This is a genomic window from Haloarcula marismortui ATCC 43049, from assembly GCF_000011085.1.
In the GTDB taxonomy this organism is placed as follows: Archaea; Halobacteriota; Halobacteria; order Halobacteriales; family Haloarculaceae; genus Haloarcula; species Haloarcula marismortui.
Genome location: NC_006392.1, coordinates 1 through 50,060, shown reverse-complemented (window position 1 = coordinate 50,060; position 50,060 = coordinate 1). Strand labels below are relative to the sequence as shown.

At 57.3% G+C, this 50,060-nt stretch carries 51 protein-coding genes and 3 CRISPR repeat arrays; of the genes, 24 read left to right on the top strand and 27 right to left on the bottom strand.

What is annotated here, in order from left to right; all coding sequences use genetic code 11:
• Window positions 1–14 precede the first annotated feature (14 nt).
• A CRISPR array of direct repeats spans window positions 15–3,407; the repeat unit is 30 nt; unit sequence GCTTCAACCCCACGAGGGTCCGTCTGTAAC.
• 104 nt (window positions 3,408–3,511) lie between these two features.
• From cas2 to RR_RS00775, 10 genes are all read right to left on the bottom strand, one after another.
• Window positions 3,512–3,775: a CRISPR-associated endonuclease Cas2 gene (gene cas2, locus RR_RS00820; protein ID WP_011222272.1), complete on the bottom strand. Its 264-nt coding sequence runs from the start codon at window positions 3,773–3,775 to the stop codon at window positions 3,512–3,514.
• Window positions 3,776–3,777: 2 nt separating this feature from the next.
• On the bottom strand, window positions 3,778–4,770 hold the full coding sequence (cas1b, locus tag RR_RS00815) for a type I-B CRISPR-associated endonuclease Cas1b (protein ID WP_011222271.1): 993 nt from the start codon (window positions 4,768–4,770) through the stop codon (window positions 3,778–3,780).
• Window positions 4,771–4,772: 2 nt separating this feature from the next.
• The gene (locus RR_RS00810; RefSeq protein WP_011222270.1) at window positions 4,773–5,345 is read right to left on the bottom strand and encodes a CRISPR-associated protein Cas4; all 573 of its coding nucleotides are present in this window, start codon (window positions 5,343–5,345) and stop codon (window positions 4,773–4,775) included.
• Entirely contained in the window at window positions 5,342–7,951 is a 2,610-nt protein-coding gene (locus RR_RS00805) for a CRISPR-associated endonuclease Cas3'' (protein WP_049938441.1), read from the bottom strand. The genes RR_RS00810 and RR_RS00805 overlap by 4 nt, the downstream gene beginning before the upstream one ends.
• Before the next feature lies 1 nt (window position 7,952).
• Window positions 7,953–8,750 carry a type I-B CRISPR-associated protein Cas5b gene (gene cas5b / locus RR_RS00800; protein ID WP_011222268.1) on the bottom strand — a complete coding sequence of 266 codons (798 nt, stop codon included), beginning with the start codon at window positions 8,748–8,750 and terminating at the stop codon, window positions 7,953–7,955.
• A gap of 2 nt (window positions 8,751–8,752) precedes the next feature.
• The gene (gene cas7b, locus RR_RS00795) at window positions 8,753–9,826 is read right to left on the bottom strand and encodes a type I-B CRISPR-associated protein Cas7/Csh2 (protein WP_011222267.1); all 1,074 of its coding nucleotides are present in this window, start codon (window positions 9,824–9,826) and stop codon (window positions 8,753–8,755) included.
• A gap of 1 nt (window position 9,827) precedes the next feature.
• Complete coding sequence (gene cas8b, locus RR_RS00790) at window positions 9,828–11,960, bottom strand: type I-B CRISPR-associated protein Cas8b/Csh1 (RefSeq protein WP_011222266.1); 2,133 nt, start codon at window positions 11,958–11,960, stop codon at window positions 9,828–9,830.
• A complete protein-coding gene (gene cas6, locus RR_RS00785; protein WP_011222265.1) occupies window positions 11,947–12,759 on the bottom strand; it encodes a CRISPR-associated endoribonuclease Cas6 in 813 nt (270 codons plus the stop codon). Before cas6 ends, cas8b begins: the two co-directional genes overlap by 14 nt.
• Window positions 12,760–13,364: 605 nt before the next feature.
• Window positions 13,365–15,048: a CRISPR direct-repeat array (repeat unit 30 nt; unit sequence ACTTCAACCGCCCAAGGGTCCGTCTGAAAC).
• A 115-nt stretch (window positions 15,049–15,163) separates the two neighbouring features.
• Complete coding sequence (locus RR_RS00780; protein WP_049938439.1) at window positions 15,164–15,415, bottom strand: hypothetical protein; 252 nt, start codon at window positions 15,413–15,415, stop codon at window positions 15,164–15,166.
• Window positions 15,412–15,708: a hypothetical protein gene (locus RR_RS00775; protein WP_011222264.1), complete on the bottom strand. Its 297-nt coding sequence runs from the start codon at window positions 15,706–15,708 to the stop codon at window positions 15,412–15,414. Before RR_RS00775 ends, RR_RS00780 begins: the two co-directional genes overlap by 4 nt.
• Window positions 15,709–15,908: 200 nt before the next feature.
• Between RR_RS00775 and RR_RS22185 the strand changes: the two genes are divergently transcribed.
• Entirely contained in the window at window positions 15,909–16,073 is a 165-nt protein-coding gene (locus RR_RS22185; protein ID WP_171814222.1) for a hypothetical protein, read from the top strand.
• Here RR_RS22185 and RR_RS23100 read toward each other — a convergent pair.
• Window positions 16,070–16,309 carry a MarR family transcriptional regulator gene (locus tag RR_RS23100; protein ID WP_011222263.1) on the bottom strand — a complete coding sequence of 80 codons (240 nt, stop codon included), beginning with the start codon at window positions 16,307–16,309 and terminating at the stop codon, window positions 16,070–16,072. The two genes, RR_RS22185 and RR_RS23100, sit on opposite strands and share 4 nt — an antisense overlap.
• 223 nt (window positions 16,310–16,532) lie before the next feature.
• Here RR_RS23100 and RR_RS00765 point away from each other — a divergent pair, with 223 nt between their 5' ends.
• The 6 genes from RR_RS00765 to RR_RS00735 all read left to right on the top strand — a co-directional run bounded on the left by RR_RS00765 (window position 16,533) and on the right by RR_RS00735 (window position 24,550).
• A complete protein-coding gene (locus tag RR_RS00765; protein ID WP_011222262.1) occupies window positions 16,533–17,213 on the top strand; it encodes a hypothetical protein in 681 nt (226 codons plus the stop codon).
• Window positions 17,210–17,524, top strand: a complete 315-nt coding sequence (locus RR_RS00760) for a PadR family transcriptional regulator (RefSeq protein WP_011222261.1) — start codon at window positions 17,210–17,212, stop codon at window positions 17,522–17,524. The genes RR_RS00765 and RR_RS00760 overlap by 4 nt, the downstream gene beginning before the upstream one ends.
• A gap of 2,188 nt (window positions 17,525–19,712) precedes the next feature.
• Complete coding sequence (locus tag RR_RS00750) at window positions 19,713–20,012, top strand: hypothetical protein (protein WP_011222259.1); 300 nt, start codon at window positions 19,713–19,715, stop codon at window positions 20,010–20,012.
• Window positions 20,012–20,224, top strand: a complete 213-nt coding sequence (locus tag RR_RS00745; protein ID WP_011222258.1) for a hypothetical protein — start codon at window positions 20,012–20,014, stop codon at window positions 20,222–20,224. Before RR_RS00750 ends, RR_RS00745 begins: the two co-directional genes overlap by 1 nt.
• A gap of 194 nt (window positions 20,225–20,418) precedes the next feature.
• On the top strand, window positions 20,419–20,709 hold the full coding sequence (locus tag RR_RS21760) for a hypothetical protein (protein WP_049938435.1): 291 nt from the start codon (window positions 20,419–20,421) through the stop codon (window positions 20,707–20,709).
• A 436-nt stretch (window positions 20,710–21,145) separates the two neighbouring features.
• Entirely contained in the window at window positions 21,146–24,550 is a 3,405-nt protein-coding gene (locus RR_RS00735) for a DUF5817 domain-containing protein (RefSeq protein ID WP_011222256.1), read from the top strand.
• 120 nt (window positions 24,551–24,670) lie between these two features.
• Here RR_RS00735 and RR_RS00730 read toward each other — a convergent pair whose 3' ends face one another.
• Entirely contained in the window at window positions 24,671–25,186 is a 516-nt protein-coding gene (locus tag RR_RS00730; RefSeq protein WP_011222255.1) for a type IV pilin, read from the bottom strand.
• A 162-nt stretch (window positions 25,187–25,348) separates the two neighbouring features.
• Entirely contained in the window at window positions 25,349–25,732 is a 384-nt protein-coding gene (locus RR_RS00725; protein ID WP_011222254.1) for a hypothetical protein, read from the bottom strand.
• A gap of 873 nt (window positions 25,733–26,605) precedes the next feature.
• On the opposite strand from RR_RS00725, the gene RR_RS00720 reads away from it, so the two are divergent.
• The 3 genes from RR_RS00720 to RR_RS00710 all read left to right on the top strand — a co-directional run bounded on the left by RR_RS00720 (window position 26,606) and on the right by RR_RS00710 (window position 29,690).
• Window positions 26,606–27,784, top strand: a complete 1,179-nt coding sequence (locus RR_RS00720; protein ID WP_011222253.1) for a hypothetical protein — start codon at window positions 26,606–26,608, stop codon at window positions 27,782–27,784.
• Between the two features lie 98 nt (window positions 27,785–27,882).
• Window positions 27,883–29,157 carry an IS4-like element ISHma1 family transposase gene (locus RR_RS00715; RefSeq protein WP_011222252.1) on the top strand — a complete coding sequence of 425 codons (1,275 nt, stop codon included), beginning with the start codon at window positions 27,883–27,885 and terminating at the stop codon, window positions 29,155–29,157.
• Window positions 29,158–29,183: 26 nt separating this feature from the next.
• The gene (locus tag RR_RS00710; RefSeq protein ID WP_011222251.1) at window positions 29,184–29,690 is read left to right on the top strand and encodes a hypothetical protein; all 507 of its coding nucleotides are present in this window, start codon (window positions 29,184–29,186) and stop codon (window positions 29,688–29,690) included.
• 60 nt (window positions 29,691–29,750) lie between these two features.
• Here the strand turns inward: RR_RS00710 and RR_RS00705 are convergent, their stop codons facing one another.
• Window positions 29,751–30,008 (bottom strand): hypothetical protein, encoded by a 258-nt coding sequence (locus RR_RS00705; RefSeq protein WP_004966314.1) that lies wholly within the window; start codon window positions 30,006–30,008, stop codon window positions 29,751–29,753.
• A gap of 148 nt (window positions 30,009–30,156) precedes the next feature.
• On the opposite strand from RR_RS00705, the gene RR_RS00700 reads away from it, so the two are divergent.
• Entirely contained in the window at window positions 30,157–30,504 is a 348-nt protein-coding gene (locus tag RR_RS00700; RefSeq protein WP_049938431.1) for a DUF7563 family protein, read from the top strand.
• Window positions 30,505–30,561: 57 nt separating this feature from the next.
• Here the strand turns inward: RR_RS00700 and RR_RS00695 are convergent, their stop codons facing one another.
• Entirely contained in the window at window positions 30,562–32,049 is a 1,488-nt protein-coding gene (locus tag RR_RS00695) for a hypothetical protein (RefSeq protein WP_232508501.1), read from the bottom strand.
• A gap of 736 nt (window positions 32,050–32,785) precedes the next feature.
• On the opposite strand from RR_RS00695, the gene RR_RS00690 reads away from it, so the two are divergent.
• Complete coding sequence (locus RR_RS00690) at window positions 32,786–33,154, top strand: helix-turn-helix transcriptional regulator (RefSeq protein ID WP_011222247.1); 369 nt, start codon at window positions 32,786–32,788, stop codon at window positions 33,152–33,154.
• A gap of 177 nt (window positions 33,155–33,331) precedes the next feature.
• On the top strand, window positions 33,332–33,736 hold the full coding sequence (locus RR_RS00685) for a transcriptional regulator (protein ID WP_011222246.1): 405 nt from the start codon (window positions 33,332–33,334) through the stop codon (window positions 33,734–33,736).
• A gap of 103 nt (window positions 33,737–33,839) precedes the next feature.
• On the opposite strand, the gene RR_RS00680 is transcribed toward RR_RS00685, so the two are convergent.
• The gene (locus RR_RS00680) at window positions 33,840–34,181 is read right to left on the bottom strand and encodes a hypothetical protein (protein WP_007189745.1); all 342 of its coding nucleotides are present in this window, start codon (window positions 34,179–34,181) and stop codon (window positions 33,840–33,842) included.
• A 92-nt stretch (window positions 34,182–34,273) separates the two neighbouring features.
• Between RR_RS00680 and RR_RS00675 the strand changes: the two genes are divergently transcribed.
• Window positions 34,274–34,588, top strand: a complete 315-nt coding sequence (locus RR_RS00675; RefSeq protein WP_011222244.1) for a hypothetical protein — start codon at window positions 34,274–34,276, stop codon at window positions 34,586–34,588.
• 86 nt (window positions 34,589–34,674) lie between these two features.
• Here the strand turns inward: RR_RS00675 and RR_RS00670 are convergent, their stop codons facing one another.
• A complete protein-coding gene (locus tag RR_RS00670; protein ID WP_011222243.1) occupies window positions 34,675–35,094 on the bottom strand; it encodes a hypothetical protein in 420 nt (139 codons plus the stop codon).
• Window positions 35,091–35,690, bottom strand: coding sequence for a site-specific integrase (locus tag RR_RS00665; RefSeq protein ID WP_007189742.1), 600 nt, complete (start codon window positions 35,688–35,690; stop codon window positions 35,091–35,093). The genes RR_RS00670 and RR_RS00665 overlap by 4 nt, the downstream gene beginning before the upstream one ends.
• Window positions 35,691–36,033: 343 nt before the next feature.
• Between RR_RS00665 and RR_RS00660 the strand changes: the two genes are divergently transcribed.
• Window positions 36,034–36,423: a response regulator gene (locus RR_RS00660; RefSeq protein ID WP_007189741.1), complete on the top strand. Its 390-nt coding sequence runs from the start codon at window positions 36,034–36,036 to the stop codon at window positions 36,421–36,423.
• A gap of 108 nt (window positions 36,424–36,531) precedes the next feature.
• Here the strand turns inward: RR_RS00660 and RR_RS00655 are convergent, their stop codons facing one another.
• Complete coding sequence (locus RR_RS00655; protein ID WP_004966323.1) at window positions 36,532–36,789, bottom strand: hypothetical protein; 258 nt, start codon at window positions 36,787–36,789, stop codon at window positions 36,532–36,534.
• A gap of 197 nt (window positions 36,790–36,986) precedes the next feature.
• Between RR_RS00655 and RR_RS00650 the strand changes: the two genes are divergently transcribed.
• Window positions 36,987–38,240 (top strand): HEAT repeat domain-containing protein, encoded by a 1,254-nt coding sequence (locus tag RR_RS00650; RefSeq protein ID WP_049938429.1) that lies wholly within the window; start codon window positions 36,987–36,989, stop codon window positions 38,238–38,240.
• Between the two features lie 9 nt (window positions 38,241–38,249).
• Here RR_RS00650 and RR_RS00645 read toward each other — a convergent pair whose 3' ends face one another.
• On the bottom strand, window positions 38,250–39,071 hold the full coding sequence (locus RR_RS00645; RefSeq protein ID WP_011222240.1) for a DUF7504 family protein: 822 nt from the start codon (window positions 39,069–39,071) through the stop codon (window positions 38,250–38,252).
• A 246-nt stretch (window positions 39,072–39,317) separates the two neighbouring features.
• Here RR_RS00645 and RR_RS00640 point away from each other — a divergent pair, with 246 nt between their 5' ends.
• Complete coding sequence (locus RR_RS00640) at window positions 39,318–39,608, top strand: hypothetical protein (RefSeq protein WP_011222239.1); 291 nt, start codon at window positions 39,318–39,320, stop codon at window positions 39,606–39,608.
• Window positions 39,608–40,318, top strand: coding sequence for a hypothetical protein (locus tag RR_RS00635; RefSeq protein WP_011222238.1), 711 nt, complete (start codon window positions 39,608–39,610; stop codon window positions 40,316–40,318). Before RR_RS00640 ends, RR_RS00635 begins: the two co-directional genes overlap by 1 nt.
• Before the next feature lie 182 nt (window positions 40,319–40,500).
• On the opposite strand, the gene RR_RS00630 is transcribed toward RR_RS00635, so the two are convergent.
• The 3 genes from RR_RS00630 to RR_RS22000 are packed head-to-tail and all read right to left on the bottom strand — an operon-like array spanning window position 40,501 to window position 42,529.
• Window positions 40,501–40,917, bottom strand: a complete 417-nt coding sequence (locus tag RR_RS00630; protein ID WP_004966330.1) for a hypothetical protein — start codon at window positions 40,915–40,917, stop codon at window positions 40,501–40,503.
• Window positions 40,914–41,777, bottom strand: coding sequence for a ParA family protein (locus tag RR_RS00625; RefSeq protein WP_011222237.1), 864 nt, complete (start codon window positions 41,775–41,777; stop codon window positions 40,914–40,916). The genes RR_RS00630 and RR_RS00625 overlap by 4 nt, the downstream gene beginning before the upstream one ends.
• Window positions 41,774–42,529, bottom strand: coding sequence for an HNH endonuclease (locus RR_RS22000; RefSeq protein WP_148205376.1), 756 nt, complete (start codon window positions 42,527–42,529; stop codon window positions 41,774–41,776). Before RR_RS22000 ends, RR_RS00625 begins: the two co-directional genes overlap by 4 nt.
• 217 nt (window positions 42,530–42,746) lie before the next feature.
• Between RR_RS22000 and RR_RS00620 the strand changes: the two genes are divergently transcribed.
• Genes RR_RS00620 through RR_RS00610 form a run of 3 tightly spaced genes read left to right on the top strand, consistent with a single transcriptional unit; the run spans window position 42,747 to window position 44,983 of the window.
• On the top strand, window positions 42,747–43,259 hold the full coding sequence (locus RR_RS00620) for a type II toxin-antitoxin system antitoxin SocA domain-containing protein (protein WP_049938427.1): 513 nt from the start codon (window positions 42,747–42,749) through the stop codon (window positions 43,257–43,259).
• Window positions 43,260–43,266: 7 nt separating this feature from the next.
• Window positions 43,267–43,761, top strand: a complete 495-nt coding sequence (locus RR_RS00615; protein WP_011222234.1) for a hypothetical protein — start codon at window positions 43,267–43,269, stop codon at window positions 43,759–43,761.
• On the top strand, window positions 43,727–44,983 hold the full coding sequence (locus RR_RS00610; protein WP_011222233.1) for a hypothetical protein: 1,257 nt from the start codon (window positions 43,727–43,729) through the stop codon (window positions 44,981–44,983). The genes RR_RS00615 and RR_RS00610 overlap by 35 nt, the downstream gene beginning before the upstream one ends.
• Window positions 44,984–44,995: 12 nt before the next feature.
• On the opposite strand, the gene RR_RS00605 is transcribed toward RR_RS00610, so the two are convergent.
• Window positions 44,996–45,409 carry a hypothetical protein gene (locus RR_RS00605; protein WP_011222232.1) on the bottom strand — a complete coding sequence of 138 codons (414 nt, stop codon included), beginning with the start codon at window positions 45,407–45,409 and terminating at the stop codon, window positions 44,996–44,998.
• 94 nt (window positions 45,410–45,503) lie between these two features.
• Entirely contained in the window at window positions 45,504–45,851 is a 348-nt protein-coding gene (locus RR_RS00600; protein ID WP_232508500.1) for a hypothetical protein, read from the bottom strand.
• Between the two features lie 108 nt (window positions 45,852–45,959).
• On the opposite strand from RR_RS00600, the gene RR_RS00595 reads away from it, so the two are divergent.
• Window positions 45,960–46,415, top strand: coding sequence for a hypothetical protein (locus tag RR_RS00595; RefSeq protein WP_011222231.1), 456 nt, complete (start codon window positions 45,960–45,962; stop codon window positions 46,413–46,415).
• 43 nt (window positions 46,416–46,458) lie between these two features.
• Here RR_RS00595 and RR_RS00590 read toward each other — a convergent pair whose 3' ends face one another.
• Complete coding sequence (locus tag RR_RS00590; protein WP_049938424.1) at window positions 46,459–46,968, bottom strand: radical SAM domain-containing protein; 510 nt, start codon at window positions 46,966–46,968, stop codon at window positions 46,459–46,461.
• 247 nt (window positions 46,969–47,215) lie between these two features.
• On the opposite strand from RR_RS00590, the gene RR_RS00585 reads away from it, so the two are divergent.
• Complete coding sequence (locus RR_RS00585) at window positions 47,216–48,067, top strand: IS5-like element ISHma10 family transposase (protein WP_011222229.1); 852 nt, start codon at window positions 47,216–47,218, stop codon at window positions 48,065–48,067.
• A 48-nt stretch (window positions 48,068–48,115) separates the two neighbouring features.
• Window positions 48,116–48,577: a hypothetical protein gene (locus RR_RS00580; RefSeq protein WP_011222228.1), complete on the top strand. Its 462-nt coding sequence runs from the start codon at window positions 48,116–48,118 to the stop codon at window positions 48,575–48,577.
• 159 nt (window positions 48,578–48,736) lie between these two features.
• Window positions 48,737–49,029: a CRISPR direct-repeat array (repeat unit 30 nt; unit sequence GCTTCAACCCCACGAGGGTCCGTCTGTAAC).
• Window positions 49,030–49,084: 55 nt separating this feature from the next.
• On the opposite strand, the gene RR_RS00575 is transcribed toward RR_RS00580, so the two are convergent.
• Entirely contained in the window at window positions 49,085–49,969 is an 885-nt protein-coding gene (locus RR_RS00575) for an IS1595-like element ISHma4 family transposase (RefSeq protein WP_011222227.1), read from the bottom strand.
• Window positions 49,970–50,060 lie beyond the last annotated feature (91 nt).

Below are 50,060 nucleotides of genomic sequence, written 5' to 3'. Positions count from 1 at the left end.
TCACAGTATTATCGGCTTCAACCCCACGAGGGTCCGTCTGTAACTAACGTAGTATTGGATGTTCATTGTTATAGCGGTGCTTCAACCCCACGAGGGTCCGTCTGTAACGCTTTCGGGAAGGACGAACGGGTCGTCGTCGGCGACGCTTCAACCCCACGAGGGTCCGTCTGTAACCGGCCACTGGCACGACCCGAGCATCGACTATGTGCTGCTTCAACCCCACGAGGGTCCGTCTGTAACAGGCCATACCAACGCAGTCCCTGATTGAGCAAGTGGCTTCAACCCCACGAGGGTCCGTCTGTAACGCATCGTCGGTCTCCCGTGGGTCGTCAACAAATTCGCTTCAACCCCACGAGGGTCCGTCTGTAACTATTCCGTAGCAACAAGGACGGCTGGGCGCTCGTCCAGCTTCAACCCCACGAGGGTCCGTCTGTAACACCCGTCCAAACTGGCGGACCACAAAGACGCTGTCCTCGCTTCAACCCCACGAGGGTCCGTCTGTAACTGGGATGATGGAACCCATACCGCTAATCTCGCTAATGGCTTCAACCCCACGAGGGTCCGTCTGTAACGCCGACATCGTCGTCCATCGCCGCCGGGTCCGCAAGCTTCAACCCCACGAGGGTCCGTCTGTAACCCGCCGAGTACACCACCCAAGGCGGTCCTTCGACGGGCTTCAACCCCACGAGGGTCCGTCTGTAACGATCCCAGCAGGTCCGGGATCGAGTGCGAGAGTGTGCTTCAACCCCACGAGGGTCCGTCTGTAACGTCAGGAAAGGTCTACATGAGCAACAAGTGGGCGGGGCTTCAACCCCACGAGGGTCCGTCTGTAACCGTCCCGTCGCCGAGCAACCCGTTGATGGTGTCGAGCTTCAACCCCACGAGGGTCCGTCTGTAACGAGCGAACGACCGCGGCGTGCACTACGATGCGCTCCAGGCTTCAACCCCACGAGGGTCCGTCTGTAACACTATAAGTCCAGAGTGCCATGATGGTACTATGGTGCTTCAACCCCACGAGGGTCCGTCTGTAACCCAGTCGCGCACCTCCTCCTCGGGGTAGACGTAGTCGCTTCAACCCCACGAGGGTCCGTCTGTAACTCTGCGAATGGTGCGACCTAACACCCATATCGTTCTTGCTTCAACCCCACGAGGGTCCGTCTGTAACCCGGATACACGTAGATGTCATCGGGCCCACTGCGGATGCTTCAACCCCACGAGGGTCCGTCTGTAACGCGACGGTAACAGTGACCCACAGTCGACGCCGTCGCTTCAACCCCACGAGGGTCCGTCTGTAACCGGACCCTCGCGCCACTCAATCATGTACCGGTCGTTGCTTCAACCCCACGAGGGTCCGTCTGTAACCGTCGGGCTGCTGACCGCGCTGGGGAGTGTGGCGATGCTTCAACCCCACGAGGGTCCGTCTGTAACCGCGGCCGAATAGCAGTGTCCCAAACAACCTCATGCTTCAACCCCACGAGGGTCCGTCTGTAACGAGGCACACAAACGCGACGTGGATAGTTCAATCAAGCTTCAACCCCACGAGGGTCCGTCTGTAACGAGGACGATGGTGAGGACAGTGCGGAGGCCGTCCAGCTTCAACCCCACGAGGGTCCGTCTGTAACTGGGCGAAATTTCGGCGTCGTCGATAGGGTAGTAGAGCTTCAACCCCACGAGGGTCCGTCTGTAACCTGTCTATCTACGGCATGGCCGAACACGTCCCACTGGCTTCAACCCCACGAGGGTCCGTCTGTAACGATTGACGACGGCGTGTGCCCGTGGTGTGACGAGTACGCTTCAACCCCACGAGGGTCCGTCTGTAACGGTATCCGAGATGACCTCTTAGCAGTACATATCAGGCTTCAACCCCACGAGGGTCCGTCTGTAACAGTCGACGACCATTCCCAGCCGCCGAAGCGGTCGAAGCTTCAACCCCACGAGGGTCCGTCTGTAACCCTGTTCGACGGCCTGAACAATATCCTCGCGCTGTTTGCTTCAACCCCACGAGGGTCCGTCTGTAACGCGGCGGTCGGGAACTGGAGCCACTCGTCTTGCTCGCTTCAACCCCACGAGGGTCCGTCTGTAACCAGGACGGCGATGTCAAAGGGCTCGTGGATATGGCAGCTTCAACCCCACGAGGGTCCGTCTGTAACGGTCTTGTCCTCCGGGATACCGTCGCCGCCGTCGGGGCTTCAACCCCACGAGGGTCCGTCTGTAACCGACGGCCTCGTACCCCACCACGCGCGAGGAGTACCAGCTTCAACCCCACGAGGGTCCGTCTGTAACAGTTTCCGAGCAGGCTGGTGCGCGCGTAGATGTTTCCGCTTCAACCCCACGAGGGTCCGTCTGTAACTTCGCGTAGTTGTCGCCGCATCTGTACCGTGATCCGCTTCAACCCCACGAGGGTCCGTCTGTAACGCAAGGACACATCTCTCGCGTGACGCCGTGCCGGCCGCTTCAACCCCACGAGGGTCCGTCTGTAACGATCGTCAGCGCGTCCTTCGCCGCCGTGAGTGGGTTGCTTCAACCCCACGAGGGTCCGTCTGTAACCAGAGTTGGTGAGGCGAAAAGTGTTTCCTGTGGGTCGCTTCAACCCCACGAGGGTCCGTCTGTAACCACAACTGCTGGGCAAGCGCGTGCATCGTCTCGGAGCTTCAACCCCACGAGGGTCCGTCTGTAACCGCGACAATCTACGGCACGGTCAAACTCGACCAACGCGCTTCAACCCCACGAGGGTCCGTCTGTAACGCACGTCAAACCTCTCGCCCCGATCGCGCTCTTCGAGCTTCAACCCCACGAGGGTCCGTCTGTAACTCGTCACGCCCCAGTTCCTGCCGGGCTTCGTTGCGGCGCTTCAACCCCACGAGGGTCCGTCTGTAACACTATTCGCAATCATGGGTCTCTCGGGCAGTCGATGCTTCAACCCCACGAGGGTCCGTCTGTAACCTCGTACTTTGTGCCGGTATTCTGGTTCCGGCAGTCGCTTCAACCCCACGAGGGTCCGTCTGTAACGACCAGCGAAAGGTACAACTCAAACAGCCGCCGCAGGCTTCAACCCCACGAGGGTCCGTCTGTAACAGGACAAGCTCGAATACGCTGCGGGCGACTTCACCACGCTTCAACCCCACGAGGGTCCGTCTGTAACTCTTGGCTGAACAGGACTCCCTCATACTCAGAGCCGGCTTCAACCCCACGAGGGTCCGTCTGTAACGCTACTGTGCCGAGTGCATCCACGAGGGGAGGGTCTGCTTCAACCCCACGAGGGTCCGTCTGTAACCCGCTCTGGGCCGTGCTCGTGCTGGCGGCCTACAGGCTTCAACCCCACGAGGGTCCGTCTGTAACGCGTACGCGCCGGCGGTCAGCGACTCAACCGGTGCCACGCTTCAACCCCACGAGGGTCCGTCTGTAACCATGCCCGATTTCCGGGACACAGCCTATTTCTAGCCTGGTTTCACTTCACTATTTTCGTCGACCGCCAATACCCCCGCAACCCCCCGGGGGTCGACGAAAATACCTAGAGGAATTGTTGGTCGTCCATTGGATCGTCACCGTACACGGATCGCTCGACATAACTCCCCGAGTCCATCCGATAAACCATCACGGATTCCTCTTCCTCAAGCATTGATTGGAGGGTCTCTTTGACTTCAACGAGCGTCCCCTCTGTGAGCTCGCCCTCGAATACAGAGTTCTGTACGTGCGTGAGATACCGCCGGAGATATTTGAGAAATTTCGGTGTCCGATCGGCCTGTACGTCGTAGACGATTATCGCGTACACCATGGTTACCACCACCGCTTGAACGGGACATACTCCTCACCAGTGAGCAGGTGCTTTTTTAGTTTGTACACCTCGACTCGGAGCAAGTACTGGTAGCTCACCTTCCTGTTCAATCTCGGATGATCAACGGTCTGCTCTAGGCTTTCTTCGAACGCTTTTGAGAAGGTTTTCCGTCCGTTTTCGTTGAGTAGACAGCCGTTGAGATCCGACTCGAAATCGTCGAGTTGTAGCTGATTGCGGTTGACGACGCGAAAGATGATTCGGTCGGCCAAGAGTGGCTTGAACAGATCTGCGATGTCGAGAGCGAGCGAGTACCGCCGCTCGCCGGGTTCGTGAAGAAAGCTCACAGCGGGGTCAAGCGCGGTCGCTCGGATTGCCGAAACGACGTTGGCGTAGACTAATGAGTTACCGAACGAGATTAGACTGTTTACTTCATTGTCTGGCGGGTTGTATTGCCGACCGCCGAAATCGAACCCATCTGGGAGTACATCGTCGAAGATTGAGTAGTACGCCTTTCTAGCAGTTGCCTCAACCCCCATCAACTCGTTTGTATCCATCTCGTCGGAGAGCGATTCAGCTTGGGCTTCTAAACGGTCGATGATGGCATCGAAATCGTAACCACGGTCGTCGTAGTACTTGACGTTCGCTCGCATGTTGTGGATGCTTCCCTCGATGAACTGACGGGCGATGGCACGTCGCCGGGTCGAATCGTCATAAGCTCTGACTTGTTCGACCAGCGTCTGTCCAGATGTCTGCCCCCGCTCAGGCATGATCGAACCTGCGTAGTAGTCATTCCAGCCAAAGACGTGTATCGCAACGCCGACGTCGTTGAGAAACGAGACGAGCCGAGTATTATAGTCAATCTGCCCGTGTAAGAACAGCGCTTCGGCGTTCTCGATTGGCAGGTACTTTTTTTCGCCGTCCTCAGTGACGAGGCGGATCGTGTCGTTGTGTCGTTCAAGACGGCCGTCGGTGAATACGTGATAGTTATCGTTCATGACTAACAACTCCAACAAAAGTCGTGGTATGCACAGGATTCACAGAACGGCTTTTCTTCCGCAGGCGGTGGCGAGTCACTGGTGGTGACGTCGTAGATGCCGCGGATTGCCTCTTCGACCCACCTGGTGTTCTCATCGGTGAGTGCCACAGTCTCGCGTTTGCGCTCCGTCGGATGGGCAAGTACGCCCTCCCGTTCGACGCCGACGACCTGATCAAGATACCAAAGATAATAGAGTAACTGGAGTTTTGCTGGTTTGATGAGTGATGAGGAGGGCTTCACCTCCATCACTCGGCCGTCGTCCAAGACATCGATAGCGATGGTTCCGTCGATGGATACGTTACGACGCTTGTCGTCGTATGCACTCTCGTCGACCTGTGTACCGCGGACGACTGCAGTGTTGTCTCGGTCGATTTCGAGATGCCGCGAGGCGAACCAGAGCTCCCGTTCACAGACCTCATAGTACTGCATCATCACGCCGGTAACGTGAAATGGGTCGTTGACGGCCTCATCACGAGCTGAACGGAGCAGTTTCTCAACTGGATCCTCACTATTGTCTGTCCTCGATTCAGTCATATGAACTGATGTGCTACGGTGCTATCGGGAACGATGAACCCCGTTCGTTGATCGAAATGGTTCTCGAATCGGCGGACGTCGAGCACGCGGACGCCAGTTGCCCGATTGAATCGTTCGTTCTTGACCAGCGGGACGAGGCTGTTGAGTGCTTCTTTCGTCTCGTCATCGCCGGGATACACCGGCACAGAGATACGGAGCGACTTCGTCTCGTCGATCGCATCACTGAATGCATCGAAATCGTATGCATTGGCGGCGTTTCGTACTGATTCAACGATTTCGTGGTCTGCATCTGTCCGGCAAATCACTACATCGACGGATGGCCGTTGGTCGATGAGCGATAGGTCTGAAAGTTTGTCGGCCCGTGCGTTATCGACGTAGTCGGCGTAGGCCTGTTTCCCGACGCACTTGTCGTCGTGGAGCCGGTCATAATACCGTTCGACGGCGTCCCTAGCAACCGCTCGTTCCGTCAGTTCGCCGTCGTCGGAGCGAACCGACGCCAAGGTGTCGGCAGCAACAGGGAGCAACGACGTGCCACGATTGTAGACGGCTTCTGCAGGCGTCTTTTCGACGTCGGGCGGTGCTGCTAGCCACCAGACGGTGACGTGGCCACGGTCACGCTCGAACGAGCGGTTGCAACGTCCGGCAGCCTGCACGACGCTGTCGATGGGTGCCAGGTCCCGGTACACACGATCAAAGCTGATGTCGACGCCTGCTTCGATGAGCTGTGTCGAGACGACGGCGACCGGGTGTCCAGCCTCTGTAAGTTCTTTTGCGGCGTCAACGAGGGTCAACCGATCAGCCGGCCGCAGCCGCGTGGAAAGATGAAGGATGGCGCGGTCGCCGACAGATTGTACTCTTTTCGCGACATCCTCACCGGTGGTAAGTTCCTTCTTGCGGAGTACATCGTCGTACTGCTCGGCGACATCGACCGCGTCTGGGGCGTTCTCGACAAGCCTCTCGGTGAGATGCCGAGCGCTGTCGATGGTGTTACAGACTGCTAGTGCTGAGGTACCCGCTGTCAGTTGCTCGGACAGGTTCGTAGCGGCGTCTTGGTAAGATTTCGGGTCTCCCTCATTCCGTGCCTCAATGTAGCGGTCGGTTGACGCGTCGAGGTGGTACGATACCCGTGAGACTTCCTCGAAGTACTGTTCCGGGCCCTCGACAAGTTCCGGTGATTCGGGGAACAGCTTCGGTTGGGTCGCTGTCATGGCAATGACGGTCGCCCCGAACTGCTCGGTCAACATCTTGACGAGGCGCGGGACGATCTTCCACCAGTCAAGCGGGAGACTCTGTGGCTCGTCCAGCACGACAACACTGTTCCGTAGCGCTGGCAGCTTCATCGACTGACGGTTTCCGGGTCCCGCGAGGCTTTCGAACAACTGAACGAACGTCGTCACGGTCAGCCCGGCGCGCCAACTCTCGCCGAGCATCCCTGCGACATCGTCTGAGCGGTCCGCCTCATCCGCGTCGGCGTTGTCCTCAATGCTGGCGTCGGCGAGGTGGTGGTGGGCCGTAAGTAGGTGCGGATGGTCATCGGTATCGTATATGCCCGAAACATCGTCGACGACTTGGTCGATAACGCTCGTGAACGGCAGCGCATAGATAACCCGCTTGCCACCGAGGTTATCTCGGATATCCAGTGCCGCCGACAACCCAGTGAGGGTCTTTCCCATTCCCGTCGGGAGCGTCAGCGTCGCCACACCGCCACCCGCTTTGGCGAGGTCGGCTGCATTATCGAGAACGTCCTCGCGAGCCATCGACCGCAAATGGTTGAGCCGTTCTGACTGACTCCCATCGGGGTCGGCACTCACAGAAGCCTCAATGTCCGCGATATGATCGTTGAGGCGGTCGAGCGACGGCTGGTCTTCTGTGTATGTCTCAGCGACGTTTCGCGCACCAGCAGCGCTGGTCTTGTCTGCGAGAACTAGTGACCCCCAGCACTGGATAACGAGTCCGTAACAGGACGAAGAGAGGGCGTCTCGATTGATACCAGTGGTGGTGCCGGTCGCGGCAACCGTGTCTGCGATGTCATCAAGGAGTTCGCCGAACCCGTCACGAAACGACGCCCACTCCTCTGCACCGGCGGTCGCCGCCTCGAAGACGGTGCTGACCAGCTCTCGGGCATTGTCGTCGATATTCTTTATTTGCTTGGCGACAGCGTTCTGCCGCCGCTCCGCCGAGTTCCGTTCCCTCGGCTCGACACCCTCACGGCGGTGTGCTCGGGTGTGGATGTAGTCCGTGATATCTGGGAGGCTCCCGTGGTGTTTTGCAACCGCGACGAACCCCGCCAGGCACGTCTCGGTGTCGAACCCGCGGGCATCGAGTGCGAAGTACGCGGCGAACGCACCCAGCGGCGCGTGGTGGCGCAATAGTTCATTGTCTGGCTGCCGGTCATCGAGAAGGTAGTCCTGAAAAAACGTCGTCGCCTTCCCGAGGTCGTGGACGTACCCGAGCGTCTTGACTACTGGTCGAAGCGGTTCCCCGGCGGGTGTCCGCGCGCCCGGCGGGACCACGTACTCGACACGTGCAGCCACGTCATTCAGGTGGTCATCGAGCACCACTCCCTCAGATCCGTTCTCCGGCGGATGTGAGTAGATAGTGGTCATCTCAGACGAACACCACAGTCCGTCCGTCGACTCGGGACGGTTGCATATTTCGCACCCTGAGGGGTTCTGCATCCGGGTTGTATGCGTATGTAGTGAATGCTGTGGTCGTCCGACCGCCCGCATCAGTCGTCATGAATGCCGGTGACTCCTCGATGCCACAGCGGGTATCCGAGTCAAGGACGACATCGTCAACAGCGTTGGGGAGTGTGGAGTCGACTGAGACGACAGTGTCATCTGGACCCTCTTCGATGGTAAACTCGCCGTGGAATGATATATTCGCGAGGTGTTCCGAGAGGCCGAGGCTTGGGACGTAGTGGGACCGACCGGCCTCTAGGGTCTGCCGAAGCTCTCGGTACGTTTCGCTGTCGGCGAGCGCAACGTCGATTCGGTACGCCGGGTCAACGAGCACTTCGTAATTGTGCTGCTGTCTGAGATCCATCGGGTCCGGAAGCTTCACGCTGAGTTTCCCGCGGCTGTTGAGGGATTTGAGGTTATCCGCTGCGGTCGAAAGAGCATTTACCGGCATGTTGAGCGTTCGCAGTCCTCGAACCGGTTCGATGGCGATAGCCGATCGGCCGGGCGCGAACAGATCGTAGTAGCCATCTCGCTCGATTCCAAGAACAGCCGCGATGAGGCCAGCAACAGTCGTTCTGGGCATCACCCGATACGTCTGCTTGACCACGTTACCCTCGACGCGCCGGAAGTGCCCCCACGGTCCACGGACTGTCAGCGAGAGGCACCGCTCCGGAGACCAGTCGGAGTCCGTCTCCGACCACTCGTCGAGCGATTCCTGCGACATCGTCACTCCGCCGCCGGCAGCGTCTCGAGGTGTTCGTCGTACACGTCGATGATCTCAACGCGGTCAGCCCCGACGGCATCCCGGAGCGCGTTGTATAACAGTTCCGGCCCGCCCGGCTCACCCTCATGCGTGAATTGCAACACGTCACTTGCGACTACGCGGATGCGTTCGACTTGAGCACCCGCTCCGTCGAGTCGGTCGACGAAGTCGTCAATCTCGACAGCGAGATCCCGAACGTTCCGGAGATCCTCGTCGTCCTTCGACGCTTCCTCGTCGAGTCGAAGGTCCTTGTCCAACCCACCGAGGTGGAAACTCTCGTCAGCGTACTCCACGCGGCAGTAGAGGCGTGGTTCCTGTCCGACCTTACTCCGGCTGATGGTCTGATTCTTGATGGCGCGCCAACAGAGTGTATCAAGCCGTTCGACGTCTTCTTGAGTGAGTCTTGTGTCGGCTGCGCCGTGTTCGTCGACTAATCCGTGGAATCGGATGAGTCCGTACTGGATACGGTGGTCGTCGAGATCGAATCCTCCCTGCTCTTTACCTTCTTGAGTTGCGATGACGCTGGTCAGACTGTCGTACTCCTCGTTTTCATTGACTGCGTGCATCGTTTTGCCGGGCGAGAACTGAACCGGCCCGGTAAAGTGATCCGGGAGATGCTTGGCGTACACGTCATCCGTATCGACGGACATCGTTGCCCCGAAATACCGGACATCGGCACTTTTCCGTAAGTACTCTCCGAAGACATCCTCACGGAACTGTTCAGCTTCCTCGTCGTCGTCGAGGTCGTAGCTGTCGTAATCGACGGATTTGAGACGATCTTCGAGCAGGTCGGCCCGAGTGTACTGCTCACCCTCCTCTTGGACGTTCCGGATATAGACTCCGTGCCCGTCGTCGTCCAGTTGGTCCCTGAGATATCGTTTCAACCGGACATCAGTGACGATTGCCTGCTGAGTCTGTGGGTCGATGCGTGGCCGGTTCGCGCTGCTCAGCGGGTTGCCATTCGGGTTCGCGTCGACGGCGTCGTACAGAAAGACGATTTCGGAGCGATGCTGGGCGATGTCGGTGGTGTCTGTCATATCAGATGTCCTCCTCAGTGTCGTCAATTGCCGTGCTATCCCACTCCGGATGGTCGTTCATCCCATAGGTGACCCCCAGCGCATAGTAGAAGCGGAGGTCGTCGGTATCGAGATCCCATTCGTCGGGATCAGGTTTGAGGATCGTCTCGCGGAGCCGCTCGACGACGTGCTCGGCCTTTGTTCCCGGGTAGCTCTGACCCGCTTTCTTTTCTTGGCGGGTGTATGTGAGCGTCTTGCCGATGGTCTCCTGTGTCACCTTCTTGATTCGCGACTTGGTGATTGATTTGACTGGGAACTGATCAACAAGTGTCGTAGACCGGTCTTGGTCGTACTCCTGATAGCTCCCGATCTCGCCAACCAGCGCACCGAGCAGGAACGCACCGCGTCGCTGGTCGTTGTGAGGTGCGTCTTCGTCAGGAGCGAGTGCCGGCGTATCTTCGATGAACGATTCGAGCTTTGCCGCCGCGGGATGGCCGCCGTCGGCGGCGAGTATGTCTGTTGGTGGTTCCATCGTCTGTGTATCGTAGGTCGGTTCGCGCGTGATCGGTTCTTTGGCCGCGTCGTCGGATGTCAGTAGGTCGAGTTTGTCTGTCGCGAGTGCACATAACTGGGCGAACTGACTGGCGACGCGGAACGACGGGAAGCCTTCGACGTCGTCGTCGGTCTGTTCGGTTATAATGCGTGCAACATATTCTTCGAGCAGCGTTTCGACCGAAATAGCATCGCCGCTGAGGACGCTGACGAGCGCCTCAATACGGGGATCATCTGCGTCGGCATCGTCGTCGTCGCGCTGTGCGAACGTCTGAGCGAAGTACCACCCCGTCGAGACGGCATGGAGTTGCTCGTCACTGCCCGCAAGCAGATCCCAGTTCGGGTGTGTCGGCATCGGCGGTGTCCATTCCGCCCCGGAGTGGAACGCGGCTGACTGCTGCACCAACTGGTTGTGCTTGGTTGCGAGCTCTTTGGGATAGAGCAACCGGCCGTTCAGCGTCTCACCGAAGACATCGTACCGCGACATTTGGTGTGGCATGACAGCGGAGACGTAGAACCGGAGTTGGGCGTCACCAAACAGCGTATTCCGGTTCTCGTACTGACGTTCGATAGGTGTCATGCCGTCGTCTTCTGTCGTCGCATCGTAGAGTAGTTTGTATAGGTCGAACGCATCTGACGTTGAGATGGTCCCCCAGACGTACGGAAGACAATACACCTTCGTCCCAAACGTGCGGTACGTACATGCCTCGACGAACGTGCCGGCATTCATCACCGTCACTGCCGCGTCTTCGGAGATCGGATGGGTTCGCCACGCCTCCTCGATGTCTAGGCCGGGGAATTTCTCCAGTTGTTTGCCGAGGTAGTAGTTCTGAGGGTCCTCAGAGGTTCCGACGGTCCGAGTCGAAGCCCCGGTGACGATATCGGTGGCCTGTCCCGAGGAGTCGTCGGCCTTGTTCTTCGTGACCAGTTTCGAGAGCTTACGGCGGCGCATCGCGGCCAGGAACACGTCACGCTCTGCAGGCCAGAGGTAGTCACCGTCTGGGTCAACTTTCACCTGCACCGTGAGTAGCGCCGTTGTCGACTCGCCGGCCAGTTCTCGCTTGACCGCCTCCTCGATGGCATCCAGGGTGGCCTCGTCCTCGCTGAGTTCGGCGAGTGCTTCGACGATATAGCCGTCCTCGTGTTCAGTTGCTGCCTCCTGCACAACCTCGTCTTTTGCCCATTTTGTTAGCCGCTCCTTCGCGTAGCGGGCAAGCTTCTCGGGACCACTGTTACGGCCAGCCTGATGCGTGACGCTATGGTCAATACCGCGTGCTGCTGGGTACTTGCAGTGAGCTACCTTCTCGACGCGGTCGTCAGTGTATTTTGTTACCCAGACCGGGCCTCGATCGTCGGTCGCCAGCTGCGGTTCATTACCTGAAAGATCCACACGGACAACGATGAGGCTGTCTTCGCTATCGACGAGGTCGCCTGCCTCATCGGGTGTGAGATATGCGGCGTAGTCGCCACCGCCTGCTGTCGCCAGCGTATACAGTTTGCCGTAGAGATACTGGAGCGAGCGCAGCGATGTGACCGGGCCGTCCGGTAGTTCATCAGCCAGCGTGTCCGCGTACCGCTCGCGGAACTGCTCAGGGGAAAGCATTCTCCCCCTCCAGTTCCGTCTCGTCAGGGCGCGTTTGATCGGTGATGTTGATGAACCCGAAGCCCAGCGAGTTGCGCTCGCCGAGGCCGACATCCAGCGCGAGATTAAGATGCCGTCGGTGGTCGTCGTCCCGGACGGTGTAGTCGAAGCGCCACTTACTGAGCACCCACTCTTCTGTCCGACCAGTCGTTGGCGTCACGGGAATGGCGAAAGTCTTGATCAGCTCGTAGCTGTCGAAGAGGTCGCCATCAACATCTGAGGGGCCCGCCAGATAGTCAGGCATGTAGAGCCGATGCTTCTTATCCAAGTTCGCTTCGAGTTGGGTCCGAAACGGTTCTAGGGTATGTTCCGGCCGCCAGAATTCGGCTTGGTCGTGGTTGACGTCCATCCCGTAATCGTCGAAGCGCCATGGCGGAATTCGAACTAGGAGACCAGTCCCAGTTTCGATGGTGCCGCTGGTGCCGGGCTCGCCGACATCGGGGGCGAGCGGCGAAACCTTGTCGACGTGGAAGGGCATCTCGCCGATATTTAGCTCCCGGTCGTGCGTGAGGTCCTCGGCGATGTGGGCGAGCAGCGATTCCTCGGGCGAGGCAACCAGGAGCGTTCGTTCGTCACCCTCGTCCATGTCCTGCGGGGGGAAGGGATTGCTGTATACGAACGGTTTTGGCTGGTTTTTGTCGTGGAGGGCGTCGTACTTGCTGTCCTCGAGGGCCTGCCAGATGCGGCCCTGCAGCTTGTTGTGGTACGTATTGTCGTAGGCGGCGTCTGTTCGTGCAGAGAGTCGTGCGAGGATCCGCATCCGATTACATCACCTCGACTGTCTGTCTAGTCGTCATAACAAGATGGTTGTTACTTGGCATGTGTATAAAGCCACGTCTAGCGCAGTGAAAGTAATCGGCCCCACAGGGGGCCAGCTGATAACAGGTCCCTACGAGTTCCCGAGTAACACGGGTAGCTGCTTCAACAGCATTCTGCGCCATCTGTAAGTACCTATTTTGTAGGGACAGTTACGGTATTCACTGGCGATGCTAAATTGGTTGTGTTGTCCGGGACTACTCTGTAGTCTCCGTCACTTCAGGATCGGCACGGATGTGCCCTCTCTTGAGCCAATTCATCGTGGGGTGGGTCGTATGTTCGTATCTCATAGCGATCTCCTTGCCACCCACCACAAATCGTAAATCCGTCCGTGCCAAAGCAGCGGCTGCTGGCACGGCCAGATTTCGATGTCTGGCTGGTGGCATTTGCTGCGTCAGCAAGCCTCCTCCCGCCAGGTTGCAGGCTTGCTGACTGAGCCCGGTTGGACCGGACTGTGTTCTGACTAGATGGCTCCATGCACATATACTTCTAGCACGGCTAGCTGAATGTGTTTCTTCGATAGCGGTCATCGGTCTCGCTGGTCAGACCCGATAAACCACTCAAAGGACCGTCTGTAACCCAAAACAGTCGGATGAGGTCTCCGTCCTCGTTCTCGCTTCAACGACCCGAGGGTCCGTCTGTAACTGGACTTCCTCCCAGACTTCGTGGTCGAGGATGTCGCTTCAACCGCCCAAGGGTCCGTCTGAAACCGCCGGTCAGCCACACTTCCGGCCCCCAGATGATACTTCAACCGCCCAAGGGTCCGTCTGAAACCAGGGAGATCGGCCAAATCGGGCCGTTCGTCGGACTTCAACCGCCCAAGGGTCCGTCTGAAACACGGGTTCGGCGGACGATCCCCTGATGGCTTGGCTACTTCAACCGCCCAAGGGTCCGTCTGAAACCTCGTGGCCAGTCACGTTGTAAATCAGGTCGACCGGACTTCAACCGCCCAAGGGTCCGTCTGAAACTCTGGTGGACGACATACGAGTGACCTTCAACGGCAGACTTCAACCGCCCAAGGGTCCGTCTGAAACTAACCAATAACGGCACAACCAGTGTTGATGTGACTATCACTTCAACCGCCCAAGGGTCCGTCTGAAACTCGTTGACGCGCGGATAAACGATACCGTGGACAGTCGACTTCAACCGCCCAAGGGTCCGTCTGAAACCAGTTTGGGACTGTTGTTGACGTGACTAGTGTTGGCACTTCAACCGCCCAAGGGTCCGTCTGAAACAGGCAGTTGAGCACCGACACGTCGCCGTCGTGCATGACTTCAACCGCCCAAGGGTCCGTCTGAAACGCGGTGGCCGCAGCTGGTCACAAGCACTCGGTGGGCCACTTCAACCGCCCAAGGGTCCGTCTGAAACTAGACGACTCGCTGGAGCCCCCGCAGTACCGGCGGGGACTTCAACCGCCCAAGGGTCCGTCTGAAACTAGACGACTCGCTGGAGCCCCCGCAGTACCGGCGGGGACTTCAACCGCCCAAGGGTCCGTCTGAAACGCTCATGATTCGACACGCACAACTCTTTCAGTCGACTTCAACCGCCCAAGGGTCCGTCTGAAACTTTCCGAACTTCGCGGTCCAGTGATACGGTGGACTTCACTTCAACCGCCCAAGGGTCCGTCTGAAACGACGTACTGTGTGAGTTCCGCCGCGAGGTCTTGGCCACTTCAACCGCCCAAGGGTCCGTCTGAAACCATCAACGACGACGGGAGCAAGACGCACATTCCGACTACTTCAACCGCCCAAGGGTCCGTCTGAAACATGATGTCGATGTCGTCGCCATCGAGCCAGACCCGCGACTTCAACCGCCCAAGGGTCCGTCTGAAACCCGTGTCGTCGAGGAACTCGGCGAGGTACTCCTGTCTGAACTTCAACCGCCCAAGGGTCCGTCTGAAACCTTACACTAAGCGGCCCCTTGCGAAAGTGCGGGGGTCACTTCAACCGCCCAAGGGTCCGTCTGAAACCGTTCGCGACTTTCTGTTCTGACCATGCAAGAGCTCGACTTCAACCGCCCAAGGGTCCGTCTGAAACGGCAGGATAGCCTCCTGGTCGTCGGCGTCTCCCTCACTTCAACCGCCCAAGGGTCCGTCTGAAACGAGTGCATCTATGCAAAGAGTGCGGCGAAGGATTTACTTCAACCGCCCAAGGGTCCGTCTGAAACCGATCCCGACGCACGCGCCCACGAAGACACCGAACAGACTTCAACCGCCCAAGGGTCCGTCTGAAACCATGCCCGATTCCCGGGACACAGCCTATTTCTAGCCTGGTTTCACTTCACTATTTTCGTCGACCGCCAATACCCCCGCAACCCCCGGGGGGTCGATGAAAATAGCCATCACCGTCCTACACCGTCGCTGCCACGTGCTGAAACTCAGCCTGCGACGGCGTCGGCTGCAGCGTCAACCCAGCCAGCGCCAGCTCACGTAACACCTCTGGCGGCACACCCTCAGCATCCCGAAGCACGGCATCAAGCGTCCATTCACCATACTGACTCGCACTCGGCGCAAGCACATCCACGGACTCAGTCGCCACTTCCTCTTGAATCGCCCTCGCAGCCCGTCGCACCCGCTTGCGCTCTTCGACAGTGCAGCTCACGCCTCAACACCTCGAACGAGATCGCCGACGAGCGACCCACCGACGTGCGGGCCGATATCCCACCCGCGCTCGCTACGAGTATATTCACACCACTCTGCAAGCGTCTCGAAGGGCGTCTCGGCGAGCACAACCTTCTCTGCCTCACCGTCAGCCATCACAACAGCCACGGCGAACTCGTAGCTATCCCAGTAGTGGGCAGTATCCTCGCCGTCGACGCCAAGGAAGAGCGGGCGGCCTTGGGTGAGTAGTTCGCGTGCGGTACGTTCTTGTGGATTGGATTGCGTAGTTGCCATTGGTTCTCCACGGAACCACGCGCCTCGGTGTTCCAAGCACCGGGGCGATTTCGTGAGAAATCGACCAGCAGCGCGTGTGTTCCTATTCTAAACTGTGTATCTCGTCGGACATAAATTTTTACATACGAAGAAACTAAATACGGTTATAAGACATGTCCCCTCGTCCAAGAACGTTCTCGAATCAAGAAGTACTCTCTTACATGAAATCGCATGATCGGCCCTTCTGCACCGCTAAGGAGATAGCAGACGAGTTCGGAGTATCAAATGGTGCGATTCTGGACAGGCTTCACGAGATGAGGGACCAGGAAAAAGTGGAAACAAAAGACGTGGGTGCCTGTGCAAAGGTCTGGTGGGTTGCCGGCTAAGCTTCTGCTACCCGAACGCGACCTTCGTCAGTGAGCCAGTAGACAATAGCATTTGCACCCACCTGGCGCTCATGAAGGTACCCATCGTCGACCAACTGATCCAAGCGCTTGTTTACACCCGTTCCAGACATGTCTAGCCGGTCTGCTAGTTCCGGCGCAGTCACTATTGGTCCAGGGGCAAGTGCGACTTCTTGTAGGATTTCGTCGTCGGAGACGTCCTTCGGACGACCAGCCATTGCTCTTCAATGGCACTGTCTTGGCAAAGTAATCACCGGCTTAAAAATACATACCAATGAATTAGATTATGCGCAGAAACTTATTTGGCAGTCCGGTGTAACAGTCTGAGATAGGCGACGCCTACTCTCGCACACAGCGTCCCATCGAACCCATGACCGTTTGCAAGCCCACCCACGAAGAGTCGCATCGCTCGCCAACCACGCCCCTCGCCGGAGGGAGAGCATGACCGCCTGGCACACCTGCACCGCCCTCCAGCGGGACCTCCTGAAAGCGATTGCCGACCACGACCACTACGACCGCGCGGCCACCGCCGACGCCCTCCAGATCGCCGTCGAAACCCGACGCGAAGCCACCCTCGACGACGCCCGCGTCACGGACGCCCTCGCCGAGCTCGAAGGCGACGAGCTGGTCACCACCACCGACGGGACCTACGCCCTGACTGACCGCGGCCAGGACGCCATCACCCAGGCCGCCCGGTCACTGGCTATCGTCACCGGCCACGATCTGGTCGTCACCGACGGCGGCACCACCATCCCCTCGCACACAGCGGCGGCCACCCGACTCGACACCGTCCTGCAGGCCGCCGAACCCGCCCTCGCCGACGACGAACTCGAACGGCTGGCCGCCGTCAGTACGTACCTCCGGAACACGGACGGCTTCGTTGTCGAGACCCACGCCGAGCCCGCAATCCGCAGCCACGCGCTCGATGTAATCGCCACCAGCGAAGACAGCCACGGCGCGTCTGCCGGCAACGTACTGGACACGCTCGCCCGGGAGTACGGGGCCAAGCGGGCGCTGACAGCCTTACTGGATCTACTGGTGCAAGGTGACTGCTACCAGCCCGAGCCAGCGACGCTGCGGCGGGTCGACACCGACGCCGACGAGCCGGGAGGCGACCGATGACGACCTACCACGACCTCACCGGTTTCCAGCGCGATCTCCTGGAGGCCATTGCCGCCGTTGAGGACGATCCGTATGGCCTCGCGCTCAAGGACTACCTCGACGAGCGCTACGCCGGCCCGATCAACCACAGCCGTCTCTACCAGAATCTCGACCAGCTCGTCGACAGTGGCCTCGTCAGCCGCGACGAGCTCGACGCCCGCACCAACGTGTATACGCTGACTGACGCCGGCCAAGACACGCTCTACCGACAGGCCGAAACACTCGCCGGCCTGTGTGAACTGCCTCGACCCGTCACTGGAGGTGCGCAGTAATGCCCCAACAACTCACGCAACGCCGTCGCTCAGCGGGCAAAGACGGGGACCCAGTCGGTCGGTGTTGTCAGAGGCACACAATCACTGGGCAGGTGATGACCGACTGGTACCCTACTGGAATATACGGACATCTCACACAAAACAGTTACTCGCAGGGACTCCCTCAAAGTCCGAGTTGGAAGGTAGTCCGCCGCCGCCCGCGACGACGGACCAGCTCTCGTGCCTCTGACAAGTATCCAGGACAAAGTGGACAACTTTGTGCTGGCACTTCTCGTGTAAGTGGCAATGACAAATGTAATTTACGATTCACTTTTGGAGCAGAACACATCCAGCAGCGTCCAGAGAAGCGATTTCTGGGACTGAACCAACCGATAGGATGGGTGGTAATATCGGAGACACGCCCGTGTGATCTACCCCCGACCCGTTGCTGGGGAGGGACGGCAGTGACGTTCGTTCCGGGCAGACAAGCCGAGAAACATACCACGCAGTTTTTATTTGGCTGCCGGAAAGCGGAGGCCGGGTGGCACTGGGCACCTGCTGTGCCACCCAAATGTCAGAGGCACAAGCGGGTTCTTTGCCCCGCACACGGCCCGGCCAGAGTGACGCCGCGATGTGGCCCAGCCTGTGGCGGCAATCAGAACCCGTTTTTCTCGTATGAACTGCCCAGTAATAATTCTATTTCAGCCCTGCGACACAGCGACACACTTCTGGCCGCCCGACTCTTCGGACAGTCAGGTTCCAACGCGGCGCTGGACCGTGACCGTCACGCAGATAGCCACCAGCGGGTGCGACGACTTTCCTGTCTACAGCAACGGAATGGTGGGTATCCTGGGGGTGTGGGAAGTGGGGTGGAAGCCACCATCCGAGATCGGCAACGAGCTCCGACCCTGCTACAATCAGGGGGATGGACACATCCAACGCGAGTGGACAGGGGCCAAGACCCACCTGCCGCTGACACGGGTGCTGGTAAAAACGGCTGCGATATCCCCGCGGTGTCTGTCGGTTTGCTACAATATTGTTCTCGGAATAAGCACACCGACCAGCATCGCCTGACGGCGACAGGGGTCTCGAACTGTGCACCGCAGAATGGTGGGCAGCCGGGAGACCCCGGCGTGCCTCGCACCACCCAACATCGCCGTTCCCGGCGACAGGTCCTGCACCCAACACATTCGCTTCGTCAAGCGGCTATCGGGGAAACATGGAGCGCGGGGCAGAACCTGTCGTCTGATAGCAGTGCTGTAGTTGATAGTTTTTATGGAATCGCAGACGCCGCTGGCGGGCGTGTTCGAAGCCGCTGGCAGGTGATCCGACAACAGAATGGGCGACAGCCATGGGCAAATGGCGTGTCGCAACCCATCCAGGATCGCCGAAATCGGCGACGGGCTCTGGACCCGGACTACTTGGGTGACCGATTGAGTCGTTTGGGAATACTGCGTGGGACCCAGAGCCCATCAGGACATGCGACGAGTCCCAGTCAAAACGCTTCCGATAGTCGCACAATCGCACGCCAGCAACGTGATAGAACTCAGTACATTCGAGCCTGGTGGCAGCGATCAGCGATGTCGCCGTCCCGTAGACTGTCGTCTCGCCATCAAGGACAGCCACGGAACGAGAATGGTGGGCAGCCGGAAGGAAGTGGGTGTGTGGGGGGAAGTGGCGTGTGCACCATTCGAAGTCGTCATCCACGACGACGGGTTCTGAACCCGAAGCTCGCGGTAGCGCAACTGGCTATCAGGGGGATCCGTAGCGGGGACCAGAACCCATTGTATAGAAAGACATTCACCAGACAAAACACTTACGCTATGTCATCGGATACATTCCAGATTGTCCAGCTCCAAACACACACGCTGGACACGCTATGTGCCAACAGTCGCACAGACACAGCAAGAAATCCAACAGCAACGACAGTATTCGGTCGGCGGCGGAATGGTGGCCGGCCAGGGGGGACGTTCAGTGTAGCGAGCGCGTCGGCCACCATTCGGCGTCGTCGCCTGCACCGACTGGTTCCGAACCTAGTCCGGCCAAGCCCATCGAGAAGGCGTACTGACCAGCAAGCTGGACTTCGGAACCTATCCGCTCGATTGGTCACAATCTGTAAAAGTCATTTTGGCCGACAATTATCACACCGCGGGTCGGGACGACGCTGCCAGCAACACATCGGGCACCCATCTCAGCCGGAGGTCGGCCAATGACTACTCGCCCAACTGCTGGCGAGATCGTCGCCATCACGACCACCGACAGTGAACCGCTGTTGCTGGTCTGTCGACAGACTGACGAGCACGTCACGGGCATCTTGCTGGCCGACCTCGCAACAGAAACACTCCAGCGGTTGCGGGCGTCCGAACCCGACACGGCTACACGCCAGCAACTGGCGCAGGCCATCGGCCGGACTAACGAGCTGCTGTCGTTCACCGTTCCGCTCACAGAGTGTGCGCTAGTTGAACGCGATAGCAGCCGTCCCGACCCCTTCGAAGGAGGGGATGCCTAATGGCCCGCGCTGACCCCTCGCCGGGTACTGCGACCGAGACAACGTCGACAGAAACCGATCAGTGGCGGCTCCGCTACATGGTCGGTGATCTTGAACACTACACCGAGTGGACGACCGAGTTCCCCACCATCGAGAACTACTACGACCAGTACCGCCGCGGTGACTACGCGCATGACGTTGTCATCGAGCGCCGGGCGGTGGTCGAACGATGACGGGGCGTGGCACTCACGACGGTGTCGACGGTCGCCGATCACTCGAGAACCGCTGGCTCGACGCCGACGCGGTCGCCGCCGTGGGTGAGCCAGCTCGTAAGCCTAAGACTGAGGATGGCCCGATATCGAGCAGCGCTTCGCCCGGCGTGAGCGGATCGTCTTCGACGAGGATGAGGCCCAAGATGAAGAGATGGATGACTGAGCCAGTTCGCCTCCGGGTTCGTGCTCGTCGCAACCAGCAGGGCTCGATACTTGAATGGCACCCTGATGACGAAGGCAACGGCAAAGAGGCACTTGCATCGCCATGGGCACTCATCTGTGATCTCGGCGCCGTCAACCGGTCGACCATCGTCGACGGCGATCTCGTCGCTGTCGTGGAGGTGTGGCCTCGATCGGGCGACGTGATCGTCCTTGAGGAACACGCCCGCAGCGAGAGTGCGACTGAACGCCTGCGGATGCAGGCCAGCGCGGAGGTGGCCCAATGAGGGCCTATAACCCGTCAGACGCGCGTCTGACGCGACCTGTTGCAATAGCCGACGTATTTAACACACAGCCGACCAAACCGATTCAACATCAAGCACAGAGAAGACACTCACCGCTAATCGGTGAGGAACGGGATGCCGGGGTCGTGCCACCGACCTCGGCTGAGAAGGTGACGAACCAACAGTTCTCACCTACTGTTTCTGACCGAGATAGAATAAACGTTGTGCCCGAACAGCGAGAGCTATCTCTGCGCTCTTGTTTGGGCCTCTCGTGTCGCCAGAGAGCCGCTAGACCGTCGTGAGCCGCTGATACGAAGATGCAAGCCGCAGACTACACACTGACCGGTACGCTTCAGCCCCTCTCGGGAGCGCCACGGGGAGAGCTGTCGCTCTCCACTGGGCGAAACTCCACCCAGAGAGGGTTCCCAGGAGGGATGCCATGACGTTCCACGTCGTCGGCTGTTCAGACTGTTCGGCACTCTGGATCATCGACGAGTCAAGGGACTCGAAAGCCTGCTGTCCAACCTGTGGCCGGACTCACAGCCGGGAGCACCTCCGTTCACTCGCGTCGGCTGCTGACAGGGAGGTCGCAGCGCAGCGACGGTCGGCTATCCTTGCATCACGCCGCGATGAGTCGGATGCTGACCTACGTGCGTACTGGGACCAGGCTACTGACGATCCAGTCATCGACGATCGAGAGTATCTCGACGGGATGGGTCTTGACGACGATCTCGTCGATAACCTCTGCGGTGAGTCTTCGTCAACGTCGACGACGTCTGATTCATCGACAACCCGTCCGGACTCCGGGCCCGACGTAGACGTCGACGTGGCGAACAAACCACAGCTCCGCGGGTCTGCCTATCCAGACGCCGCGGAGGAACCGGGAATTGCTCTACTGGACCTTCGGGGTCAGCTCTCGATCACCGGACTCACCTACCATGATGTGGCGCCACAAAGCTCCGAGTGGCTCGGTGATCTCCTTGCGGACCTCATCCCGATGACGGCACGCTGTGTCCAAGACCTCGCAGTTCTCCATGAAGAGGGACCCGACCCCTCGGACCCGCGCCAGACGAACTACGAGGTGCCCCGCTTCGTCCAAGAGGTTCTCGCCGGAGAGGTCGCTGGCCTCGAGGCGGCCGACGCTTCTGTCGGGGCTATCGAGGAGGCACGCGCCTACCTCGACGCGGCGGCCCGCTACGCGCTCCTGTGGGACAACGAGTGTTATCGGGCCCAGCGCGGGTTCAAAGGCACCGAGCAATTCGAGCGGATTCAACGAACGCTCACCACTACTGGCACGAGTCGTGGGCCGTTCAACGCTGGCGTCGACGCACTCCGACACTCGTTAGTCGCCCTGCACGCTGAACGCGAGACGCCACTGCCAGTCACGTTCGTTCTCGACGGAGAGGCCTGGACGGCAGCCGACCGAGAGACTGTGAAACGCGCCCTTCGGGTGTTGGATGTCCTTGCCGACGCTCTGGATGTGCGCCTCCAGATGTCGCCTGGAGTCCGGCAGCGAGTGCGTCGGCTGACGCTGCGGGCGCTCGACGCCGATGACGAAGCGGACATCCCGGCATGGGCTGAGCGCTTCTCGTTCCTTACTGAGGCCGGATACTCCTCCCGGCGTGGTGGGGACGTCGACGAGGACTCAGACGAGGGCCAGCTGGACGAGGAAGCCTGGGGCTGGGTCGATACCAACCGGTCCCAGACAGGCCCGCTGACTGTGCTGGCACATCTCGATACTGACGGTGAGCGCTCCGTTCGCGCTATCAAGCGAGACGACGCAATCGCCTATGCAGACGGCAGCATCGACCGCTACGTGTCGTTCCTCGAAGCCGAGGACATCATCACGGTGGATCGCTCACACGCCTCGAATCAGGTCTCGCTGACCGCTCTCGGCGAAGCAGCACAGCAGTATGTCGACCGAGAGGGTAACCCTGTCCACCCGTCCCAATCCCGGCTGTCGGGGGCGTCTTACGGACACCCCTCACGGTCTCGTAAGTGTAGTGTATCCGCCCAGAAGCGCGACCGGTACCCCCCCGCCGAACGGTGGCTTGCCGCGACCGGCTCCGCATCTGAGTCTGGCTATGTCCAGTGGCTCGGCGACCGCACTGGCTCTCGCGAGGTCGAACCGCCGGTTCTTCACCGCCGGTTTTCCGCCGCGAAACGCGTTGACGGCGTCACCTTCGCCGACGGGGACATCCTCGACTGGACGGACGACGATGACGCACCCGACGGCGACGGTCGCGTGTCCTACATCTCGACGTTTGATGACGAAGCGCTCGTCATCCTGCAGTGGGGCGGGCCCGTCGTAACACTGGGACGTCTGTGTGGTGCCTTATTCAGCAATCGGATGCTCAGTAAGGCATTAAATACGGATGCACTGGGGAAACAGTGGAACCGGGCCCACGACGGCGTCGAAACGTTCGAAAACGACCTCCACGATGTCCTCATTCAGGCCAAACAAATCGGCTGGCTTTCCAGTGACGAACTCGAAGATCTGGACAACTGGCGCGAACGGATCGGCGCAGTGCGGTCCATGCTCCTCTCGCAAGTTGGGGACTTCGACGACCTCGACTCCGGCCTGCAGGCCCAGCTGATGCGAGACCTCCACGGGCTGCTCTGTAGCGCGATGAACGTCTACGACGCCGCCGGCCTCGACGTAACCATCAACATCCGACTGCCCGATCCCGATGCGCTCCGGCGTAACGAGAATCAATACGAGAAGTTCCTCGATTTTGCTCGCTACACGATCACCAAACAGGCCGGCTATCGCGATGACTACGGCGTCCACAGCTGGTATCGGATGTGCATCGAGGACCGCCCACAGAAACTCCGGGCGCGGTCCGAATACGATATCGACGACACCGATCCCGTTGCTGACCTACTGGCGTCGTGGGTCTTCACGGGCCCTGGCGTCTCCGACCTCTTGCCCGACGTCCAGGAGGCCGTCGACGAGGAAGCGACTCGCCTTCGCGAGCGCGTCGACGCCGGCGTCGAAGACGCCGCCATCCTCGATATCCCGATGGTGGAAGCCAATTCCCACGGCCACATCCGGGGGCTCGTCCGGGAGATTGCCGACCGCAAGGGGTTCTATGACGGCAATCGCGCGGATCTCGACCGACTCACCCGCTGTCTGGAAGCAGCGCTCGCGGCGGCCGACCGTGGCCCCGACCCCTGCCTCGTGGCAGATGCCCTCGACAGCCTCGAATCGCGTGATAGCGTGTCCGACCGCCTCGACGTCGACGCCGTTGAGGCCGCGCTGGCCACGCTCCCCAGCGAGGCGATCTTCCCAACGTTGCCGCCGGCAGCCCGACGGATGCTCTCGGCACTGTTCGCGAGCACCGAGCCACTCGACCGGCAGGACCTCATCGAGATTACTTCAGAGAGTTCCTATAACCGCCATCACAAGACGCTGCGGGCGTTCTTCCTCGTGGAAGATACCGGCGAGGGCTTCGTCGCACACCTGGAGCCGTGGTGGTCGTCGACGTCATCGGTGAGCGAGCCATATCACGAGGACACTCCGTACCCGGGATCACCGGCCGGCCATCCGTCGCACATCCTGCTGGGCCCAGTCTATGACTCTGGGCTGCTGGACATCCCGCCGGACGAATACGCCGAGCTCGGATATCTCGACTACAAGGAGCTTCTCGACGAGCTGGGACTCTCGCGATGGCGGCCCATCCTGGAGGCGTTCTGTAGCGATTGCCACGAGGCAACTACTACATCGCATGCTGTGGACTCAGAGCTATCTTACTCGGACCACTCAGGGGTTCGAATCGGGCCGCCGTCGGTGACTTACGACACCGCTCAGGTATCGATTACTCAGACTGTCGCAGACGACTAATTGACGACTGTCCGTTGAATGCGTATATGACTTCCACAAGCAGTGAGACGTGTCAGCGATCATGCTGGGGGCAGCACGTGTCTCCATCGGCTGCCGGCTTTATGCGTCAACATATCTTAATTATGGGCGAAACGTTTCCTCAAACAGAGTGGCGCTTGATTCGCTATCTACATAGACGATATCGACTTCAAGCTCGTTGGCTGCTGGTGTCTCACCGTCACGGAAATCAGCTGTCCCGCTATTCACCCGGAATTCAATCGTTTCTCCTGCCGACCAGACATCCGTCCCATCATCAGCGATGAGCTTGGTTGATCCCGACCTCTGATCGATCAAGTCATCGTTTCCATCGATATTCTCATTCAACAGCTTGGATGAAGCTGTACTCGGCAGATCCACTAACCGCGCCTCGGTATCCACACCAGGGCCAGACGCACGAACAATGATCTCGATGTTCTCGACGGCCACGCTGTCACCGGCAACGTGTGTGATCCGAACAACCTGCTGGTCACGATCGCCGCCAGCAACAAATTCACCACTTGTCTGACCGACCGATGGCGCAGGATTATCGACATCCTCTGCGAATCCAAGTACGAACGTGGCAATCGTTGCGGCTAGTATGACTGCAATTGCGACCATCAGAATAACGGAAATAACGGGTGAAACAGCTCGCTTTTCTTCCACAGGCTCACTGTTGTTCCCTCTCAAAATAAATCACTGCCTCCTCTTTTGCACCATCTGCGCGTTCACCTTCCCTGTTCAGCCTGCCATTGGTAGCTGCTGTTAAGGGTGCCGCCAGATTCAGCTAAGCTGATATTGCTCTTGAATCGTCGGCGAGACCAGCTCGTAATCAATATGCTCACCGGTGAACTCAGCGTTCCAGACGAATTGGTTGGTGATGCCGTACTTGTTTCTGATATCGGCTGGTAAGCACCACTGGAGGCCGGTCTGGATGTCGACGATATCGATATCGTATGCGCCCGGCCCCAGTGTCGTTTCACAATAGTCCTGGTCGATGTGGAGTCGCACCGTCATCGACGAATTCTCGATATCACGGAGGCCGAGCCGGAAGACCCCCTCAGGTTCAGTCCCGGCCGCAGCCAGCCACTCTCTCTTGATGCCCAGGTACAGAGACGTCCCGCCGCGCTTGATCACACTCCGGCCCGCAGCCATAGTGTTGGCCATGCCAGATACTTACCGAGTAACTAGGATAAACGTATCGACCGAATCAGTCAATAGCTGTTAGATACTCTGAAATTGTATATTTACGGCATTTAGAATATCGACTCTATTTGACAGCGTACTAGTAGATATAATATCTAAGTCAGACGTTGAGACCTCTTACCAGTTGTTGTGCGTCTGGTTTTTATCTACCAGAGACGGTGGAATAGGTGAGCGATAGGCTTGCCTACTGTTCAACTTCGTATTTGTTACTTGCTGGGATCGTTGTCCCACATTTGACGCAACTAAGAGTCCCGGTAGGAGCGGTTCCGCAGACCTCACACCGCCACGTGTCCCCGACCTTGATTATGTCACCATAACAGTCGTCGGAAGTGTGTACAGTCCCAGTTCGTGTGTATCCACAGTCAGGACATTTGTATTTCCTAACCGTTACCATATTCGGGGTTATTGGATCTGCCCGAAAATACCTTATTCTACTTTTGATTTCGATGATGGCTGACCAATCCCAGTCCGGACCACTGCGCTCAGGAATAGATTCGCTGCATTCATACCAACTGATATACCAGCACATTTCTGCTATTTTGAAGCTCCGTCTGTCGACCGTTGGCTCGCCCCTTGGGTAGCCTTGGTTGTTCTCGCCGGACGAGGAATCCACACCAGCCTCGCTCACTGCTGAACCTATCGCTGTCTGCCGATTGTGCGCTATCTTTGGATTGGGGCTGACAAACTAGACAGATGCCCCATTGTGTTGCCGTCTCCGGATTCTCTCTTGGGAAGAACACAACGACGCAGAGACACCACTGCGATGGGTTTGGACTGGCCAACGACTGAAACCTCCCGTAGACATTTGTAAGCCAGCAGCTAGAGTCTCTCGTAATGCCACGCAGGTGGACAGAACAATATATGCGGGAGCGGTTTCCTGCCGAGGTTCGTGAAAAACGACTTGAGCAGGGGTTAGATCCCACACAAAAACCCACACACGAGTGGCTCCGAGAGAACGGCTATCGGCAGTTTCTTCGCCGGGCTCGTGAGCTCGGGTACACACCCGATACGTTCCTCCTTGAGGAGTGTGGATTCGATGAACGGCACAAAGAGTGGCCTTGCTCTGATGGGGAGCTGATCAGGCGTCTGGAGGACTGGCTAGCCTACCACGAGGACGTGGGTGAACGTCTCAATAGCACATCCATCGGCGACGCCCGAACCCATCTCCGGCGCATCATGGAACTGTCTGAACAGTGCATCGGAACCGGAAATCTGCTGAAGTATGGCCGTGGTGAACAGACGGTCTGTGTCCGGCGGGCAAAACACCTGATGCGAGCTCTGAAAACCGAGTTCGAGAATAGCCAGACACGATCTAACTACATCACCACGTTTCGGGACTTTCTGCACGATTCGTACAAAGATGGGTACGTTGAGCATGAGCCGATTACAGCGCTGGTCGACCGATCCGGCTGGACTGAAACGACCAACGGACCGGGATTCGCCGCGACAACTGATCTCGTGAAAGCGTATTTTGAGGCCTGTGAAACCCGTGTCGAGAAATTCCTGATACTCGCGCTGGCGGGATACGGCGTCCGACCAAGTTCGATCTGTGGGGACGAAGATCGCGATGCCTTCGTGCTCGATGCCGAGGTACCGCACATGACCTTCTCGGATGCCCGCAAGAACGGTCCGGGACAGATGCCACTGGTCATCGGTGTCGATTTCGTCCGGTCGTACTTCGAGACACTGGAGCAGGACCCATCGTATGACGGTACGATCCTCCCGAGTGACCGGTCTGCCGATGGTGCCCGGTCAGCGCAGTGGGTACGAGACAAGATCGCAGCCATCGGCGAGCGGACAGACGCAACGCTGCCAAACGGAAATAAGCCGACACCGAAGCACTTCCGGCAGTTCTGGTATACTCGTTTTATCGAAACGTACAGTGAGTGGCTCGATCGAGCCGACGATGTTGCCTCAATGCGCGGGGCTTCCTCGGGCCAAGTGGCCGCAGAGGCCTATGCCGGTGACAGTCCGTGGTTCAAACAATTCATCAGATCATCTGTCTTTAGCTAAGAGACGAACCACGTGACAGCAGCGGCTTATCGAGGCTACTTTTCGAGAGGAATGAGGAGGAGTCCGCTGTGCACACTGACACCTCCTCGTCGAGAATCATGCGTCGGCTCACTACACTGTTTCCCTCCGAGTTCCTCGAAGAGCACGCCGAGGAACTCGGCGTGGTCGAGCGAGAGGGCAAGCTTCAGATTCCTGTCCTCGTGTGGGCGCTCGTGTTCGGCTTCGCCGCAGGCGAGAGCCGAACACTCGCTGGGTTTAGACGCTGCTACAACGCTACAGCTGACGAACCGATCTCTTCTGGCGGTTTCTATCACCGGTTGACGCCTACTCTTGCAGAGTATCTCCGCGACCTCGTCGAGGCCGCGCTCGACGAGGTCGCTGTCCCTGATGCTGTTGACGCTGATATCGACCGATTCAGGGACGTGATGATCGCTGATGGAACCGTGTTGCGGTTGCACGAGTTCCTCTCTGATGAGTTTCAAGCCCGCCACGAGGAGCAGGCTGGAGCGAAGCTCCACCTGCTCCACAACGCCACCGACCAGACGATTGAACGGATCGATGTGACTGATGAGAAAACGCACGACAGCGCGCTGTTCAAGACGGGATCGTGGCTGCAAGGACGACTGGTTCTATTTGATCGGGCGTACTTCAAATACCGCCGCTTTGCGTTGATCGACGAGAACGACGGCTACTTTGTGAGTCGGCTGAAGCAGAACGCAAATCCGGTGATAACGGCGGAATTACGGGAATGGCGCGGCCGCGCCATTCCCTTGGAGGGCAAGCAGATCCACGACGTGGTCAATGATCTCTCGCGGAAGTACATCGACGTAGAGGTGGAAGCAGAATTCAAGCGCGGCCAGTACGAGGGAACTCGGTCGCTGGACACGAAGCGGTTTCGCGTCGTCGGCGTCCGCAACGAGGACGCCGACGACTACCACCTGTACATCACGAATCTGCCGAGAGAGGAGTTTCTCCCGGCGGATCTAGCGACGCTGTATCGGTGTCGATGGGAGGTAGAAACGTTGTTCCGTGAGTTGAAAACGCAGTACGAACTGGACGAATTCGACACGAACAACCCTGATGTCGTGAAAATTCTACTATACGCTGCGTTGCTGTCACTGCTGGTGAGCCGAGAGTTGTTGGATCTGGTCACCGAGCAGGCCGACGATGAGATCGTGTTTCCGCCGGAACGCTGGGCGGCGACCTTCCGGTCGCACGCCCAGCTCATCCTCCACGAACTCGGTGAGTACCTCGGCTACTCGCCACCGCCGTTGCTGGAGCGGCTGATCGAGGATGCTCAGAAGATCCACCAACAACGACCGATCTTACAAGAGACGCTCGCTACCGCTACACAACCGAGGTGTGAGTCTTAGCTAAAGACGAATGATTCATCAGATATATGCGGCCGACGCTGGAGGCAGCCTTCCCGGCGGAGATCACACCAGCTGATGAATTGGGCAATATCGACGTCGATCCCGACCGTGGCCCGACAGGCCAGACATCGCTGCAGACGTTTGCACATACGACTGCTGCGAGCGTTCTGGGATGGTGCTCGGTTGCTATTGGTGCTCTGACGAAAGCTCGTCTTCAGAAAGAGAAAGCAGAGTATCTGCCTGATGACTGTGAGCTTAAGATTGTACGACCGCGCCGATTCGCGAAGGGTACTCTTGTCTCGATGGCCCTGCTCGTTATCATGGGGATACAGATGGCTGAACAGGGTGTCTACTTCAATCCAGTAACAATGGAAGCTGGCACGCCAGCCATCCCAACACTGCAGGTTGTCGGTGGTTCAATGATTGGTGCTCTCAACACGCTGTGGGCAGATTACAAAGTCCGAATACAGGATGAGCCAGACAAACGCGGCGTGTTTGACGCACTGCCGTTCTTTGGGCCGGACGCTGAGTAAGTCTGCGGTAGCGACCTCCGGTCGCCTGTGAACTATTCGACCGAAATCAGATGTAATATCCTACCCCCGGCTTCCGCCACCGGCACCGACCTGCACACCGGTCTCGGGGGTGTCGCCAGTGTACCAGGAATCGTCGACACACGACTCGTCGAGCACAGAAATCCGCCACTCGCCGGGCTGTTCCATTTTGACGAGGAATTGAATCTCGGTATCGGGGGTCCCATCTTCATCCAGCAGCCCACACATATCGAGTTCGTCTTTTGGAATCGTTACCATGCCGGAGTTGCCGCGAACATTGAGTTTGTTAATGCTTGGCATTATATTTCACGACCATCGCCAGTGAATGGCCACACTCCTGCTGTTCGGTGAAGACGAGCGTAAAAACCACTCCCATTTTGACACCAATTCGTTGACACCTGTCAAAATGGGCTGGTGCTTTACTAGGCGTGCCAGCCGATACCGTGCTATGGTGACCTCCGTCTCCTGCCTGAATTGTGGCGAACCGGTTGATGCACAGTACGCACGTGTGTTTGGGAACGATGATGACGAGGTCCATGCCTGCCGGAACTGTGCGACGCAAGGCGCTATCGCGAACGGCGCCGCCGTCGACGCCGATCGAGATGGGACGCCGCTGGTGCACCGTCCCGACGTCGACGAGCCCGTTGAGGCTGTCTTCCACGAGGCAGAATCCGAGGAAGACTCCGAGGACTACGTCACGCTCGAGGAACTCCGCGAACAGCCGACCACCACACAGACTGGGTCAAGCACCGACCATCACGACGACGAGGCGTTTGCTGCCCTGATCGCTGAATAGCCTTCAACTCGCCTCGAACCGGGCCCTCGACAGATTGCGGTCCACTGTCGCATCGTTTCAGTGATGAGAGACGCGTGCAGCGACGATGATCTCGCCCGCTGCCCGCTCAAAGAGGAGTTCATACCCCTCAGCCGTCTCTCGCAGCGGGCTGTCTGGGAACGATCCGTCCGGATATGGGCTCGACGGCGACTCGACAATCTCCGGTTCATCGCCACCGATATCGATCAGCCCGCTTCCGGGTGCGAGGACACGCAGCTCATGGACGGCGCCATCGACTGCGGTATACTCTTCGACGATCGTGGGCTGCCCAGCCTCATCGGTCGCGACCTGGACGGCATCATCGCTCTCATCTTCAGCAGCAGACTCAGGAACACTCAGCCGGAACTGGAACTCCGGTGTCTCATGTGGATAGCCCAGGTCAGTGAACTGGAACTCGGAAAACCGGCTTTCGGTATAGCAGAGGCCATAGCCCGGTGGCCGGGACGCGAAGAGATTCTGATCTTGCTTGAGGCCTCGGAAGGGCTTGGGTGTTTCTGCCTTCGTCGTTCGATTCGGGCGCTCGCGGTTACTCAGCTCGACCCAGTAATCAAATTCCTTGAGCCAGTGATTGTGGACATCTTCCTCGTGATGGGCTGCGCCGACGAGCGACACTCCGGCTGACCGCATTTCCTTCGCGGTGTCTGACATGATCTCGACACACTCGTAGGTCCAATGGCCTGCCTCGCCACCACTCGTGGATTCCGGGGCGAGCATTCCGAATTCATCGATATAGACGGTCATCCAATTCCGGTCACCATCGCTGTCAACCCGCGTTCCGCGGAATGTCCGGGCGGCGAGAAACCCAAACCACCAGTGTACAACCGGAGTCGGCTTGTCTTCGCCCTGCGGCGTGAACTTCGGCTGTTCGGTCGTCGTATCCGGAATGGCCATTGCTCTTTCACAGCCCCGGAACAACGGATCGGGATAGACGACATTGAACGTCCCTTTCGGATGGTCCTGGAGCTGCTCGATGAGATCGAACACGTCAGTGTAGTAGCGCACCGCCCGGACCAGCTCCTCTGGAGTGGGCGCGTCGCGGTCGACAGCCTCCATCCAGCGGCCGTTGACATCAATCCCCTCTGGTAACCAGAGCGTTGTCCAGTCGCGGAGTCGACGCCAGTCTGAACTCTGCTGACGACCGTTGCGGACAATTCGCTCGCCGTTGTGTTCCATCTGGTACGTGGCAAACTGGTCGATAGCAGTGGACTTCCCGGAGCCTTTCGGGGCCTCAATGAGCGTGAGACTGGCTTTCGGACTGGTGACGGTATCTGGCCCGTCAGCTGCATCTTCGATATGGATGAGCATATCCGGATAGACACCAGAAAGGGCTGCCCCCGTTCGTCGATAGAAGGCTTCGGGATCGAAGGCGGGAATATTGAAGCGCTGACGGATTTCGTGGGCATCAGAGGGGTATTGACTCGGCGCCGGTCGACCGATGACGATGGGCTGGCCTTGCTGTGTTCGAACAGTGTAGCCGTCGCCGTCAGGATCTTCGCCTATCAACATCAGTGGGTGTGCAGCTGTGGCTGGCTGGTACCGATAGTTGCCTCGTGGCATTCTATTGCGGGCCCTCTCTCATCGGCGAGTGCCTTGCAGTGGTGGTCGAAGCTAGCTGCCGGCTTGTTCCTGTCACCAGCGACTGCAGTGCTGAGAGCCACAGTGGTCATCGCAGAATAGTTGACAGGCGACTAGAATAAATCCGTGGGCTCTCATACACGCGCTCGTCTGTGTGATGAACTCGAGCGCGTACGCCGTGGACCTCACCAGCATACCTTCGGTAACGACCCGTGTGGATCTGCCCGCTGCCACAGCCCGCTGACTCGACTGTGAGCAGTAGTCAGTACTGGATATATACGAACCCTGTCAGGTACGGTCGATGGTGGCAGAAAGGGGAGATATTGGCTGGGTAGTGACACTGACGACATTGTTGTGACGTTTTTGCGGTGAGCGGTACGCGCGCGTTTCCGGAACTGGAACGGAAGGGGGGACCCCCCAACCGCCCAGTCTGTGCATATTGACTGACCTGCTGCGTCCACTCATAGTATCTTCCGCGAGTACAACATATCAGAACTAGAGTATAGTTCTGTTTGGGATGTCATCAGTCCCAGTCATGCGGTGCCGGAATCTACTAGGATGTTCAACTGCTATCAGCTGGTACTGATGTTCGTGTTGATGCCACAGTCTGTCGGCCACTCACAATGCTGGGAACGCACGCGTCGCAATCGTGTTGGAGAGAGTATTGATGAGTGAGTCACGACTGAGCGACGGCGAGGGCGCTGGGGCGCTGGAGGAGTGGGTCGCACTGACGGCAACTGAGCGACGTATCCTCGCCGAGATCAGTAAGATGGAACAGGAGGACTGGGCGATGTGGGGCGGAGCAGTGATTGATGCGGTGGGCGAACAGCACCTCTCGGTGTCAGACAAACAGGTGTATCGCGTCCTTAGCAAGCTGGTTGACCGGGGGTGGCTGGTCGATTTGATACCGGACAAGCGGACGAGCCGATACGCACTCACGCCAACTGGGCGAGATGTGCTTGAGGCAGGCCATGCAGAGCTGACAGCAGCTGTCGACGAACTCCCGGATGAACTGCTGAGTGAGCGTCGGGAGTAGTTTGCACCGACCAAGCTCGCGTCACCCGCTTCCTATGTAGAGAGGTTCATAGGCTTATTCTTATGGAGTTGATACCATAGGGTAGCGGATGTCGTCCTACACCACCATCGAAGACTGGCGGGATGTCAAAGACGGCTATGTGTTGCTGTGACCATCCGGCAGACGGAGGACCATACTATGCCCACGCTCAAAGTCACCATCGGCGAACGCGACCGTCTCGATCGGCGAACCCGCAGTCGTATCAAAGCCGCACAGGAAGGCGACAACTTCGAGGACGTCCAACCGAGACTGAATTTCGAATCATACGACCAACTCAATCGCCTCCTCAGCCCGAAGAACCTGGAATTGTTAGAGGCAATCTCTGAACACGAACCCGCGAGTATTCGCGAGGCCGCTGATCTGGTAGACTGCGACTACAAGCAAGTTCACCGGAATCTCTCCGAACTGGCAGATATTGGTGTCCTCGAGTTCGAAGGCGGCGGATCGGGGAAGGCGAAGACGCCAAAATTGGTCTACGATGGCCTTGAGGTCGATATCCCGTTTACTGGTTCGAACGGAACCACTAGTACTGCTGCGCCATAGCACTCCGCTGGTGTCTCCGTCGGTCACAGGTCGATTTGAGCCAGTAGTTCACCCTTTACGGGAGGAGTGTCGAATATCCAGACATGACAGCAACGGAGGTGTCTTACTCGCTCCCGACGTTGTTGAGCGCGCTGTTCAGCTCGAAGAGTTCTCGAACGACATCGCTGTCCGCAACTCGGTATCGACGTGGGGACGTGTCTGGAACCACTTCGATGAGTTCGACCTCGAGTAAGAGGTCGGTATAGTTGCCGACCGTCTGGCGCGTAACGCCTGCATGCTCTGCGAGTTCGGTTTTGTTGAACTCACGGTTCGGCGGGAGATCAAGCAACGCGTCGACGAGAATCGGGATGGCATCGTGCTGCGTGAGGTAGAGCCATCCGCTGGGGTGTTCCTTCCGGAGTTCTTTCTTTTCCCCGCGGTCGGCTGCGTGGTCCATACTGCTCATACGGGATAACTGCTCTACGCGTGTATAAGGATTTCCACTAGCGTTAATCACCATTAACAGGTGTTATATACGAGTGGCTTCATCGCTCGATTATGGAGAAGCCGTCGGTGAAATGTGCCCTCTTGGCTACGATGATTGCCAAACACAAATGGGGCACACCGATTACAGAGGACGCTCTGCTGAATCTCTCGGCTATTGGCGACGACTATCCAACAGCGCGCGAGGTCTACGCAGACCTCCGGAGTGAGCCGTATATCATCTATCGCGGCAATCGTGGTATCGAACTCGACAAGAGCAACTTCGATAGCCTCGCCGATGTCTTGTACCACGAGTGTGGCTGGGAAGCCTGGGAGATTGAGAGTCGCCTGAAACACTACGAGGGTATCGACGATCACCACTGGTCGTAACAACCAATCTGGGCTCTCCTTCGTAGCTGTATCCTCTGGGTTCTCGGTGAATCTTCTAAGTGGTCATCGCTCGTGGTGGCAAGCGTTCACAGGTAGTCTGAGAACCAATCCGGAGCGCCGGTGTACTCGGCCCAGCAGCGCTTGTGGCACGGCTCTCCTCGGGCATTCGGTATCGCGCGGTCAAGGTCGACCATCTCACCACAGAGGTCACACTCGGCGCGGTGGCCCATTTGTCGCTGTTCAACCGAGAGGTCCTTTGTCTCGATATGGAGCTCGTGCAACGCCCTCGGCGTGAGCCGGACCAGCACCTTCTCGCGGTCGTCGTCGTCCCGCCTCTCTGGTGTGTACGTGAGCACCCAGTCCTGGCCTTCCTCACCATCGCCGGCCGGGCCTAGGGAGATCGTCTGTGCCAACTCGTCCGAAACGTAGTGCCATTCGTTGTCGGCAAACCGTGGGTAGTGGCCCGTCGGTCGCGGGTCCTCGGGATCGATATCGTCGTCGGTCATAGAGACTCGACCTCCTGGAAGGCTTCGTCGATGACGTCCTCGCTGGGGGCGTTCAGATATGGTTCAATCGCAGCGAAGGAATCCCAGCCACCGACGGCCATCACCACACGCGGGTTCATCTGCTCGTCGACGAGAAGTCGTTGGGCGAACCGTCGACGGAGATCGTGCGTACTCACCTTCTCAAAGTCGTCGTCGCCGGTCGCCTCAGCCGCCCGTGCAGCTGTCCGTCGAACCACAGCACGGACACCCGGTTGCTTCAGATCGATAAAGGGGTCTTTCGGCGCGATGTTGTGCTCGTTCTGGAAGCGCTGGAGGTCGCGCTCGACGTCGGCGGGGAGGAAGGCATCGCGAGGCTTCCCACCGTTGCCGCTGGTATCTTTCCCGGCCTGGATACGGAGCCGGTACTGTCCACTCTCGGTCTGCTTGACGTCGACGGGCCGAACCTGTGGTATCTCGAAGGCACGCAGGCCAACGAACGCACCGATCTGAATAATGAGGTCGTCACGCTGACTGTTAGTGGCCCGCCGGAGGTCCTCGATTTCAGCGTCGTTCAACCATACTTTGTACTCGTTGCCCTCGGTCGCTTCAATTCGCATTACGATTCCTTTAGCTTCCGTCACTAAAGTATCTAGCGACTGGTAGGAACGGGGTGGGACACCCCGTGTACCGAGTGAAAATAGGATAGTCTGTTACGACTAATATGACAAGTCGTTACTCATTATCTTAGGCGTGTCTTTGAGATATGGCCGCTCGGTATGTCTACGTATTGAATAGGCGGTTCTTTTTGGCAGTTCTGAAAATAATCACCTTGCGAACTGTTCTGTGACACCTTACTGGCAGTGACATCCGTGGGCCGCGCACGGCGCAAAGTCCGCACTAGCTATCAAATATGATAATCGTGCCCATGTCGTTTTTGCAAATGTCATAAAATAGCTAAATATGTCGAGTAGTGTTCAAGAGGCAATCCAAGTCCTCCATGTTGATGATGAACCGGACTTTCAGGACCTCACTGTGGAATTTCTTGAACGCGAAGACGAGCAGTTCAGTGTCGTCGTAGCTTCTGGTGCCACCGAGGCTCTAGAAATAATCGACAACGACAAGCCAGACTGTGTCATTTCAGACTTCGATATGCCCAGAGTAGATGGACTTGAATTTCTACGGATGATTCGGATAAAGTATCCACAACTCCCGGTTGTTTTCTTCACTTCGCAGGACCGTGAGACGATTATTGGTAGTGCTATCGCCGTCGGTCCCACAGGCTATGTAAAAAAGGAGGCAACTGCTGAACAGTACGAATTTCTAGCCGAACAGATTCGCAGTACGATGTAGTGACCAAACCGCGACTTATCGGACAAGTCGTAATTACGCTAACGTCGGGATTTGGAATTAACCACGACGTTCGTTGGACGCCGTAACACGCCTCGAAAAGTGAATAAGTTACGCGCGCTCTCTATCTACCTCAACCAAATATTCAATAACAAAATCCCACTCGTCGAGATCATAGTGAATCGTTGCGACGTGAGTCTTTGGCTCATATTCGCCTGGATTGATATTTGCTCGCACTGCGTCCCATGCTGGTGTCTTGAGGTCCATTTTCTGACCGTGGTCGCTCTCATCGCGGATGTCCGGCGGTTCCGAATCAGTGGTTGAACCGAGGCTGCCAGCTTCCCTCACAACAATCTTTTCGTACCTCATACTGTCTTTACTCATCACCTTCCTTCCAGAGATAAATCTGCTCGTTTGACCCTGTTTCGACGGCGTCAATCATCGGCAGGTTGTCGGATAGTGACGCTGGATCGACCAGCGGTCATGCCGGACCAGTATTGCGACAATATGTTTAAGACTAAACAGAACCATGACGAAGTTACTAACACCAACCGGAGGCTGCATGGGTGTTCAACGACGAACCGGGTGATAACGAGACGTTCCTATATAAACTCGAACGGGAATCAGAAGTTCAGAAGCTTATCGCACACCTAAAACGGAGTAGGAAGAACTACGTTCGACGACGAGCGGCCACAATGCTGGGGAACATTGCAGAAATCTCGAACCCCAACGAGCGACGGCAGGCTGTCAAAGCACTGGTCAGCGCTGTTAAATCGGATGAGGACGACAGCGTTCGCGCGGCTGCGACCGACGCGTTGTATCAGCGTGGCGAGGACGCGTTCGACTATCTGGTCGCAGAACTCGCTGAGATGGGAGGCTCAGAGGCAACTGAGCGAACCGCGACAACACTGCTAACCGAGTGGCTCTCAGCTGACCACCTTGAGTTCCGGATGGTCGCGGCGACGGCACTTGGCGAACGTGGTGCGACGGCGGCTGTCCCGGACCTGGTTAGGGCGTTAACTGACCCGGCCCCTCGCGTTCGAACCCGGGCTGCGCAGGCGTGTGGGCGACTGTCAGATCCGCGAGTCGTCCCACCACTAAGTGAGCGCCTTTCAGATGGTCGACAGCAAGTGCGGGAAGCTGCCGCTAACGCACTGGGGGCCATCGGCACGGACCGCGCGCTTGCAGAGTTGGTTCCCGTAACCCAGGCAGACGAGGAGGGGCTTCGGCTCATTGCGGTCGATGAACTCGGACAGTTTGGGTCGGTAAAACCTGTCGTGGTCCTTGTTGATGCCCTTGATGACGACTCAACGACGGTCCAGCGGGCAGCGATGCTCTCCCTGTTGGAGTTACTCACGACGGCCTCCACAGAGGAACTCGAACTCATTCGCGGGACCGTTGTCGACGAACTGGCTCGAGCAGATGTCCAGGCAACAGTGCCGGCGCTACTTGATATCGCTGCAGACGGGACACGGCGGCGGTACCGGCAGACAGCGATTTGGTTGTTGAGCCGCATTACTGGTGACCGATATCGATCCGAAGTGATTGACTGCCTGCTCTCGACTCTAGACAAGCCCGACGAGGAAACCGCACAGCTAGCCGAAGCAGTGCTCCCAGAGCTACGGAGTCCCGAGTTAGAGAAGCGCCTTCGGGTGTATCTTAGCCGTGAACGTGGATCCGAAGAGGCACGGAGCCGCGCTCAAGCAGTTCTTGATGAGATATGCGACGGCTCCTCGGGAGAACTTGTGACAACGGGTGTCGACTATACATATGTCGACAGTCCGGCCGACTACACGAACCAGCACAGTTCGCGTGACTGACTGCACCTCTTATACGGTCCTAAACCGTGAACCCTTTGCCCGAATCTGCAGGTCGAACAGTTCCTTGAGTACGTTGATTTCTGATTCGGGCTGTGCGTTCGGATTCAGGTAATAGTGGGTGAGCGCATCCATGTTTGCCAGCCGAGAGTTTAAGACGTGAACGAACTTGAATGCCGTCTCAGTGTCGAATAAACGAAGTAGTTCGCTGAGAATATCAAATCCAACGGTTAGTCGCGAGTTGCTTGTTTGTTGTTCGTCCAAGACACGAACGAGCGTCTCACCAAGTTCGGTCATGCTTACTCCCTTATCCAAGATAGCGATGTCAAGTGGAGCCGCCTCCAGATCAATATCCGTAACATCGGCAAACGGCTGTGCTTTGGTCGTGAGGATCGTCGTCCAGGCTGGCCAGGATTGAAGCGCGTTGTCAAGAAATCGAACGCGCTCTGCTGGGTTATTAGTGACAAAAACTGCGACGTCTGCCGGCGATGTGAAATGCACGCGGGCGTTGTCGGCGCCTGCAGTTTCTAGTGGTGAGAGAATCAGGATATTACCGACCCGATCAATCCGGTCGGCCACATGAACACCAGAGTCGATGAGTGCGGAGACGTGTTTGAACAGGTGATTTTTGAATTTGGCAAGCCCCTCGTCGGCGTCGTAGCTCTGACTGGTCTGGTTGCAGTACGGGCAGTCCCACCTGAGGCTGAACTCGTCCGATTCAACGGTGTGTTTGTAATGGGAGAGTAAGTGGGATTTTACTGCATCTACGAGTTCTGACTGCTTCGACGACCAGACTGTGAACTTACACTCCCGACACTGCCACTGATGGACCATTCGGGTAGGGTATAATTCACTTCGAGTCAGAAATAAACTTATCTATACGTTCTCTGCTGTGATCTAACCAAACGTAATGAGGGCGATACAGTCGATTAACTCGCCGACTGCTACTCAGCGCAAAGCGGTGGGCAAATATGATGGTGTGGAAATCTATGGCTTATTGAATAGACTGCTCTATTGATCGCTCAGCTTTTCGCCGAAACACTCTAGGAAATCCGGCTAGTCATCTTGACATATACGGCTATGACTGATCCCGATTCACAGACCCCGATGCACGAGTGCCAAGCCGATCTCGTCGTCGCACTCGACCTAGATGACTTCTCGCCGGACGCCTATACGTCGGCATCGTATCTCGAAGCGGCCCTCGAGGCTGGCGTCACCGTTGTCGATCTCGCCACCGCCCACGATGTCTCGAAGCGCTCCATCTACCGCGTGCTGGACCGCCACGACATCGACTACGAAACGCCACCCAAAAACGGCCCTGCCCGCCGGCTCTGGAACGCCCATCCCGATTCGGTGCCCGGTGATGACTGATGGGCGCGACCGACACAGCTGCGACCGTCGACGCTGGTGTGGAGCCGTCGCTTGTCGACACGATCAAGAACATCGAGGAGGGTGATCTTCTCGTCGTCAACGGTACGTCACGAACTTGGGATGTCACGGATGTCGCTAACCACACCATTGAGGGCCCGAACGACGCTCGTGAGTCCAAGCGCGTGTGCCGACTGTCCTGTGGCGAGTCGGTGTTGGGCTTGGAGCTTGTTGCGTATCCGGACCACTACACAGCGTCGTTACACGCTCCTGCGGTTGAGGACTGGACTGAAGAGAGCCAGTCGTTCGATGTCCACGATGTCACCATCCTCTCGCAGGACATCCCGTGGGTGGTCGTGACTGGTGGCGCAGACAAGTACCACTTCCCGGACCCACAGGCAGCTGCGTTCGGTGAAGCGCGACCGGCTTGTGGCGGTGGCAATCAGAGCGCGACATATCGTATCGTCCGCTCGAATACTGTTCGGCCTACATACGCTGGCTGCAAAGATTGTCTGCGCCGCGAGAAACCCGTCGCACTCGACCACGTCACCTGTCCGTCCTGTTCACGGTCGATCTGTCACGGCATTCTTCGAGGCAGTGCGGTGGGGGCCGTCGACGGGCTGTCGATCACGTGCCCACACTGTGACTTCGACGGCGTGATCAATGTCGATGTGGCCAGCGGCTTCGCCGGCGTGGACGATCCGACGACGTGACCCACGGTGACTGCTGACGCACAGCCGTTGAGCCGGTAAACTCTATATTGCTATATCGAATATCTGTAGACTAGAGACAGATTGCATATCTGGATACAAAATCTAGATACAATATACAGATACACGATATGTGGGCCTGCACGCACATACAAATGACCGATCCGTGATGCAGAAACGGCGACTCAGAACTGTGTCTCTTGCCGTTCGGTGAAGGTCTCGTAGCCGTCTTCGCCGGCCTCAATAAGATCTGGTCGGACCTCCGCAAGTCCTGCCCGGACAAGCAGCCCAAGTACTGAACCGCGACTCTCCGAGTCGGTGGCATCTCTGTCGAGATACTCGCGAACATCGGCCCCGACAGCATCGAGTTGCCCAGCCTCGTCGAGGCCACGGATCAACGCTGCGAGGTTCCGATCTCGCATGGTGAGGTTTGTCGGGACTTCGCCAGCATCGAGTTCTTCGTAGACGTCGGCGATGTACTCCTCCAACGACGGCGCGTCGGGCTCAGTGTCTTGTTGCTGTGGCTCGCTCTGGTGCCGTTTCTGTTCTTTCGACTGTTCGAGTAGTTCCTCTGGGTCGCGGTCGTCTGTGGTGTCGCTCATCGGTCTGTGAGTCTGCTCAGCAGTTGCTCAGTGTTCGCACTGTACGCCTCACGGGCTCGCTTCCCGGTCGCATAGAGTTCGTCGTCAGGGACGGCGAAGAGCGTCCGGCCCGCGTTCTGGTTATTCCCTATGTCGGCGGTCTTCGTGACTGGTTCGCCGACGATTTCCGGATACTCCTCTGTCACATACTCGACGAACGACTCTGAGAGGGTCTCCTGGCTACTGATTATCGTCGGGATGATCAACGCCAGGCCGAGGTCGACATCAAGGTCAGCACTGATTTCCTCCAGCGTCGCATCCAGCTTCTGTAGCTGGTCACGCTCGAAGGCACCAGGCTTCAGTGGGGCGACGACATTCCGGGCAGCGAAGAGACCGTTGAGTGCGATGTTGTCCTCTTTGCCCGGGAGGTCGAAGATGACGAGGTCGTACTTGTCGGCGACGAGATCCTCGACGAACCCATCGAGTTTCTGGTAGCGCTCTTCGAGTGGGACGTTCGCGAGGTTGTTGTCCGCGCCACCCAGACCCGGGTCAGCTGGGATGAGGTCCGGGCCCTCGTCGGTCGGGAATGTCATCCGGTCCAGCAGGTCATCGATGTTGTCTCGGAGGAACGCCCAGTCATCACCGAAGACAGCTGAAATCGGAGCGTCGATTGAGACCCCGTCGTCGGTTGCCTCTTCGTCGACGATGGAGAGCCCGAAGTGTGTCGCGAGGTCGTTCTGCGTTCCGGCGAGGTCGACCAAGAGCACCTCGTGACCCCTGTTGTGTGCAGCGACAGCGATGTGGGCGGCGCTGGTTGTCTTCCCGACGCCTCCCTTTTCGACATAAGTAGCTATCCTCTTGATTTCTGAGCTGGTCATCATGCCACCTCTCTGTTTTCTACCTTACTGTGGCATTTAACACAAACAGGTTGTAGTTCAGCCTCTTCGTGCGCTGTCTCTATATCATCAAATTCCTCTACTGGTGGCTCATGATGGATGTCGAGACTCTTTCCGTATGTTCTGATATGAGTTGGTTCAGTGAGCCCGCAACTGGCGCAGCGCCCTTCCCATTCCAGTAATGCATCTATCCGGTAGGATGCCCAATCTGAGCCGTAGTATCTACTACCACCGTGTTCGAAATCTGGGTGTGTCTCTCCTTGGAATAGTTCAGTTCGGCACTCGATTGAGCAGAAATTGTGGTCTGTGAATCGGTGGCAGTACAATTCCAACTCTTTGCTGCAGTTATCGCATTCTACTGTTTCTGGCCCGCCCTGATATGATGGATGTTCAGATGTCTCGCTAACCCTCTCAGTATAGTGTTTCTGGTAGCAGCTCTTTGAGCAGTAGTGATTCGAATACCGTTCTGCTCTGTTTTTGTTTTTAGTAACTGACTCGCCACACCAGTCGCATTCAGTCTTGATTTGTCCCTGACTGTACTTGCATTCCTTAGAACAATACACCCCTTTTCCACGCTCTATTCTCGATTGGAACTCGCTGAACTCTTCGCCGCACTGCTCACAAGCCAGTGTCTCTTTCGCCAAAGACTCGCCGTGAGTCAGCTTATGATGGACTTTCATCCCGTGGTCATCGGCATAAATCTCACCACAGGTTGGGCATTCTTCCCCAGATTTCATATACAGATACTGTATACATATCGGTGATACAAATATATGCGTCAGACGCACACCCGTTCCAATAAGTTCAGAGTGGCATGGAACCAACCGCAGTTTCTGTACAACAGAGTCGGTTGCTAGAATAGCTAATTGTGACATTCCACCGACGTTGGACCGCTCTGTACGGTCCAGAAAATTTCATTACCTTAGGGCTAGTCGGACACGGTAGGTATCTTACGTGCCCCCAATCGACTCTATTGACCGGCGAACGGATGTTGCCTTCCTTCTCTTTCAATACGCCGAGACGATCGAGGGGGTCACCAAACTACAGAAGCTACTGTTCCTCATTGAGCAAGAGACTGAATTTTTTGAGGCGTATCAGGAAGACATCGCGTTCGAATTCGCACCGTACAAAATGGGGCCGTTTTCTGAGTACGTCTACGAAGAGATAGAGTTCCTTCTCTCATTGAATGCTATCGAGTCAGAACCACTTGATCGAGCGATCTCGAACGACAATAACGCGACTCTTGCTGAGAAGCGGTTCTCAATTACACCGAAAGGACAGAAAATTGCGAGTGAACTGGAGAAGCAACTTGAAGCTAAATATCGTCAGGAACTTCGGACAGTAGTTGACACCTATAATCGAATGGCACTGACCAGACTTCTTGAATATGTCTATCGGGAATATCCGAGCTTTGCTGCTGAATCAGAGATTCTTGACGAACTGGATGTAGAGTCAGGGCCGGTGTAAGCCACGTATGAGTAAGGTAGATCACGATCCGGCGTCTCGCCGATATGCGAAAAAGTGGCAGGAAACACTTGACCGGGATGAGTCGTACTATATCCCAGAAAAATACCAGCTCGGCATCGTCGCCAACTACTTATCTAGACATGATATCACCTATACGACTGAGGGAGAGGTCTTCTGCTATCCCATTGATATTCTTGCGGTCAAGCGAGGGTCAACCATCGCTATCGAACTGAAATCACGAAATGTCGGGGCAGGTATTGAGCAAGCGCAACGAAATACTGACTATGTCGACTATTCATTCCTCTCACTTTGGGACGACGACATTACCGATGAACTCCTCAGCCGGGTTAGTGACCTGAACATCGGTCTCCTTGGCGTTGGAGAAACAGTGACGGTATACTCTGGCCCTTCACAAACAGGTCAAGAATTATGTAAGAGAAGTAGCGTAATAGAAACGATACTTGACGATGTTCGAGGCGACCCTCCGATACAACAGCAATAGCGACAAGCACCCTGTCGGAACATCTTTGGAATATCTGGATTCGGTTCTCGTTCCTGCCCGGATGCTTGCAGCCAACGCGAAAGCGCTTCCATCGAATCTCCAAAACTACGCAGATGACGCCGGAGTGAGCTACTATATTGACCCGTCTCTAACGGATTTCAGGGTTGGTGATGATTTTCGAGATGACTCGGGTAGTGTCCGCCGATGGCACTGGGAGTATGCCGAGCAGGTTGACCCGCTTCTTGAAGAACTCCTGACAAAGCAAGAGAACCTCGATGCATCACAACTGCCTGATTCTCACGTTGAGACACTGACGAAGGCGTCTGTTGCCTTTCAGGAAGGCTTTGTGGTCACACAGCTCGAAGAAGAGGTTGGCAAGTACGATTCGCTCTCCGATCCAGATTCATATCGCCCTACGGCAGTCATTCCATGGTATCACAAGATCCGCACGCCAAGCGACATTGAGGTCAACGACACGATACTCACCGCTGCACGAGACGCTGCATCGCTCCCGCTGAAACCCTGTTTGTTCATAACGAAAGACATCCTGCGGAGCAGTACACATCTTGACGAACTTCTTTCGCTACTTTCTGAGCACAATATTGAGCAGTGCTTCATCTGGGTGGAAAATCTTGATAAACACGAAACTGGCCAGCACGATTACGAGCATATTGCCCGGTTCGTGTCCGATCTTGCCGATGCTGGTGTATCGCCACACTTCTACTATGGTGACTACTTTGCCACGCTCCTATCTCATCTTGGCCTTGATGGAACTATCTACGGTTCGATGTATGGTGAAGAAGATGCGGAACGGCGTGAACAACGCGGTGGTGGCGGAGTAATCACTCGATACTATCTCGATGAGGTCTCTGACTTTGTCAAGATTCCTGCTGTGGTGGACGTCCAACAGCGGGTCGGAGCTGAGATGTGTGAGTGTGATGTCTGTGAGCGGCAGTTTGATTCATGGCAGGATTTAGCAGCCTTGGAGAACGACGATGACGAAAACATACAGACGCCGATGAAAAAGCATCACCTCCGGATACGCTGGCGACAGATACGCCAGGTTGAATCAGAGTCGCTTACCGACTCACTTGACCGTCTGGAGTCAGACTATCAAGAGTACGTAATGCCGTTCTCTCGGTCAAATCAGGTTGCAGATTCGAAATCTCTCAATTATCTACCGTGCTGGCAGAACGCACTCGAAGCGATCGTGTCTGAGTAAGCTACCGCAGGGTCAGCTCAGTAACCAGAGCACGACGACCACGACGATCGCGAAAGCGAGAATCGGAAGCAGGTACTGGCGGACCAGGGCAACCGGTGCGAGGATCGTCGCCCGAAGTGTGTGATAGGCACGCCGTGCCGTTGCGGTAAGTCCAGATCCACTCGCCTCCTTGTGGGCCGGCAGTGTATCGTGCTGGCTGGCCTCGACCGAGCCATCGACGGCCACGTCGGGGCTGGACTCGAACCCGGGATCAGGCGTTGTTCCGTAGGTCTGGGTGTCTGTATCGTCCAGTGCATCCGGGCCTGTCGATGAACTGGACTGGAGATCGGATTCAGCGACAGGTTCGAAGGTGGTTGCAGTGCACTCACGGCATTCATCGGGATTCTGTGTATGAACCGTCTCACACCGCGTGCACATCCAGAACATCAGGTGCTGTATCGAGAGTCCTGTAGAAAATACCTTGGGGGTGCAGCTACCGTTTGCATCGACGCTTGCGGGGATAGCAGAGCCCAGCTTTTATTCAGCTCATCAGCTTCGGCGATGTGTGCGGCAGCACCTCGTCGTGGATGAACCGCGTGAACTCGATCGTGTCCATATCTTTGGGATCGTAGATAGCGAGCCAACCACTCTCCGAGAGGACGAGCTTCAGCAGTCGGCCGTCGTACTTCAGATTCGTCAGGCCCAGCTGACTGTTCTCGTTGCTGTGGATGAACTCCGCCAGATCGGGCTCGCTGTCGATGTCGCCATAGGCTGCACCGCTATCGATCGGGCCGTCGCTCGCTCGGAACCAACCCATCCATGGGTCGGCGTTGTGGTGTGCCGCTGCGAACGACTCGAGGTCGACCTGGGCGGGGTGGATCGTCTCCACCTACTGCGACTCTGGCTATTACTTTCACTCCGGTGGGCGAGTGTTTATATTGTTTCCACCTCATCGGAAAGTTGTCTCCCAGTGAAAAAGATAGGAGACAGAAACACAATGAGTACTGGATTAGCGATTGTCGGTACGATTGCAGCAGGATACGTCCTGGATCAGTTGAGTCAGTCAAACAAAGATCACGACGATGTTCTCAAAGACACCTATCAAGCGGTATCTCAGGCAGCCGCCGCGGACTCCTCACTCTACGTCGATCATATCGACGTGGACGCAGCAGGTAATCCACGGTCAGCGACGCCAGGGACCGATCACGTTCCGGACCTTGTTCTGACGGGCTTTGCGGACAATAGCATCGTCGTTGAAGTCGAAACTGGAGATTCACTCAACGGTGACGCGCTTGACCAACTCGAAGACTTCTCGAAACCCGGTTATACACGGGCCCTTGTTGTACCTGACTCTGTCGTGGATGATGGGATACAGTTCATTGAGGAGTACACCGACGCGGCGACAGCAAATATCGTCGTTTGTGGACCGAGCGACACGCCGAAGTTGCTGTAATCGCCCTTCTGCGGGTAGCAGTGGAGTATTTTTTGTACTCCTGTTAGAGCAACTGGTCTAACGCGCCTTTTTGTCCAGTCAGTCCGGACTGTGCCGCTGACGTACCTGTTTGCTTCCCGGAGAACGACTCCGGTGAGACGGCCTGTTGCATTGCTGTGAGCTTCGACCGCAGCTGGCCGCTCGTCGAGCGCACCAACTCATCGTCTGGCCAGGAATGGATTTCGAGCCCGTCAAAGCGCGTTGCGACTTGCTGAACCGTGTTGAGTTGTTCGAGGGCGTACTCGACCCAGTACTGGTGGCTGTCCTGCATCTGCTGGAGTTCGGTGACAACGTCGTCGTAGCCGGCTTCTTTGGCGGCGGTGAGACACTGCTGGAAATTCGCGCCACGGGGATTGATTGGTTCGTGGAAGACGACAACCTCGCCGAGCGCTCTAAAGTAGCTGAGTAGCTCGTGAAAGTCGTCTTCGCCCATCGTCGGGTATGTGGGTGACATCGAGACGAACACCGACACACCGGCCTGCTGGAGTTCGTCTAACGCCTGCCAGCGAGTCATCGTCGACGAAGATATCGACAAAGCAGAGCTAACCAACATTTCGTGAAATATCGGACCGTTGTTGGTTAGCCATCGACACCTGTCCGATAGCGTCGACTTTTTACCACTGTTTCCCTCGTTTGATTGTCAGTTATTGCCGGAGGGCGGCCTATTGGTTTCCCCTAGGTTCTTTAGCGTACCTGCTACCGTCTAGAGGGCTCAGTTGAATCCACAGATGGCGCCGGGATAGGTCGTTAGAATCACCGGTATGAAGCGGGAGAGTAATGTTATGCACAACACCCTCTTCCGCTTCGTGAAGCAAGTGGCTTCACTCGCTCAAAAGCTTACTGACGCTGCGCTGATGGAACTGAGTGATCCAGCCGGCAACGGGTTTGCCGGCTGGAAGCACGCAGTCTTGCTCTATCTGCGCGAACACATGAGCGCGGAGTACGAGGAAATCATCGACTGGGCCGAAGAGATGGAACGTGTTCGAGCGGTATTGAATCTTCAACGCGGGGAGTTTCCCGCGCCTTCGACGCTGTGTAAGGCGTTCAAACGGGCATCGATAACTGTCTGGCGACAGCTGCTCCGCCGGTCGGCGGAGCTGCTGGACCAGAATGGTCACGCCGCAATTGATGCCACCTACTTCGACCGTCAGCAGGCATCGTCTCACTACTTGCGACGGATTGATCGTTCCGTCAAAACGATCCAGACGACGTTTCTCGTAGATACAGCTGAGGGAGCAATTCTTGACTTACACTGCAGCACGAAGTGGCCTGACGAAACCAAGATCGGCCCGAAGGTCGCCCTGCGGAACGCGGGCGACCTTCGAAGCTTGGCCGCTGACAAAGGCTATGATGACATGAGCTTCCGTGAGGAGCTTCGAAACGCCGGGATTTGTCCGCTGATCAAGCACCGTGTTTTCGCTCCTTACGATCACGCACACAACGCCCGAATAGACGACGAGCTCTATGGTCAGCGATCACAGACTGAGTCCGTCAACTCCTCAATCAAGCGCTCGCACGGCTCCGCCGTCCGAGCGCGTGACTGGTTCCGCCAGTTCCGGGAGATAACGCTCATAGCCGGCGTTTATAACGTGGAGCAGGCAATTGAACGCTGAAACGCCGAAATTCGCCGGATTCAATTGAGCCGTCTAGAGTATTCACCTATGAGTCAGGCCACACTCGGGTCCCCCTACCGGAATTCTGACCTCTTTGCGGGCTACTATCTCGACGAACGGGTCGCCGACCTGGACGACTGGGAATGTGACGACGACGCGGCGCAAGCCTTCGAGGATCTCCAAGCGCTCTGGGAAGGCGAAGGCGACCTGCTGCCGTCGTACAACGAAGACGAACTGCTGGGTGCATGGATCGACGAAGTACTCGATATCCTCGGCTTCGACACGCTGCAGGAGACGACACTCCCGGACAGCGGCGGGTACAACGACCGCTTGCTCTTCGAGTCTGCTGACGCCCGGCGAGATGCGGCGCGACAGAAACGCGACGGCAACACCGAGGGCATGTACGGGCTGTCGGCGGCCGTGCTTGAGGCCAAGCAGTGGGACGCCGATTTCACCGAGCGGTTTAGCGAACAGCGCTTCTATCGCGATGCCTCATACGGAGTTGTGTAGCAATTTACCGGTGTCCACCCACCTCGGAGCCGGTGTAATCCGAAAATAATCTACACTAATCCGTATCACACCAGATCAAATACTAAGCCGTTTGTGTCGGTCGCCGTAGACGAGGTCGGTGGTAACGATAACCTTCGATAACTGTGATGCGGGCGAATTGCTTCAACCGCCCATGGGTCCGTCTGTAACAGAGTTTTCTTTCAGCGTTTTGTGCTGGTCCCGCCAGCTTCAACCCCACGAGGGTCCGTCTGTAACCTGTATGTCCACGGCCACAACCACAACGTGTGGGAGCTTCAACCCCACGAGGGTCCGTCTGTAACTCCGTCGTGTGCAAGGACTGGACTTTGAGGGGACGGGCTTCAACCCCACGAGGGTCCGTCTGTAACGTCAGGAAAGGTCTACATGAGCAACAAGTGGGCGGGGCTTCAACCCCACGAGGGTCCGTCTGTAACCATATTTGTCCATCCAGTATTTCACAGTACGCTCATCCGTAGCACATTGTTGATTTCACAGCGTTGCTTGAACAGCGTGTTTGAGAGCATCTCGGCCGGGTTTCCGAAACAGCTCTCGGCGTAGCTGAAACGCTCTAAGATACTGTGTCAGCTTGTCTTTGGAGATACCTCGGTGGGGCGAGAGCCACCGTCGCACCTGCGACGCGTGGCTCTCGCAGGTGTTGACGTGCACCTCATCGTCGGCGTATTCACCGTCGCCATGGACGACGTATTCGCGGTCGAATGCGTCGTCATCTTCGAGCGGTTCGTACGCTCGAAAGCCGTCGGTATAGACAGTGAGCGACTCCTGCTGGCGGTCGGCCAGCAGGAGTCGAATCGTCGATTCGTCTGCGGCTTTCGCTGGAATCACGTACCGCTGTTCGGTGCCACGGTCGGCGATGATGAAGATCGGTGGCTTGTCGCTGCTATACGAACCACGCCCGCGCGTAGACAGGCCACGCGAGCGCGACTCCCGGTCGCGCTCGCGGCCTTTCTTCCCGGCAGAGACGTACACTTCGTCGATTTCGACCGGGCCGACGAGATTGAGGGAAGGCGCATCGAGCGCTCTGGCAAAGCGCTCGATGCGCCGGTGCATCGTTTTGTGTGTCACCTCGATTTCGCACTGTAGTTGGCGGAGACTCGTATTAAACCGGAGAAACGCGTAAATTGAAAACAGCCACCGTCGGAGCGCAATCTTCGAATGAGCGAAGATTGTGCCAGTCTTATCGTTGAACGTGCGGTCGCAATTCTTACAGAGATACCGTTGAAACTCTCTGTAGCTGCCGTTTCTGACCGTCCGGTCAGAACGGCAGCGAGGACAGGTAACACCATCACGCCAGCGAACCTGCTCCAACAGGTCCGCTGCGACCGATTCCGACCCAAACACATCTAGCGGAATCATTCGTGTCGGGCACCGCTGGCGCGGTGCTCTTGTCCTCTTCGACTCCGCAGCTACTGCTCTCCAGTATCAACAATCTCCTACGCAAGAGCGT

Bases quoted from the DNA above. Each gene is read 5' to 3' on its own strand.
- cas7b (WP_011222267.1), bottom strand. From the start codon at position 9,826: ATGACAGACACCACCGACATCGCCCAGCATCGCTCCGAAATCGTCTTT.
- RR_RS00735 (WP_011222256.1), top strand. From the start codon at position 21,146: ATGACGTTCCACGTCGTCGGCTGTTCAGACTGTTCGGCACTCTGGATC.
- RR_RS22000 (WP_148205376.1), bottom strand. From the start codon at position 42,529: ATGAAATCTGGGGAAGAATGCCCAACCTGTGGTGAGATTTATGCCGAT.
- RR_RS00680 (WP_007189745.1), bottom strand. From the start codon at position 34,181: ATGAGCAGTATGGACCACGCAGCCGACCGCGGGGAAAAGAAAGAACTC.
- RR_RS00730 (WP_011222255.1), bottom strand. From the start codon at position 25,186: ATGGTCGCAATTGCAGTCATACTAGCCGCAACGATTGCCACGTTCGTA.
- RR_RS00635 (WP_011222238.1), top strand. From the start codon at position 39,608: ATGGGCGCGACCGACACAGCTGCGACCGTCGACGCTGGTGTGGAGCCG.
- RR_RS00660 (WP_007189741.1), top strand. From the start codon at position 36,034: ATGTCGAGTAGTGTTCAAGAGGCAATCCAAGTCCTCCATGTTGATGAT.
- RR_RS22185 (WP_171814222.1), top strand. From the start codon at position 15,909: ATGAAATCGCATGATCGGCCCTTCTGCACCGCTAAGGAGATAGCAGAC.
- RR_RS00750 (WP_011222259.1), top strand. From the start codon at position 19,713: ATGACTACTCGCCCAACTGCTGGCGAGATCGTCGCCATCACGACCACC.
- RR_RS00645 (WP_011222240.1), bottom strand. From the start codon at position 39,071: ATGGTCCATCAGTGGCAGTGTCGGGAGTGTAAGTTCACAGTCTGGTCG.
- RR_RS00720 (WP_011222253.1), top strand. From the start codon at position 26,606: ATGCCACGCAGGTGGACAGAACAATATATGCGGGAGCGGTTTCCTGCC.
- RR_RS00595 (WP_011222231.1), top strand. From the start codon at position 45,960: ATGAGTACTGGATTAGCGATTGTCGGTACGATTGCAGCAGGATACGTC.
- RR_RS00605 (WP_011222232.1), bottom strand. From the start codon at position 45,409: ATGTTCTGGATGTGCACGCGGTGTGAGACGGTTCATACACAGAATCCC.
- RR_RS00615 (WP_011222234.1), top strand. From the start codon at position 43,267: ATGAGTAAGGTAGATCACGATCCGGCGTCTCGCCGATATGCGAAAAAG.
- RR_RS00695 (WP_232508501.1), bottom strand. From the start codon at position 32,049: ATGTTGATAGGCGAAGATCCTGACGGCGACGGCTACACTGTTCGAACA.
- RR_RS00665 (WP_007189742.1), bottom strand. From the start codon at position 35,690: ATGCGAATTGAAGCGACCGAGGGCAACGAGTACAAAGTATGGTTGAAC.
- RR_RS00690 (WP_011222247.1), top strand. From the start codon at position 32,786: ATGAGTGAGTCACGACTGAGCGACGGCGAGGGCGCTGGGGCGCTGGAG.
- RR_RS00745 (WP_011222258.1), top strand. From the start codon at position 20,012: ATGGCCCGCGCTGACCCCTCGCCGGGTACTGCGACCGAGACAACGTCG.
- RR_RS23100 (WP_011222263.1), bottom strand. From the start codon at position 16,309: ATGGCTGGTCGTCCGAAGGACGTCTCCGACGACGAAATCCTACAAGAA.
- RR_RS00610 (WP_011222233.1), top strand. From the start codon at position 43,727: ATGTTCGAGGCGACCCTCCGATACAACAGCAATAGCGACAAGCACCCT.
- RR_RS00700 (WP_049938431.1), top strand. From the start codon at position 30,157: ATGGTGACCTCCGTCTCCTGCCTGAATTGTGGCGAACCGGTTGATGCA.
- RR_RS00640 (WP_011222239.1), top strand. From the start codon at position 39,318: ATGACTGATCCCGATTCACAGACCCCGATGCACGAGTGCCAAGCCGAT.
- cas8b (WP_011222266.1), bottom strand. From the start codon at position 11,960: ATGCTTTCCCCTGAGCAGTTCCGCGAGCGGTACGCGGACACGCTGGCT.
- RR_RS00710 (WP_011222251.1), top strand. From the start codon at position 29,184: ATGCGGCCGACGCTGGAGGCAGCCTTCCCGGCGGAGATCACACCAGCT.
- RR_RS00765 (WP_011222262.1), top strand. From the start codon at position 16,533: ATGACCGCCTGGCACACCTGCACCGCCCTCCAGCGGGACCTCCTGAAA.
- cas6 (WP_011222265.1), bottom strand. From the start codon at position 12,759: ATGCGGATCCTCGCACGACTCTCTGCACGAACAGACGCCGCCTACGAC.
- RR_RS00590 (WP_049938424.1), bottom strand. From the start codon at position 46,968: ATGACTCGCTGGCAGGCGTTAGACGAACTCCAGCAGGCCGGTGTGTCG.
- cas2 (WP_011222272.1), bottom strand. From the start codon at position 3,775: ATGGTGTACGCGATAATCGTCTACGACGTACAGGCCGATCGGACACCG.
- RR_RS00760 (WP_011222261.1), top strand. From the start codon at position 17,210: ATGACGACCTACCACGACCTCACCGGTTTCCAGCGCGATCTCCTGGAG.
- RR_RS00580 (WP_011222228.1), top strand. From the start codon at position 48,116: ATGAGTCAGGCCACACTCGGGTCCCCCTACCGGAATTCTGACCTCTTT.
- RR_RS00575 (WP_011222227.1), bottom strand. From the start codon at position 49,969: ATGATTCCGCTAGATGTGTTTGGGTCGGAATCGGTCGCAGCGGACCTG.
- RR_RS00670 (WP_011222243.1), bottom strand. From the start codon at position 35,094: ATGACCGACGACGATATCGATCCCGAGGACCCGCGACCGACGGGCCAC.
- RR_RS00805 (WP_049938441.1), bottom strand. From the start codon at position 7,951: ATGACCACTATCTACTCACATCCGCCGGAGAACGGATCTGAGGGAGTG.
- RR_RS00725 (WP_011222254.1), bottom strand. From the start codon at position 25,732: ATGGCCAACACTATGGCTGCGGGCCGGAGTGTGATCAAGCGCGGCGGG.
- cas5b (WP_011222268.1), bottom strand. From the start codon at position 8,750: ATGTCGCAGGAATCGCTCGACGAGTGGTCGGAGACGGACTCCGACTGG.
- RR_RS00630 (WP_004966330.1), bottom strand. From the start codon at position 40,917: ATGAGCGACACCACAGACGACCGCGACCCAGAGGAACTACTCGAACAG.
- RR_RS00675 (WP_011222244.1), top strand. From the start codon at position 34,274: ATGGAGAAGCCGTCGGTGAAATGTGCCCTCTTGGCTACGATGATTGCC.
- RR_RS00655 (WP_004966323.1), bottom strand. From the start codon at position 36,789: ATGAGGTACGAAAAGATTGTTGTGAGGGAAGCTGGCAGCCTCGGTTCA.
- RR_RS00585 (WP_011222229.1), top strand. From the start codon at position 47,216: ATGAAGCGGGAGAGTAATGTTATGCACAACACCCTCTTCCGCTTCGTG.
- RR_RS00685 (WP_011222246.1), top strand. From the start codon at position 33,332: ATGCCCACGCTCAAAGTCACCATCGGCGAACGCGACCGTCTCGATCGG.
- RR_RS00705 (WP_004966314.1), bottom strand. From the start codon at position 30,008: ATGCCAAGCATTAACAAACTCAATGTTCGCGGCAACTCCGGCATGGTA.
- RR_RS00715 (WP_011222252.1), top strand. From the start codon at position 27,883: ATGCGTCGGCTCACTACACTGTTTCCCTCCGAGTTCCTCGAAGAGCAC.
- RR_RS00810 (WP_011222270.1), bottom strand. From the start codon at position 5,345: ATGACTGAATCGAGGACAGACAATAGTGAGGATCCAGTTGAGAAACTG.
- cas1b (WP_011222271.1), bottom strand. From the start codon at position 4,770: ATGAACGATAACTATCACGTATTCACCGACGGCCGTCTTGAACGACAC.
- RR_RS21760 (WP_049938435.1), top strand. From the start codon at position 20,419: ATGACTGAGCCAGTTCGCCTCCGGGTTCGTGCTCGTCGCAACCAGCAG.
- RR_RS00625 (WP_011222237.1), bottom strand. From the start codon at position 41,777: ATGATGACCAGCTCAGAAATCAAGAGGATAGCTACTTATGTCGAAAAG.
- RR_RS00775 (WP_011222264.1), bottom strand. From the start codon at position 15,708: ATGGCAACTACGCAATCCAATCCACAAGAACGTACCGCACGCGAACTA.